The organism is Plasticicumulans acidivorans, assembly GCF_003182095.1.
Classification (GTDB): Bacteria; Pseudomonadota; Gammaproteobacteria; order Competibacterales; family Competibacteraceae; genus Plasticicumulans; species Plasticicumulans acidivorans.
Genome location: NZ_QGTJ01000012.1, coordinates 1 through 55,276 on the forward strand (window position 1 = coordinate 1; position 55,276 = coordinate 55,276).

Below are 55,276 nucleotides of genomic sequence, written 5' to 3' on the forward strand. Positions count from 1 at the left end.
ATGATCCACTTCGTGCCGCGTGACAACGTCGTGCAGCACGCCGAGATCCGCCGCATGACGGTCATCGAGTACGACCCGAAGGCGAAGCAGGCCGATGAGTACCGTGCCCTGGCCCGCAAGGTCCTGGAGAACAAGAAGCTCGTCGTGCCGACCCCGATCTCCATGGAAGACCTCGAAGACCTGCTGATGGAGTTCGGCATCATGGAGCCGGAAGACGAGACCATCGTCGGCCAGACCGCCGCCCAGCTCGAGGGCTGATGTGGTACGCGGAGGTGCGTGCCCGCCGGCGGCACCTCCGCACTCCCGATTCGTTCATTGCGCGGCGCCACGGATTAGTGGGCCGGCGTGAGGAGTGTAGTTATGACGACTTTGACGCGTGAAGAGACTGAGAGCCTGATCCGCGAGGTGCTCGAAGTCTATCCGGATAAGGCCAAGAAGGATCGTGCCAAGCATTTGGCGGTCAACGATCAGAGCATCGAGCAATCGAAGAAGTGCATTACTTCCAACCGCAAGTCGCTGCCCGGCGTGATGACCATCCGCGGCTGCGCCTACGCAGGTTCGAAGGGTGTGGTGTGGGGTCCGATCAAGGACATGATCCACATTTCCCACGGCCCGGTCGGCTGTGGCCAGTACTCGCGTGCCGGTCGTCGTAACTACTACGTCGGTGTCACCGGCGTGAACACCTTCGGCGACATGAACTTCACCTCGGACTTCCAGGAGAAGGACATCGTCTTCGGTGGTGACAAGAAGCTCGCCAAGCTCATCGAAGAAATCGAAACACTGTTCCCGCTGGCCAAGGGCATCTCCGTGCAGTCCGAGTGCCCGATCGGTCTGATCGGCGACGACATCGAAGCGGTCTCGAAGAAAGCTTCCGCGGCGATCGGCAAGCCGGTCGTGCCGGTGCGCTGCGAAGGCTTCCGCGGCGTCTCCCAGTCGCTCGGCCACCACATTGCCAATGACGCGATCCGCGACTGGGTCATCGGCAACCGTGACGGCCAGCCGTTCGAATCGACCCCGTACGACGTGGCGATCATCGGCGACTACAACATCGGTGGTGATGCCTGGTCTTCGCGCATCCTGCTCGAAGAAATGGGCCTGCGCGTGGTCGCGCAGTGGTCCGGCGACGGCACCCTCTCGGAAATGGAGCTGACCCCGAAGGTCAAGCTCAACCTCGTCCACTGCTACCGCTCGATGAACTACATCTCGCGGCACATGGAAGAGAAGTACAACATTCCGTGGATCGAATATAACTTCTTCGGCCCGACCAAGATCGCCGAGTCGCTGCGCAAGATCGCCGCGCACTTCGACGACACGATCAAGGAAGGCGCCGAGCGCGTCATCGAGAAGTACAAGGCGGAGTACGAGGCGGTCATCGCCAAGTACCGTCCGCGCCTCGAAGGCAAGCGCGTGATGCTGTACGTCGGCGGTCTGCGCCCGCGTCACGTCATCGGCGCTTACGAGGATCTGGGCATGGAAGTGGTCGGCACGGGCTACGAGTTCGCGCACAACGACGACTACGACCGCACGATCAAGGAAATGGGCAACGCGACGCTGCTCTATGACGACGTCACCGGCTTCGAGTTCGAGGAGTTCGTCAAGCGCGTGAAGCCGGACCTGGTCGGTTCCGGCATCAAGGAGAAGTACATCTTCCAGAAGATGGGCGTCCCCTTCCGCCAGATGCACTCCTGGGACTACTCCGGTCCGTACCACGGCTACGACGGCTTCGCCATCTTCGCCCGTGACATGGACATGACGATCAACAACCCGTGCTGGGCCGCGCTGAAGGCCCCGTGGGCCAAGGCCGCCTGAGTCTCAGATCGTGTCCGCGGCCGGCTGAGGCCGGCCGCAAACCCCAGATTCGCATTCCCTTCGAGTCCGGTATCCGCGGATTGGCGGTGCCGGCGAGGATAAAGTCATGAGCCAGATCGTCGACGACATCAAGCCCTGCTTCCCCTTGTTCCGTCAGGACGAGTACAAGGAAATGCTTGCGCGCAAGCAGGAGCAGTTCGAAGAGCGCACCCCGCAGGACAAGATCGATGAGACCTACCTGTGGACGACGACGCAGGAATATCAGGAACTGAATTTCAAGCGCGAAGCGCTGACCGTCAACCCGGCCAAGGCCTGCCAGCCGCTCGGCGCCGTGCTCTGCGCGCTCGGCTTCGAGAAGACCATGCCGTACGTGCACGGCTCTCAGGGTTGCGTCGCCTACTTCCGCACCTACTTCAACCGTCACTTCAAGGAGCCGGTCTCCTGCGTGTCCGACTCGATGACGGAAGACGCGGCGGTGTTCGGCGGCCAGAAGAACATGTTCGACGGTCTGGAAAACGCCAAGGCGATGTACCAGCCGGACATCATCGCCGTGTCGACCACCTGCATGGCCGAGGTCATCGGTGACGACCTCAACGCCTTCATCAACAACGCGAAGAAGGCCGGTCACGTACCGCAGGAGTTCCCGACGCCGTTCGCGCACACCCCGAGCTTCGTCGGCAGCCACACCACGGGCTGGGACAACATGTTCGAGGGCATGCAGCGCTTCTTCACGCTGAACTCGATGGAAGACAAGGTCGTCGGCAGCAACGGCAAGCTCAACTTCGTGCCGGGCTTCGAGACCTATCTCGGTAACTACCGCGTCATCAAGCGCATGATGAAGGAGATGGGCGTCGAGGCGACGCTGTTGTCCGATCCTTCCGAAGTGCTCGACACCCCGGCTGACGGCACCTTCCGCATGTACTCGGGCGGTACCACCCAGGCTGAGATCAAGGATGCGCCGAACGCGTTCAGCACCATCCTGATGCAGCCGTTCCAGCTGGAAAAGACCCGGAAGTTCGCCGAGAACGTCTGGAAGCACGAAGTTCCGAAGACCAACATCCCGATGGGTCTGAAGTGGACCGACGAGTTCCTGATGGCGATCTCCGAGATCACCGGCAAGGCGATTCCCGCCTCGCTGGAGCTGGAGCGCGGCCGTCTCGTCGACATGATGACCGACTCCCACTCCTGGCTGCACGGCAAGAAGTTCGCCATCTACGGCGATCCGGACTTCGTCATCGGCATGGTCCACTTCCTGCTCGAAGTGGGCGCCGAGCCGACCCACATCCTGGCGAACAACGGCAACAAGCGTTGGGCGAAGGCGGTGCAGAAGGTTCTCGACAGCTCGCCGTACGGCAAGTCTGGCAAGGTCTATGCCGGTTGCGACCTGTGGCACATGCGCTCGCTGTGCTGCACGGACAAGCCGGACTTCCTGATCGGCAACTCCTACGGCAAGTTCATCCAGCGTGACACCGGCCACAAGGGCAAGGAGTTCGAGGTGCCGCTGATCCGCATCGGCTTCCCGATCTTCGATCGTCACCACCTGCACCGCATGACGACCCTCGGCTACGAAGGCGCCATGTATCTGCTGACCACGCTGGTCAACGCGGTCCTCGAAAAGCTCGACGACGAAACCCGCGGCATGGGTACCACGGACTACAACTACGACCTCGTCCGCTAACCCGACCCGAGCCCGGACGGATGACGTCCGGGCCCTGCACTGGGCGGCGGGGCGGTGGATACCGACCCGCTTCGCCGTGTGCTGCGTTCAGCGCCTACTGCAAGTCGCCACCTTCAGTCCGGAGAAACCGAGATGGCTAACGTAATGATTCGACGCGGGGCAGACGGCGGACTCGTCTTCTATCTGGCCAAGAAAGACCTGGAAGAGCAGATCGAGTCGCTGGAGTTCGACCAACCGGATCGTTGGGGCGGCGAGCTGAAGCTGCACGACGGTCAGGTCTGGCACGTCGAGCCGCTGAACGAAGCCCCGCGTCTGCCGATCACCGTACGTGCCCGTCGGCTCGTCGGCAGTGACGACTGATCTGTGAACCGGCCCGTGCGGCCGGACGTGCAAGAACACTAGATTCGAGGGTTTTCTGTCATGGCCATGAAAATTGTCGCGATGGAGTGCATCGCCTGCGGTGACTGCAAGCCGGTGTGCCCGACCAAGTCGATCAGCGAGAAGGGCGGCATCTTCAAGATCGATAAAGCCACCTGCACCGAGTGTGAAGGTGATTTCGACGAGCCGAAGTGCGTCGAAGTCTGTCCGGTCGACGGCTGCATCGTTCAGATCGCGGCCTGAGGTTTTTGCTCCATGCGGGCGTTCGCGTCCGTCACCAAAGCGCCTCCCCGGTCACGTACAGTGGGTCAGGGGAGGCGATGGCGCGCCCGCTTGGTCATGGCTTGAACGCTCACCACCTGCATGGGGAGGAGCAAGCAATGTCTGCCGATAGCGAACGAGAAGTCGCCCTGCGCATCGGGCTTGCCGCGCGCACGATCGAGGGCATCGATATTCGGGAGTTCGTCGGGGCTCTGGCCACATATCTTGGCGTGCCGCTGACGCCCGAAAAACTGGCGAAGATCACCGTCGACGATTTGCACAAACTGCTCAAGGGTGACGATGCCCACGACGAGGACGCCGACCGCCTGGGGCTGAAACAGGCCGTGCGCTACCTGTGGGGGCAGGACATCGCCGATGACGGCGCTCCGCAGGCCGAAGCGTATTGCGAAGGCGAGATGCCGGGCTCGCTGCGGGTGGCCGTGGCCTCGAACAGCGGTGAGCAGCTCGATGGTCATTTCGGCAGTTGCGCGCGTTTCCTGATCTATCAGGTCTCGCCGACCGCGATGAAGCTGGTCGGCAGCCGGGCCACACGCGGCGCCGATGCCGAGGAAGATCGCAACGCTGCACGGGCCGCGCTGCTCGAAGGCTGCCAGTTGCTGTACGTGCAGTCGATTGGTGGTCCGGCCGCGGCGAAAGTCGTGCGTGCCGGGGTGCACCCGATCAAAGTGCCGGCCGGTGGCGCAGGCCGTGAGGTGCTGATCCGTCTGCAGCAGGCCCTGCAGGCGCCGCCGCCGTGGCTGGCGCGGGTGATGGGCGTCGAAGCCCAGTCGCTGGCGCGCTTCGGTGCCGAGGAAGAAGCGTCATGAGCGGTGTACCAATCACCGGGGAACTGCTCAAGCGGCTGCACGTGGCGATTGTGGATGACGGTCGAATCGACGACGATTTACCCGCGCGCCTGTGGGGGAGTTTTCCCGGACTGCGGATTACGCATTGCAGCGAAGACGATGTCTCGCCGCGTGCCAAACCCTGGAGTGAGGAGGCGGGCTGGAAGCTGTTCCTGGTGGGCGGAGATCACTGCCTGGGGCTCGTCGGTGCACCCGAGATGGCCTGCGGCGTTCTGATCGCCGAGGTCGTTGAGGACGACGAGGACTGAAGACGTGCCTCCGGCCCTCATCCGGCAGGGACCGGTCTGCAAGTCGCCGCAGGGCGTGCGACATGAGGCGCGTGCACCGTCCGCCTGAGGCGGGCGTGCGCGCGTGACCAGAATAGAATCTGCCGCATGTCCCGCGAGGCAGCGGCCCTTGCCGGAATTTTCTTCATGAGCCAAGTCCGATTCGACCCACGCGGTTTGGCGCCAGCGCTGAGCGCGGCGTGTGCCGAGTGCGCACCCCGCCCGCATCACGGTGCCTTGTCCGCCGCACTTGATGCGATCGACCCCGCATTGCGCTTCAAGCTCGTACGCGAGAAGCATGGCTGGTTTCGCCCGGGCGGCGTGGTGGACGCGCGTGGCGGGCGGGTCGCCGATGATCTCGAAACTTGGGCTGAAGCCGAATGGGACGCCTGTCATGGTGATGGTGGCGAGTTCGCTGATCGCCATGCCGGTTTGTGGACCACCAAGCTGGATGGCAAGACCCTGTGGTTGACAGCAAGTTATGGCAGCGGTCCGACCGAGTTCGTGCAGGTCGAGATCGAAGAGCTGCGCGAAGTTCGTGACCGGCCGCTGGTCGACCCCGAGGAGCCGCCAGCCGAACTGGCCGCCATCATCGAGCCGCTGGAAATGCGCAAGTACGAGCCGCTGGCGCTGGGGCCGGCGCACTACGCGTTGCGCAACGTGGTCGATGGTGTGGCTTTCTTTGCTGCTCTGCGCGTGGGGGACAACCCGCTGCGACCGGTCGAGCGCTTCGTGGCTGACTGGGTTGCGAGCAGTGCCCGCACGCATGCGCTGAGTGAGCACTGGGTGTTTGATTTCCATGAGCGCAAAGGGGCGTTCGGCGCCTGTCAGCTCGATGCGCGGCCGCTGCCGGCCGGCAGGAAGCTGGTCGAGCCGTTTGCCGGCGCCGGGTTGTCGGGCAGCGGACTGGCAACGGCCTTGCAGCGTTACGACCGCAGCCGCGGTTATCCCTTCGCCTGGTTCTTTGCGCTGGTCACGCACACCGAGGTGCCGCTGTCGATCGCCGAAACCATCGTGCAGGACCATGACGGCGAGTACCGCTATCTGCCCGAAACGGATCTGCTCATCGTCCGCCAATGGGTTGCGACCCCGTACAGCTGTTGAGGGCAGCGGCGGGAGATTTGTTCAAGCCACTCACAGTCCGGCTCCGTACCGGTGGCAGCCTTTGCTCGGGGGGGCGGCGGTTCTCGCCGGCACGGGCCGGACTGTGCGGTGGCCCCTTTATTTCGGGCTGAGAGCGTTTGGGCGGATGTGACACACGCGCCGCACTGTCGGCTTTGTCGTGAATCCTACAAGCGCTTTATCGGTTAATCGCGTTTTTTATCAATGTGTTATTGAGTGGCACGCGGCTTGAAAGGCAGGTTTGAAAACACCCGCAGGGGGAACCGCCATGAAGCCAGCCGAAGTCGCCCAGTTGCTCGACGAGCCAGCCTGCTCGCACAACAAGAAATCGAAGTCCGGTTGCGCCCGTCCGAAGCCTGGGGCTTCCGCCGGTGGCTGTGCCTTCGACGGCGCACAGATCGCCCTGCTGCCGATCGCTGATGTCGCGCACATCGTGCATGGTCCGATCGCCTGCGCTGGCAGTTCCTGGGATAACCGCGGCACCCGCTCTTCAGGGCCGACGCTGTACCGCATCGGCATGACCACCGACCTGACCGAGCAGGACGTGATCATGGGGCGCAGCGAGAAGCGCCTGTTTCACGCGATCCGGCAGGCGGTCGAGAGTTACGCGCCACCGGCAGTGTTCGTCTACAACACCTGCGTGCCGGCGCTGATCGGCGACGACATCGAGGCGATCTGCAAGGCGTCGAGCGAGCGTCTGGGGGTGCCGGTCGTGCCGGTCGACTCCGCCGGTTTCTACGGTACCAAGAACCTCGGCAACCGCATCGCCGGCGAGGCGATGGTCAAGTATGTCGCCGGTACCGGCGAGCGCCCGCCACTCAATCCCGAGGCGCTGGCCGATGCCCAGGCGCGTGGCATCCAGCGCATCCATGACGTCAACCTGATCGGCGAATACAACATTGCCGGCGAGTTCTGGCACGTCGCGCCGCTGTTCGATGAGCTTGGTCTGCGCATCATCTGCACGCTCTCCGGCGATGGTCGCTACGAAGACATCGCAGCGATGCATCACGCCGAAGTCAACATGATGGTGTGCTCGAAGGCGATGCTGAACGTCGCCCGCAAGCTGGAGGATCGTTTCGGTACGCCGTGGTTCGAAGGCAGTTTCTACGGCATTACCGATACCTCGCAGGCGCTGCGCCAGTTCGCCCGCATCATCGATGACCCGGACCTGACCGCCCGCACCGAGGCGTTGATCGAGCGCGAGGAAGCGAAGATCCGCGCGCAGCTGCAGCCCTGGCGCGAGCGCCTGGGCGGCAAGCGTGTGCTGCTCTACACCGGCGGCGTCAAGAGCTGGTCGGTGGTGTCCGCGCTGCAGGATCTGGGGATGAGCGTGGTTGCCACCGGCACCAACAAGTCCACGGAAGAAGACAAGGAGCGCATCCGCGAGCTGATGGGCCCCGATGCGCGCATGGTCAACGACGGTTCGCCGCGGGCGCTGCTCAACACCGTCAAGGAACTGCAGGCCGACATTCTCATTGCCGGCGGTCGCAATCTCTACACCGCACTGAAAGCGCGCCTGCCATTCCTCGATATCAATCAGGAGCGCGAGTTCGGCTATGCCGGCTACACCGGCATGCTCGAACTGGTCAAGCAGCTGGCACTGACATTGGAATCGCCGGTATGGGCGCAGGCGCGCTCGGCGGCGCCGTGGGCCGCGCCGAAGCCGGCGGCCGCACCGGCGCCGCTCGATCCGGAAGATCTGCCGATGCCGCTCGATGACAGCGCCGAGTTCAGTTTCGGCAACAGCGCCGTGGCCTGAGGAGTTGCCGATGACTACCGATACCCCCGAAATCCTCAAGCGCAAGAAGGCGCTGTCGGTCAGCCCGCTGAAGGCCAGCGCCCCGATGGGGGCGGCACTCGCCTTTCTTGGCATCAACCGTTCGATGCCGATGCTGCATGGCTCGCAGGGCTGCACCGCGTTCGCCAAGGTGTTCTTCGTACGCCACTTCCGTGAGCCGATCCCGCTGCAGACCTCGGCGATGGATCAGGTCAGCACGGTGATGAGTGCCGACCCCAACGTCATCGAAGGCCTGCTGGCGATCTGCAACAAGCAGAAGCCGGACATGATCGGCGTGCCGACCACCGGGCTTTCGGAAACGCAGGGCGTCGACATCAACCGGCTGGTCAAGGACTTCCGCACCGAACATCCGGAGTTCAACCACATTGCCGTCGTGCCGGTGAATACCCCGGACTTCACCGGCTGCCTGGAGTCCGGCTACGCGCTTGCGGTCAAGGCGATGATCGAATGGCTGGTGCCGGAAGACACCTCACGTGTCGGTCGCCGACCGCGTCAGCTCAACATCCTCGCCGGCTCGCTGCTGACACCGGGTGACATCGAGCACCTCAAGGAGCTGTGTGAAGCGTTCCGTCTCGACCCGGTGGTGCTGCCCGATCTCGGCGACTCGCTGGATGGTCACCTGACCGACGAAGATTTCACCCCGTTTACGCTCGGCGGCACGCCGGTTTCGGCGTTCCAGAGCCTCGGCGATGCTGCGGCGACGCTCGTTGTCGGTCGCTCGCTGAATCCCGCAGCCGATCTGTTGCGGACCCGTACCGGCGTGCCGGATTACCGCTTCGACAGCTTGATGGGGCTGGCCGAAAACGATCGCCTGATCGGACTGCTGACAAAGATCTCCGGGCGGCCGGTGCCGGCGAAGTTCGAGCGTCAGCGCGCGCAGCTGCAGGATGCCCTGGTCGACTGCCACTTCATGACCGGGCTGTCGCGTATCGCTGTCGCCGCTGACCCGGATCTGCTCTATGCGCTGTCGACGCTGGTGGCGTCGCTCGGCGGCGAGGTGGTGGCGGCGGTCGCCCCGGCCCGCGGGCCGGTGCTCGATGCCGTTCCGGCGGGCCAGGTGCAGATCGGCGACCTGGAAGACCTCGAACACCTTGCGAGTACGGCGCACGCCGAATTGCTGATCGGCAATTCGCACGCCGTTGAATCGGCGCAGCGGCTCGGCGTACCGATGCTGCGCGCCGGCTTCCCTCAGTACGACCTGATTGGTGGCTACCAGAAAACCTGGATCGGCTACCGCGGTACCCGCCAGATCGTGTTCGACCTCGCCAACCTGCTGCTGCAACGGACAGAACATGAAATCAGACCCTACGTCTCGATCCATGCCAGTGCGCAACGTCGTGCGGCCGCAGCGCGTGCTGCGGCTAGCCACGCGCACCACTGAGGCCGCCACCATGGAAGCACGTGTTGCATTCACCACGACCGATCGCAAGCACGTCGACCAGCATTTTGGCTCGGCGACCGGCTTCGCCATCTACGTCGTGACGCCGGAGTCCGCACGCCTCGAAGGCATCGCGGAATTCGCTCCAGCGGCGATGGACGGCGAGGAGGGCAAGCTCGCTGCCCGCATCGAACTGCTCGCCGGCTGTGCCGCGGTGTACTGCCAGGCGGTTGGTGCCTCGGCGGTGCAGCAGTTGCTGGCGGCCGGCGTGCAGCCGATGCGCGTGGAGTCCGGCTCGGCGATCGATGGCCTGCTCCGCGAGTTTCAGGCCGACTGGCGCACGGCGCCGCCACCGTGGCTGCAGAAATACCTGCGCCGCGGCAATGCCAGCGATGCCCGTTTCGATGCCTTCGCCGAAGAGGGCTGGGACGAATGAACATCGTGTCCGGTGTCGTCACCCGCCAGACCGAGTCCGGTGCCGTCGTGCGCGTGTCGCGGGCTAGCGCCTGCGGCAGCTGCAAGCAGGCGAGCGGCTGCGCGGTGACGAAGCTCGGTGCGCTGGCCGGCCCCGGCGAAATGGACGTGCTCGTCGGCTGCATCACACCGCTGGCCCCGGGCAGCCAGGTCGCGCTCGAACTCGATCCCAACACCTTGCTGCGCGCGGCGGCGCTCGCCTATGGCCTGCCGCTGCTGACCGCGCTCACCGGGCTCGGCCTTGCGGCGGCGCTGGACGCGCAGGCGAGCGGGCAGGGCGCTGGCCTGTGCGCCGGACTCGTCGCCGGTCTGTTCGCCGCCCGTTGGCTCGCTGCCCGCAGCCGCAGCGGATTTGCCCCGCAACTTTCCCTGCCTCACCAATCGACCCCCGACTCAGACGGAGAATTTCGATGACGCTCGTCACCCTGAGCCCTGCCGGCGAACAGGCCCCGGCCCCTGAATACAAACCGACCGCCTTCCTCAAGGAACTGGTCAAGCAGATGCACGCCATCGACAGTTACGGCACTTACGAGGGCTGGCCCGACGAGCGCGTGCTGGCCCCGTTCATTGTCACCAAGGAACAGCGCCGGCAGATTCCGGTGGTCGGTGATCCCGACGAAGAAACGCTGGCCCGCGTCAAGGTGCTCTACAACGGCGTCGCCGCGATGATCGAGCAGAACTGCGGCCTGATGGCCGTGCCGATGGCCAATCTGTCGCATGAGGGCTTCGGCCGCGCGCTGATTACCGTCGGCAAGCTGGTCGTCGTCGACCGCACGCTGCGCGACGTGCACCGCTTCGGCTTCGAGAGCTTCGAGAAGCTGGATGCCGAGGGCAACAAGCTGCTGACCCCGGCGCTGGCACTGATCGAGAAATTCCGCGAAGTCGCCGAGGCTTGAGCGGGGAGCAAGACAATGAGCGATGAAGACCTGAAAGCCCTCGAAAAAGAGGTGCGCAAGCTCAAGCGGCTGTCCCAGGAGCAGGCCTCGATCCTTCACGATCTGGTCGAAGACCGGTTGCCCGCGGGCTACGAGGATCTGCCGGGCATCGCCCAGCAGTGTTACGACGTGTGCAAGGCGTGGGCGGAGGCCAGTGCGCGCCTCGAAGCCGCGCAGAAGGTGGCCTCATGAGCGACGTGATCGTTGGCCGTACCCGTGGCGGTAGCGAGTGGACGCCGGCTTTCGTCGTCGACCTCAACCAGAAGACCTGCATCGGCTGCGGTCGCTGCTTCAAGGTCTGCCCGCGTGATGTGTTCGATCTGGTCGAACGCGAGGAAGACGAGCTCGACGAGGATCTCGATGAAGACCAGATGATGGTCATGTCGATCAAGGATGCGATGGACTGCATCGGCTGTGGCGCCTGTTTCCGCGTCTGCCCGAAAGGTTGCCATACGCATCAGGCGATGCCCGTCTGAGCACATGCTGAACCCGACCCGCACGCGTGCGCGCGACGCGGCGCTGGTGGTCCACATCCAGGCTACCAGTGCCCGCCTGCGTTTTCTCTGCTGGCCACACGGCATGTTGCTCGATGTGCCGCCTGGCGAGCGGGCATGTCCTGCGGATACGCTGGTGCGCCGCTGTGCGGGGCTGCTCGGCCTGCCGCCGGCGCAGGTGGTGGTCGATCCGAGCTTTCGTGTCGACTACCGCCCGCTGCGGCGCAGCCACATACGGATCTGGTTACTGCAGCTGAAAACCCTCGACCCGCCTTTCGTCTCCGCCGCAACCGCCGGCGGCTGCTTCGTCGATTTGCTCGAAGCGCGCCGCTTCGATCGTCACCTGCTCGAAGTGCTGAGTGCGGCGTACGCGCACATCCTCGGCTGAGGCGTCAGCAGGCGCGGTCTATAAACGATGCAAACTGCGTTTGGGCTGTTTGAGTCAGGCTGGCGCAGCGTTCATGAATTTACGCTGCGGTACCTCCGTTGCTTCCAAGGCGCATCAGCTTGAGGCCCTGCCTGCACCAAGCGCTGGCAGCATAAAAAAAGCCGGCTTGTATAAGCCGGCTTTTTTCTAAAAATGGTGGTGGGAGGTTGTCCGGTGCAAAAACTGCCCATTGAGCTTAAGAGTAATGGGGCGGGCATCTGCGGGCTCGTGAGGGCTCGTCAGCGGGAGAGCAGTTCCACATACGCCTGGTAGCTGTAGACGCGGTTCTTCTTCTGCCCGGTGAGCTCGGCCAGGATGCCGAGATCCTCCAGCAGATTGACGGCGGCGTTGGCCGTGGGAAACGTCGTCTCCAGCCGCTGGCGAACGTGCTCGACGCTGAAGCGCGGCATCATCGGCAGCAGTTCGAACAGGCGGTAGCTGATCGGCCCCGCCTTGGGGGGCGCCAGTAGTCGCTTGCGGTCGGCCGTGATCAGGCTGGCCACGTCGATGATGCTGCGCTCGGCAGCTGCGCACGCCGCAGCCACGCCCTCCAGGAAGCAGGTCGGTCAGCAAATCGGCCACTTGCTGCGCTGGTGGCGGCACGAAGGCGGCATTGCCCGGTCGCGTGCCGCCGATCCAGTTCTGGGAGCGGTGCAGTTCGCCAGGCTGTTTGCCGGCGCCGCGCGCCCCATCGAGCAGCAGCCGATGGGCTTCGCACAGCAGGCGAACGCTGATCGGCAAGCCCTGCGGGTCGCGCAGCTGCCCCTGCACCCAGCGGGAGGCGCGGGGGTAGTTGGTGACCTCCTCGACATCGTCGGTGTTGCTGACCTTCAGGCCAGCCTCTTCGTCGAACAGATCGGTGAGCGTGGCCTGGATGCCCTCGATCTGCGAGGTGAGCAGCGCTTCCTTGCGGATCGCGCTGTAGAGCAGCTATTCCACCGACGGGACCAGGCTCGACACCCCGGCCAGGCGCGCCAGCGCCAGTTCGGCCTGCCGGTTCAGGTCGATGAAGCAGGTTGGCGCCAGTGGCGGATCGGCCGGGGGCAGCGGTCGCGGCACGAAGGCACGGACCGACTCACCCAGCGTGGTCGTGGTGGTGTAGGTGCCGGTGGTTCGTGGCATTGAAAGCGCGCTTTGATTCCTCGCCATCAATTAACACACGCTTTATTTTGATGCCCCAGTATCAAAGTGTGCTTTCATAAGGCGCCGCCTCGGCTTCGATCCGATACCCCATCGCCCGGTAGCCGTGCTGGCGCTTGTCCCACATCCGCAGCAAGGCCGGATGGTCGGTGTCCACAAAGTCGATGATCCGCACGTCGGTCTTGCTGGCGTGTTCCCGGTGCAGACGCCCAGCGTATTGCTGCAGCGTACCCTTCCAAGACACCGGCATGGCGAGCAGCAGCGCGTCCAGTGGCGGGTGGTCGAAGCCCTCGCCGACCAGCTTGCCCGTCGACAGGAGCACACGCGGCGCGTTGGGCGGCAGCGCGTCAAGCCGGACGATGAGGTCAGCCCGCTGCTTCTTCGACATCCGGCCATGCAGCACGAAGGGCGACGGCTCCAGGCTGCCGAGGGCTGCATTGATGGCGTCGAGGTGTGCAGTGCGCTCGGTCAGGACCAGCACTTTCCGGCGCTCCGCGAAGGCATCGCGCACCTCAGCGGCAATGGCTTCGGTCCTGGCCCGATCGTTGGCGAGATGTCGGAAGACGTCCTGGGCGCCAGCATCCGGCGCCAGATCGATCCGGGCATGGCGAAAGCGCGGCACCACCTCCAGGTTGTGCGGTGCCCCGGCCGGCGTAGCCGCCTTGTGGCGGATCGGCCCACACTGCATGAAGATGATCGGCTGCTGCCCGTCGCGTCGGATTGGAGTCGCCGTCAGGCCCAGTACGTACTTCGCCTTGGTCCGCTTGAGGATCGCGCCGAAGGAGACGGCGCCGACGTGGTGGCACTCGTCGACGATCACGTGGCTGTAGTCCTCGACCAGCGGGTTCACCTCGCCCTGGCGGGACAAGGACTTCATCACGGCGATGTCGATCCTCCCGGTGGGTTTGGCCTTGCCGCCGCCGATGGCGCCGACCACACCCTTGCCGACGCCCAGAAACGCCTGCAGCCGCTCCTGCCACTGCTTGAGCAGTTCCGTACGATGCACCAGCACCAGGGTGTTGACACCCCGGCGCGCGATCATCGCCGCCGTCGTCACTGTCTTGCCGAAGGCGGTCGGTGCACACAGCACCCCGGCATCAAGGGGCAGCATCGCCGCAACGGCGGCTTCCTGGTCGGGACGCAGGCTGTCGACGAAAGACACGTTCAGCGGCTGGCCGCCAACGCGTTCGTCTCTCAGGTCGCAGGCGATGCCGCTCTCGCGCAGCAGTGACAGGGCGGTATCCAGACACCCTCGGGGCAGCGCGATGTGCTGGGGGTAGTTCTCGGCGCAGCCGATGACACGCGGCTTGTCCCACACCGATATCCGCATCGCCTGCGCTTTGTAGAACTCGGGGTTCTGGAACGCTGCCAGTTGGATCAGGCGGTTGGCCAGCGCCTGCGGCAGTTTGGCCTTCTCGAAATAGATCAAGTTGGCCAGCGTCACGCTCAGGGACTTCGGCATCGGCCCGGGCAGCTTCTTGGTCAAAGTGCTCTCGCGCTTCCACGGCGTGGCCAAGTCTTCGTCGTCGATGAAGGTGACGTCCAGCGGATGGACGCCACCGGTAGCCCGCAGGATGCTCGGCTCGATGTCGTGCGCGGCCATCGGCTGGATGGAGTCCAGGAACGCCCACTGGTCCGGGTAGGGGTGCAGCTCAGAGTCGACGAACACGCTGTTGCCTCTCTCCCGCGGGCCCTTTTGCAGCGGCAAAGCGATCAGGTTGCCAAAACCGCCCTTGGGCATCGTGTCCTGGTTCGGAAACAGCCGGTCGTAGGACGTGAGCCGGAGCTGCCGCGTGCGCGTGCAGGTGTGGCTGATGATGGCAGTGCCCAACCGCCGCGCATCACGTGCCGACACCCGACCGGCGAAGAACACCTAGGCATGGGCGCCCTGACCGGAGCGCGAAATCTCCAGCGCCGCCGGCACGCCCAGCTCCGCGCACGACTGCATGAACGCCCGCGCATCGTCCCGCCATTCGGCCTCGTCGAAGTCGACGGCCAGGAAGTAGCAGCTGTCGTCCTCCATCAGCGGATACACCCCGACCGTGTGATCGCCGGCCAGGTGCTTGTAGATCACGGCGTCCGACAGCGGGATGAGCAGGCGATGGCCGCAGTCGCCGCACTTGATGCGCGGCTTCTCGCACACGCCGGCGCGCCACTCATTCGCGCAGGCCGGCGCGTAGCCCGACTTGCCGGTGGTCTTGCTTTCCCATCGAACGGGGAACACGTCGGTGCGGCCACGGAACAGACGTCGGAAGAGTGCGACCTTTTCGTCGGTGGACCGTCTCGACGACTCGATGGACGATGGGGAGGGCTGCTGGCGCGCACGCCATTCGATGCCGTGCGATTCGAGCAGCGCGATCAGGCGGGAGTTCTCGGCGCGCAACGCCGACAGTTCATCGCCGTCGGCCATCGTGCCTGCGCTCATGAATTGGGGCACCTGCCGGATTGATGCAGAACGTGTCATGCCACTTAAAGTTGCGCCTCAGACGGGCCATCCGGCCGGGCAATCGCCGGCTTTCGATGTCCCGCCGAAAACCAGACATCAAGGCTGCCGTCGGTAGGAAGGACCAGCTCGCGCTCGTCCAAGCAGAACGGCAGCACCCATAGCCGCAAGCCCTTGGACTTCAGGAAGTCGAACACGGGCAGCGCCCGGTCGAAGGCATCCGTCCTCGGAAAGATCAGCACCACGTCTCCCTGGCCATCGAGGTAGCTCTGGCCATAGGCGTGCAGCTGATAGAAGTCGCCCTGATCCAGTCCGTACTTGTCGCCACCCGTCGCCTTCCTGTCGTCGAGCAGCTTCCATTTCGTGTCGAGCACCAAGCGGTTCTTGCCTGCTTCCTGGACAAGCAGATCCGGCTTCAGGCGAAACCAATCCTGCTCCAGATGCCGGACCAGCGAGAAGCTGCGTGCCTGCGTTCGCAGCGCGAGCGGGTGCACCAGCTGTCGAGCGAGATGCTTGGCGACGTAGGCCTCGAACACCGCCTCCATCGGAAACAGCAGTGACGGTGCCCGATGACCGCCCGCCCCGGTGAGCGGCGATTCATCTCCCAAGATGAGCCTTGCCCATGCCAGGGCATCGGCGTAGTGCCCCATACCGCGATCCAGCCGAACCCTGGAGAAGTCCACGGCTGGTCGTTCCGACTGCGGCACCTCGGCGAACACAAAGCACAACTCACGCGCGAGTTGCTGATGCGCCTGCGCCGCCGTCCACGACAGGGCGCGCCGAAGCGCTGCGTGCAGCAGCCGGTTCTCGGGCCGGTTGGTCGAGAACTCGTCGAACTCAGCAAAGAAGCGATCCTGTCGGCAAAGGTTCTGCCGCAGGTGCATGGCCATCTGCAGCTTGCCGCGCAGCGCGAAGACGTTGTCCTGCCGCAAGCGATAGTCGCTGCGCAGGCTTCGCTTGACGATGTGCTCCACGGCGCGCAGGAACTCGCCAATAAACACCTCCAGCAAGGGCATGTGCGTGGCCACGAGCTTGGCGCTGTCGGTCTGGACGTGCCGAAACCCGCCCAGACAGCGCAGCATCTCGACCAGCAGCCGGCGAGCCTGTGCATCACCACCGCCGATCGACTTGCCGACCTTGGGCAGCACCTCGATCTGGAAGCCATCCGGGGCGCGGATCACTCCGACAAAGCTGGTGACCTGAACGGCCCTGCGGCCGCGGCGCTGCGTGACACGAACCCACGCCGATTCGCCCGCCTCGGCAGCACGCAGCGCCTGCGATTCCAGCCAGGCGAAGACGCTGGGCGGCACCGAGTGCAATCCACCGGCATCGGGCGCGCCGGGCGCCATCGCCACCAGCGCCTCGAACTCGTAGATCGTGATGCCGGCCATACGCCCGCCTCGACCCTCAGGCGGTCGCCTGGTAGATCGCCATGTACGCCAGCGGCTGCGAAAACGCCGATTCCTGCAGGCTGTACCGCCGCTTGGTGGCGTAGCTGTCGAGCCCGTGGTCATTGCCGAACAGGGTGGACAGGTCCTGCTCGTGGTCAACGCTCTCGCGGATGAATTGGATCGCCGGGTCGCGCTTCTGGTTGTCTGCCAGCACCAGACGAATCTTGCGCCAGTCTTCGAAGAAGTATTCCTCCAGCAGCGGCATGATGCGGTGGCGGAACGTGGTGGCCAGGACTTCGAACCGGGCCGGACCGTCTTCACCAGCTGCAAGGCCCATGAAGTAGGCGTGGCCGATGCAGTGGTCGCGGTCGTACAGCGCCTCGATGCGCTCGTTCATCCGCTGCAGCAGCAGGCGAACATCGATTACTCCGGCGTCCGTCGTCACCACCAGCGCGGCCAGTGGCGCACTGTCCGGGTGAGCGGGATCCTTCTCGGCGCGCGTGTCGGGCATCAGCGGCACGAACTCGAAACGGCGACGCAGGGCAGTGTCCAGCAAGGCGAGTGAGCGATCCGCCGTGTTCATCGTGCCGACGATGTCCACGTTGGCGGGTACGGAAAATTTCTCACCCGAATAGGCCAAGGTCACTTCCGCAGGCGGGGCGCTGCCATCGAGTGGATCGCGCTTGTCGGCCTCAACCAGCGTGATCAGCTCGCCGAAGATCTTGCTGATGTTGCCCCGGTTGATTTCGTCGATCACCATTGCGAACCGCTGATCGGGCGACTGCCGCGCCTTGCGGCACAGCTCTTTGAACACGCCCGGGCGAATCTCGTAGGCCACTTCGCCTACCTCCGCCTCGCCGGTCAGTACTGGTCGCAAGCCCTCAATAAACTCCTCATAGCCGTAGGACTGGTGGAAGGTAACGAAGCTGTAGCGCTGGACGGCAGCGGTGTCCTGGGGTCCGTTCCTGAGTTGATCGATGAGTGCGGTCAGATCCACACAGGTCTCTTGCCAGTCCCCCGCGAAGTGCCACACTGAGTCCGCCGTCTTATCGAAAATGGCGGGGCTGAGCCTGAGCTTGGCATTGACCGTGGTGGATTCAAGCACCGTGTGGTGCTGAAGCGTGCCCCACAGAGTCTGCTTGATTCCATCGGTACGTCCCTTGGCACCAACGATGGCCTGGATGAACGGATGCTCCGCCATATCGGGTACCTTCGCCTGGCCGCCCAACTCATACAGGGCGGCTGCGGCACCTTCCCACCATTTCAGAGCGGCGATCTTCTCGGCGATCATCTGGCTGCGCCATTCGTCCGAAGAGATCGATGTTGCTGACTGCACGTAGTCGCGTTTGAGCAGCCGGGTCAGCGTGTACGTCTTGCCGGTTCCCGGTGGGCCGTAATAGATGCGATTGACGCAGGTGGCTACTGGCTCGCTGATGGCAACCGCTGGGGTTGCGGCGCTTGGCGCCAGAGACGGCACGGCGCCGCTGCCAAGGCTGGCAGCGTCAATGGGCTCCCCGGCCAGTGCCGCCAGTTCCGCCAGGTCCGTCGCGAAGTAGGGCTTGAGCAGCGTAGATTCGAACTCTGGTAGATCGTGCGCGCCCACCTGCCAGAAGGTCGAGTTGCCCTGCGAAGACCACATCTTGGAATTGGCCGTGTAGCGATCGGTGCGCTGGGCGGTCTTCAACACGCGGTAGCTGCGCTGCAACCATCCATCGCCTTTCGTGCAGGGCACTGCTTCGGAGGTGAACTGGCCGATCAACTGCGGACTGTTGCCGTGGCACAGGTAGAACAGCGCGCCGACGGGAGCTTCGGCGAAGTCCTTGCCTTGTTTGCCCTTCTGCTGCGCGCCGGGACCTGGTGCATTGGTGTTGCGGTCCATGACTGCCAAGCTGTTACTGCGGTACTTCTGCCGCTCAGGCTCGGTGAATGGATTGCCGTGCGAGAGCTTCCAGATCGCCAGATTCTTCTGGCTCCATGCATCCCAGACCTGCCGCCCGAATTCCAGAATGCCGAGGTCGGCTGGCCGCTTGGCCAGCGTTGCCTTCTGCAGCGCCGCCATGCTCTGGCTTGCGGTGCCGCCGACGTACACGGCCAGCGGCGCCCGCTTGAAAATGTCGACGATCACCGGCGTCTGCCGGTCTTGGTAGTGGAAGGCGATCTTCCACTTGAAAGCCTCGCCCAAGTGATCGAAGGCCTCGATGCCGGCCAAGTCGCCTTGCGCTGCGAGCTCTGCCACCTGGCAAACGTACCCGCGCACCTTTGTGAAGGCTTCCTCGGCCGAAGCGCCGAGGGACGAATACCAGCCGTGGGTGTCGGAGTAGCTCAGCTTGGCGTCGGACTTCTTGTCCTCGGTGTCTTTGCGCGAGAACACACCGAACTTGAACGACGATCCGCCCCAGATGCTGCCCATCTCGTCGAGTCGGGACTCGATCCAGTATGTGAAGCTGTTTTTCGACCCGGCCTGGCTGTAATCGTCCAGCGTCATCGTGGCCAGCCGCGTGCGCGGCCAGACTGCGAGGAACTCATCCCAAAGGGCGTACTGCTGTTGGAAGTCGCTCAATTCAGTCTCTCCTCATGCAGGTATCCCGTTCGGCGTCATGAACACTTTGTGCAATAAGCTCGCTACCAGCGACGCGTGCGGCGAGGCCAGCAAACGCCAGGCGGGGTCGCGGTCGCGCAGGGTGGAGAGGGCGGCGTGGTCCATGGACGTCAGCTATACCCGCTAGCAGCGGGCAGTTGCGAAGTCGAGGCTCATTTCGCGGCCGACCCTAACTGAAAGTGCTCTTCCAGCGCTGCAACCAGCTTCGTCTTGAGATCCAGCGTGTCATCGAAGCGCACTTGCTGCCAGTGACGCAGGTTGAATCCGATGGCCGCGTCGTTCTGGATCTGGTTGTTGTCCGCCAGCAGGATGAAGTTGTCTTGCTCTGCAGTGCGACCCTGGTTCAGACCCATCAGAAAGCCGACCTCGTGGTACACGTTCTTGTTGCCCTGTGTCAGGTCGGCAATCAGCAAGCCGCAGCCGTTGACGACCTTCAGGATCTCGTCGGCAATCGTGTAGCTGTGGCCCTTGTTCACGTGGTCGATGCGTACGGGCGTCAGTGCCAGATCGGCTTGGAGCCGTGCTTGGTATTGACCGCATCGATGGCTTCTTTGATGGCCTTGTAGACCGGCTCCTCGCCGGCCGGCGTGCCAAACTGCATCGAGACGAACACCTCACGGCTGCGAGCAGACAGCACGCTTTCGAACACCTCCACCAGGCTGGCAGCATCCACGGCCTGCGTGCGGCCCAGGTGGTCGTGGTATCCCAAGCCACGGGTGGTAGCAGGGGCCAGACGATCGATGCGGTTGCTCTCGATCCATCGGGTGAACGCGGGCAGTTGCCCCCCGTCATTCTTGAGCGCGAAGTACACGAAGGCCGTCAGCACGCCGTGACAGGCGGACACTCCAGGCACGGCGTGAGCGAGACGAGGCCTACAGCCGGTCCGAGGAGCTGCGCCGCAAAGCCTCAGAGCTGGAGCACATGCACAACAGCCTGCGAAGGACCGTCGAGGCTCCGGCCCGTATGGACGAGGCCAAGCAAACGATTGCCCACCTGTGCAGCGAGCGTGCGGCGCTGCGCGACGAGGCAGCGAAGACCGAAGCCCTGATCGCCAAGCTGCAGCGTCGGGTCGAGGACCTGGAGCAGCGTATCGCCCGCGAGACGCAGGCCGCCAGCCGGTCCATGGTGGATGCGGACGGCGAGTTCGTGATGCCCGAAGCCTTGACCCGCCTGGACGTGGAGCTTCGCGCCACGCTGGCCGAGCGGCAGAGCCGGCTGACCGAACTGCAGGGCGAACTGGAGCTGATCCAGGACCAGGTGAGAGACGCGCAGCGAACCTACGGCAGCGCCCGCGCGGCCGTAGCAGAGATCGAGCTGTAGGAGCAACTGCCGAACTGGCTGGAGGTCATTGCACTGGCGGCCCTGATCGCATCCAGCGATGTGCGCAAGTACGTCATCGAGATCCCGCGTGAGGTCGCCGAGGCCGCCCGCGCGAAGCTGGCTGCGGACATGCCGAGGGCCTGACACCTGAAGTGGAAGGGCGAGCGGCGGGCAGACGGGGCATATCCGCCGCTCGCCCCGGTCTGGCCTCCGATCGTTCAGTCAGACCGCTCCTGCCCATGCCCGTACGGCCCACCGGCGCCCAGCGCGAACGGCATTGCGCCAAGCCGGCTCCCTCAACCCGCGGAGAGATGAATGCACGTTGACGCAATGGATACGCCCCAGCTGGTGGCGGTGGTGCCCATCGGGCCCGACACCACGGCGACGGAACTGATGGTGATGAGCTGGTTCGCCGCCGGCCACGAGGTGCTGTGGATTCCGATCATCGAGGTCGGGTCCGACAGGGAGGGTGCCGAACACGCCCGCGTTGATGCCGAGCAGATCGGCGAACCCCGCGTGCTGCGCGCGATGGCTGACCTGGCCGGCTTACCGCATGGCATCAAGGGCTGGCTAGTCCACGCGCACCTGGACAACACCTGCGTCGTAGCCGTCCGCGGGTCGACGCCGTGGCCTTCGGAACGCTCGCCTACCCGATCACCGGTCAGACGCTGACCTTCCGCACCGACACCGAAAGCGGCCTGCTGGACCTGCACCGTCTCGACGCCGCGACAGCAGCGTCGGGCCAGAGCGCAGTTTGACTTGGCTTGTGGTCGCCACAGCGCGTTCATGCAACTCCCTCAACCCTCGGAGTCCGACCATGACTCAACCCTCCCTGGCAGCGCGCCTCGCGGCGCTGCCGACCCTGCCCATGACGCAGTTGTGGCGGTTGTGGGATGAACACTTCCCGCGCCGCCCGCAGCGCGTCAACCGCCGCTACCTCGAAGCACGGCTGGCCTATCGCCTGCAGGAGGTGGGCCTGGGCGGCCTGCCGCGCATGATCAAGGAGCATCTGGCCGACTGCGGCGAGCGGCACTCCAAGCTCACGACCGGCTGCGGCCCCGAACCGCGGCTGATGCCGGGCACCGTGCTCGTCCGGGAGTGGGATGCCCGTGAGTACCGCGTCAAGGTGACGGACGACGGCCGCTACGAACTCGGTGGCCAGTCGTACAAGAGCCTGTCGGCGGTGGCGCGGGCGATCACCGGTGCACACTGGTCGGGCCCGACCTTCTTCGGCTTGAAGGGGACGCGGAAATGAACCCGGTGGCACCGAAGCGCTGCGCGGTCTACGCCCGCGTCTCCAGCGACGAGCGGCTGGACCAGTCCTTCAACTCCATCGACGCACAGCGCGAGGCGGGTGCCGCCTTCATCGCCAGCCAGCGGGCCGAGGGTTGGATCGTCACGGGCGACGACTACCTCGACCCTGGCTACTCCGGCGGCAACATGGACCGACCGGGGCTCAAGTGCCTGATGGCCGACATCGAAGCCGGCCGGGTCGACACCGTGGTCGTCTACAAGATCGACCGCCTGACGCGCAGCTTGGCCGATTTCGCACGCTTGGTTGAAGTGTTCGACCGCAACGGCGTGTCCTTTGTCTCGGTCACGCAGCAGTTCAACACGACGACGTCGATGGGGCGGCTCACGCTCAACATCCTGCTGTCGTTCGCCCAGTTCGAGCGCGAGGTCACGGGCGAGCGCATCCGCGACAAGATCGCGGCCAGCAAGGCCAAGGGGATGTGGATGGGCGGCGTCGAGCCCATGGGCTACCGGGTCGACGCGCGGCGACTGCTGGTCGAGCCTGTCGAGGCCGAGAACGTGCGGCGGATCTTCACGCGCTTCGCCGAATGTCGCTCGACCACCGATCTGGTGCGGTGGCTGGCCGCCCAGGTCATCGCATCGCGCCGTGGCACGCCGTTTGCTAAGCAGGCGCTGTGGAAGCTGCTGAACAACCGCATCTACCTCGGCGAGGTCGTGCACAAGGGCCAGGTGTTCCGCGGCCAGCACGAGGCGATCATCGACACCAGCTTGTGGGACGCGGTGCAGGCGGTGTTCGCGGTCAATCACAACGAGCGCCGCCACGCCACCTGGCGAAAACGCGGCCCGGACTTCCTGCTGGCGGGTCTGGTCGTCACCGAGCAGGGCGAGCGCCTGCAGCCGTCGTTCACGACTAAGGGCAGGGCGGGGCAGCACTACCGCTATTACGTGCCGAAGTCGGTGCAGGCCTTCGGCACCAAGCGCGCCGGTCACGCCGTCGGCCGCCTGGGCGCCGAGCCGCTGGAAGAACTGGTGCTGGCGCAGATCCACGCCGCCCTACAGACACCCGAGCGGATTCAGGGTGTGTGGGACGCGGTGCGGGCGCAGGGGGGCGCGCTCACCGAGCCTGAAGTGGTGCTGCCGATGCTGCATAACTTCGCGGGCGCCTGGCGGGCGCTGTATCCGGCCGAGCAGCAGCGCATCGCCCGGCTCCTGATCGAGTCTGTGGTGGTCAGCGAGCAGGCCGTGTCCATCATTTGGCGCGACGCGGGTTGGGCCTATCTGGCGCGGGAACTGCGCGCGGACGGCATCGGAGCCGAGCTGCGGGAACTCGAAGCCGAAGGAGCCGCCGCATGATGACCAAGGTGCTGCAGACCGGCGCCGCGCAACCGGGCCCGAAGCTCACCACCGTGATCCCTGTGCGCATCAAGCGCAGCGGCGGGCGCCGGTGGATGATTCCGGCCGCCGGTGGGGCCAACGCGCTGAAGCACGAGATGTCCGTCCTCACCGCCTTGTCGCGAGCCTTCCACTGGCAGCGCCTGCTCGACGAGGGGCGGGTGGCCAGCGGCAGCGAGATCGCGCGGCGCGAGGGCCTGCACCCGACGACGGTCAACGAACTGCTGCGCCTGACCTTGCCCTTGCTGTCGCCCGCCGTGGTGCGGGCGTTGCTGTCTGGGAAGCAGCAGCGCACGTTGAGCCTGATCTGGCTGAAGAACAATGAGGTGCCCTGGTCCTGGGACGATCAGGAGGGGTTGTTCGGTCGCATGGACGGGTTCGACTCTGCGCCGGTCGCCGGTGTTGACGGCGAACCACCGCGCGCAAGTCATTGATTTATCGACCGGCCGTGCATTGGTCAGCCACAGGTCGAATGGAGAAAAGAAAGGCTGGGCGGGGCGGAACGGTGGGGAGTGGCACCCGTCGGCCAGCGGCAAGGCACCGCATCAACCCGCGAACCCGCGCCAGTACTGGCGATCCGGGCAAGAAAAAAGCCAGACGAGACGCCTGGCTTCCAAAACGGTGGTGGAGCGGATGGGGATCGAACCCACGACCTTCGCATTGCGAACGCGACGCTCTCCCAGCTGAGCTACCGCCCCATGATGTTTCGAGTCCGCGCAGTATATCGATGATTTCTGGTTTGGCAAGCGGGGGCGTGGATGGCTGGAAATGTCGATTCTGCGCTTACGGTTCGCCGAAGCTTTCCGTGGTGTAGCGGGAAAGCTTCAGTTCAGGAGACCAGAACGACTCGGTGAGTCCCGCTTTGCGCTTGAGGTTACGAACAAAGCGCAGAGGGTCGGGCAGTGCTTTCCATACGGTGGGCAGGAACGTCGCCCGATGGTTGGGATAATCGAGAATCAGGCCGTCGATATCGGGGCGCAGCATGTGCAGCAGTTCGTCCTGCGTGTGTACGTGCAGCGCCTCGGCTGGATGGAGCACGGAAATGCTGATGTGCAGGCGGGGCAGTTCGTCGAGGCGCACGGGAGGAAAGCGCGGGTCGTCGAAGGCGGCTGCATACGCATGGTGGACGACATCGGCCACCAGCGGCTCGCGGGCCTCCAGCGAACCGATGCAGCCACGCAGCTCATCGTCGATTTCCAATGTGACGAACGTGGACCTGACGTCACGCAGCGCCTGCGGGTAGTCCTCGATATTCACCTGCGGAAGACCGCGCTCGCGGATGCCGTGGTCGATGGTCGCACGGGCGAGGCCGAGCAGCGTGGCGCGCAGCGGGGGCGATAAGGATTCAGGATTCATGAAAGACATAGGCTCCGTAGCCGACGACACGTTCGCGCGGGCCGCCGGTATGACCGGAATTGGTCAGAGACAGGGTCTGAGCTCGCAGTTTGCGGTGCCGGGCCAGCCAGAGCAGGCCGGCGATAGCCCGGCAGCCGCAGGCATCGGCAGGGCCGATGGCGGCGTAGTCGAGTCGTTCGATGGCTTGGCTGGTCTGCTCATCCATGGCGCACGCGATCCGGTCTGGGTGGTAGTGGCTGAGGTCCGAGCTGATGACGATCAGCGTTTCCTCTCCACCCCACAGGCGATCGAGCACACCGCCCACTTCGGCGGGGGATGCGTCACCAACGACCAGCGGCACGATGCCGACCGTTCCGAGCGTCATCTGCAGAAACGGCAGCTGTACCTCAAGGCAATGTTCCTGGACATGTGCCGCATCGAGTGTCACCACGCCCGGGAGCGCTGCGATGTCGGTGAGGGCCGACTGATCGACGTTGAGTTGGCCGAGAGGCGTCAGGAACGCCGTCGCCGTCGGTACGGCGATGCCGTGAAAACCGACATGGTGGCTCGGGCCGAGCAGCACGACACGCGAGATGTCACCGCGCAAACGCTCAATGCAGCGGTACGCCGCTGCCGCCACGGCAGCCGAATAGACATAGCCGGCATGCGGCACGATCAGCGCTTTGGGCGTGGCCGTCAGTGACGGCTGATGCAGCAGGGGCGCGAGCTGCGCACGCAGCGATTGCGCATCTGCCGGGTAGAACAGGCCGGCTACGGCCGGTTGGCGGACAGCGGTGACAGTCATGGCTTCGGCGACTCCGGCGATGCGGCGACGTTGGCGAATCCATGCCTTCCGATGGAAGCGCGGATTCTACACTAGGTAGTGATAGTCCTAACTAGATAGTAATAGTCCTAAAAAAAGGCGTGGCAGGAGGGGCTTTCAGCGATGTCGGCACAAGCTTTTACCTTGTCCCACCCCGCGCGTTACTGGCATGCCCTGGCGGACGGGCGGCTGCAGTGCGATCTATGTCCGCGCTACTGTCACCTGCATGAAGGTTCTCGCGGACTGTGTTTCGTGCGTATGCGCGAGGGCGACGCGATCGTGCTCGATACGTATGGCCGCTCGTCGGGGTTCTGTGTCGATCCGATCGAAAAGAAGCCGCTGAACCACTTTCTGCCGGGGACGCCGGTGCTGTCGTTCGGTACCGCAGGCTGCAACCTGGCCTGCAAGTTCTGTCAGAACTGGGATATTTCCCGGTCGCGGGATACCGACCGGCTGGCGGCCCATGCCGGCCCGGAGGATATCGCCGCCACGGCGCAGCGGCTCGGCTGTCGCAGCGTGGCTTACACCTACAACGACCCGGTGATCTTTCTCGAATACGCCGTTGACGTTGCCGCGGCGTGCCATGCGCGCGGCCTGCGCAATGTTGCCGTCACGGCCGGCTACATCTGTGCCGAGCCGCGCGTGGAATTCTTCGCGGCGATGGATGCGGCGAACGTCGATCTGAAGGCGTTTACCGAGGATTTTTACCACCGGGTCTGTGGTGGTCATCTGCAGGCCGTGCTGGAGACCCTCGAATACCTGCATCACGAGACCTCGGTGTGGCTGGAAATCACGACCCTGCTGATTCCCGGTTACAACGACAGCGATGCCGAAGTGGAGCAGCTGAGTGGCTGGATCGCCGGGCATCTCGGTGCCGACGTGCCGCTGCATTTCACGGCGTTCCATCCCGACTGGAAATTCGATCAGGTGCCGGCAACGCCTGCCGCGACCCTGCGCCGTGCCCGCGGTATCGCCCGGCGTCAGGGCCTGCATCATGTTTATACCGGCAACGTGCACGATGTGGAGGGCGGCAGTACGTATTGCGCCGGTTGCGGTGAATGCCTGATCGAACGTGACGTTTACCGCCTCGGCCGCTGGCGGCTGGATGAGCAGGGATGCTGTCTGAATTGCGGCCGGCGTTTGCCGGGTGTGTTCGAGGCGCACCCGGGAGACTGGGGCTCCCGGCGCCTGCCGGTGGCCTGCGGCCAGTGAGCCCGGCGGTGGCGGTCGGGCGTGCGCTGCGGCATGCTCGGCCGCAACGCACGATACGGCCGAGGCCATGCTCAGTTATCGCCACGAGTTCCACGCCGGCAATTTCGCCGATTGTTTCAAGCACACGCTGCTGCTGCAGTTGCTCGAAGGGCTGAGGCACAAGGAAAAACCCTTCTGCGTGCTCGACACCCACGCCGGTCGCGGCACTTATGGGCTGGACAGCGCAGCGGCACGAAAAACCGCTGAATATCAGTCAGGTATCGCGCGCCTGTGGGCGGCCGAGTCGCTGGGGCCGGAGTTGGCGGCGTATCGCCAGGCGGTCGTGAGCCTCAATAGCGGAGGAGGGCTGCGGGTCTATCCGGGCTCTCCTTGGCTCGCACACGCGCGGCTGCGCGGGCAGGATCGCCTGCTGCTGTGCGAGCTGCATCCGGGCGACTATCCGCCTTTGAAGCAGCTGTTCAGTCATGATCACCGCGTGGCCGTGCATCAGCGCGACGGTTACGAAGCCGTCGGCGCTTTCTTGCCGCCGCCGGAGCGCCGCGGCCTGCTGTTCATGGACCCGGCTTTCGAGGATCGGCACGAATTCGACCATCTGCTCGACACCCTGCAGCGGGTGCACCGGCACTGGCGCGAAGGCATTGTCGCAATCTGGTATCCGATCATCGATCGCGAGCCGTCGGCGCGTTTTCTGCGGCGGGCGGCTGCGACCGGCATACCGGGGCTGCTGTGCGTCGAGCTGGGCCTCGCGGCCTATGACACGCCGCTCGGCATGAAGGGCTGCGGCATGCTGCTGAAGAATCCGCCGTATCAAGTGGATGAAGCGCTGGCGCGCTGGCTGCCCGAGCTGCTTGCCCTGCTCGGCGCCGGCGCGGCTGGCAATACACGTATCGAATGGTTAACCGCGGCCTGAGATCGGCGCCGCGCTGCTTCGGTTTGGCACAGGGAGGAAATGACTGCATGCCGATGTACCCGTTGATTGATGCCGAGGCACTGAGTACCTGTCTGGAGGAGCCCTCGTGGATCCTCGTCGACTGCCGCTTCACGCTCACCGACCCGCCGGCCGGGCGCAGTGCCTGGGCTGCCGGCCATATCCCGGGCGCGCGCTACGCCGATCTCGATGCTGATCTGTCATCGCCGATCCGGCCCGACAGCGGACGCCACCCGCTGCCTGACCCGCAACACTTTGCAGCGACTCTCGGGCGCTGGGGCGTGACACCGCACAGCACGGTCATCGCCTACGATGCCGGCAACAGTGCGATGGCCGCTTCGCGCCTGTGGTGGCTGTTGCGCTGGGTGGGGCACGAGCGGGTCGCCGTGCTCGATGGTGGTTTGGCCGAGTGGCAGCGCCGCGGTCTGCCGCTGAGCACGGAACCGGTGTCTGCCGAGGATGCCGGCGCGTATCCACTGCAGCTCAGCGATGAGCTCTGGCTGGACGCGGCCGCCGTGCAGCAGGCGCTGGAGGCGGGCGACTGCCTGATCGATGCGCGGGCGCCGGCTCGCTTCAGCGGTGAGGTCGAGCCCGTCGACCCGGTCGCCGGACATATCCCGGGCGCGGTCAATCTGCCGCTCGAAGGCAATCTGGACGCCGCGGGGTGTTTCCTGCCACCGGCAGTTCTACGCGAGCGTTTTCTCACCGCGCTGGCCGGGCGCGGCGCAGAGCGCGCGATCCACAGCTGCGGCTCGGGCGTTACCGCCTGCCACAACCTGCTGGCGATGGAAGCGGCGGGCTTGACGGGATCGCGGCTCTACGCGGGCTCATGGAGTGAATGGATTCGTGACCCGAACCGGCCGGTGACGCGTGGCTGAGGCGGGGCGTACCTGCCCATTCCACCTAAGATGATGCGGATGCCCGTCCCGGCGGCGTCGTGACGACGCGCGCATCAGGGCATTCGCTGTCATGACGGTATTCGACGCACAGTGCTTTTCATGGACTCTGGAGAACTGAACCGATGCGCCCAAGCTTCGTGAAAACGGGAACCTCCCTCGCTCTGCTGGCCTCGCTCGGCCTGCTGATGACCGGCTGCGTGCAGCCGGCATCCGTCGCACCGCCGGCCGGTACGGTCAGTGCGTGCGGTTACGTCAATACTGCGGAAAGCAACAATACCGGCACCGGCCTGCTGGTCGGCGCGCTGGCCGGCGCCGCCCTCGGCGCAGCGACCGGTCACAGCCATGGCAAGCGCGCGGCGATCGGTGCGGCCGGTGGTGCGCTGGTCGGCGGTGCGATCGGTGCCTACATGGACCAGAAAGAACAGGCGTTGCGCCAGCAGCTGGCCGGCTCGGGCGTGCTGGTTGCCCGCTCCGGCAATCTGGTCATCCTGACCTTCCCGGAAGGCATCACCTTCCCGGTCGGCAAGTCGACACTGGCCGGCGGTGCGCGTCAGTCACTGGACCGCATTGCGCCGACGCTGGCTTCCTCCGACCGTGCGCGCATCGGCGTCTGCGGCCACACTGACAGCACCGGCTCGCGCAGCTTCAATGAGCAGCTCGGCCTCAATCGCGCCCGCGCGGTGGCAGACGAGCTGATGCGGGCCGGCGTGCCGGGCTATCGCATCGACGTGCGCGGTTTTGCCGACGACATGCCGATTGCGAGCAACGCCACTGCCGCTGGACGGGCACAGAACCGTCGCGTCGAGATCGTGCTGGTGCCGACCTCGTGAGCCTGCAAGTCCTGCGCGCATGTGCCTGATCCTCTTTGCCTGGCAGGCCCATGCGCGCTACCCGCTGGTGGTGGCGGCGAATCGCGATGAGTTTTATGCAAGGCCGGCGGCACGTCTCGCCGAATGGTCCGATCAGCCCGGCCTGTATGCCGGGCGCGACCTGCAGGCCGGCGGCACCTGGCTGGGGGTGACTCGGGACGGCCGCTTCGCCGCGCTGACCAACTACCGCGATCCGCAACGCGTGCGCACGGAGCGCCCCTCGCGCGGTGCGCTGGTCAGCGATTTTCTGCGCGCGCCGCTGCGCCCGGCGGAATACTGCGCCGAACTGGCCATGCGGGGAGGCGACTACAACGGCTTCAATCTGCTGGTCGGCGATCGCGACGAGCTGTGGTGCTTTTCCAACTTCGGCGATGGTGCAACGCCGGTGAAGCCGGGCATCCACGGCCTGTCCAACCATCTGCTCGATACGCCCTGGCCGAAAGTGCACCGCGGCCGGACGCGCTTTGCCGAGCTGCTGGCCGCCGATGAACCCGACGAGCGCGCCTTGTTCGCGCTGCTCGGCGAGCGCCAGGTCGCCACCGATGCCGAGCTGCCGGCAACCGGCATCAGCCTTGAGTGGGAACGTGCGCTGTCGCCGCTGTTCATCACCATGCCGGAATACGGCACCCGCTGCTCGACCGTATTGCTGCGCGATCGCGACGGTGATGGCCGCCTGATTGAACTTGACGCGCGCAGCGGTGACGAAGTGCGCCTGGAGCTCAGCGCCGCCTGAGGCGCGCTTGCCAAGGTCCGCACGGCTGCGGAAACTAAACAGCTTTTTATCCGAAGCGATCCCTCATGCACTTTCAGCTGCTCAACGCCGATGGTCCCGCGCGCCGCGGCCGGCTCACCTTTGACCGCGGCACGGTGGAGACGCCGGCGTTCATGCCGGTCGGTACCTACGGCACCGTCAAGGCGATGACGCCGGAGGAACTGACCGACATCGGCGCGCAGATCATCCTCGGCAACACCTTCCACCTGATGCTGCGCCCGGGTACCGAGGTGATCCAGGCGCACGGCGACCTGCACGATTTCATGCACTGGGGCGGGCCGATTCTGACCGATTCGGGCGGTTTTCAGGTGTTCTCGCTGGCCGAGCTGCGCAAAATCGACGAGCGCGGCGTGACCTTCCAGAATCCGGTGAACGGTGACCGCGTATTCCTCGGCCCCGAGGAATCGATGGCCGTGCAGCACGCGCTCGGCTCCGACATCGTCATGATTTTCGATGAATGCACGCCGTACCCGGCGACCGAGGAGCAGGCGCGCAGTTCGATGGAGCTGAGCCTGCGCTGGGCCAAACGCTCGCGGGCGGCCTTCGATGCGCTGGGCAACCGCAATGCGCTGTTCGGCATCGTGCAGGGCGGCATGTATCCGCCGCTGCGCACGCGCTCGGCGCAGGGCCTGCAGGAGATCGGTTTCGATGGTTATGCCATCGGCGGACTGGCCGTTGGCGAGCCGATGAGCGAGCGCAACCTGATGCTGGAGCACACCACGCCGCTGCTGCCGGCAGAGCGGCCCCGTTACCTGATGGGCGTCGGCAAGCCCGAGGACATCGTCGAGTCGGTCGCGCGCGGCATCGACATGTTCGACTGCGTGATGCCGACCCGCAACGCGCGCAACGGCCATTACTTCACCTGGGACGGCGACGTGCGCATCCGCAACAGCCGTTACCGGCTCGATACCCGGCCGATCAGCGAGGACTGCGGCTGCTACGCCTGCCGGCATTACTCGCGTGCCTATCTGCGCCACCTCGATCGCAACCAGGAGATCCTCGGTGCGCGCCTGGCCAGCATTCACAACCTGTATTTCTATCAGGACCTGATGCGCGGCATCCGCGCCGCGATTGCGGAAAACCGTTTCGAAGCGTTCCGTCTTGACTTTCATGCCCGCCGCCAGGGCGGCGGGGACGCCCGTGTATAATGCCGCCCCCTTGTCGGGGCGTACCGCAAGCCCGTTTCCGATCCTCCAGAGGAAAACCTAATGAGCTTTTTCATCGCCGATGCCATGGCCCAGACCGCTGCCGCTGCCGAAGGGCCGATGGGAGCCGTCGGACAGTTCCTGCCGCTGATCGTCATCATGGTGGCCTTCTACTTCATCCTGCTGCGGCCGCAGCAGAAGCGGGCGAAAGAGCATAAGACGATGCTCGAAGCGCTGAAGAAGGGCGATGAGGTCGTTACCGGCGGCGGCGTCATCGGCCGCGTCATCGAAGTCGGCGAGAACTTCGTCGCCGTCGAGGTCGCCGACGGCGTGCAGGTCAAGGTACAGCGTGGCGCCATCAGTTCGCTGCTGCCGAAGGGCACCGTCAAGGGCCTCTGAATTTCGCTGATCGTTCGCTTGATCCGGCCGGGAGTCGCCGACCATGAACCAGTTCGCCTGGTGGAAAAACCTGCTGATTGCGCTGGCTTGCGTGATTGGCGTGCTCTACGCGCTGCCCAATCTGTACGGTGAAGACCCTGCGGTGCAGATTTCGGCGACGCGTTCGGCGAATGTCGATACGGCGCTGCTCGGCCGTGTGCAGACCGAACTCGACAACGCTGGTCTCAAACCGAAAGCGGCGGAGCTTGCCAATGGCCGCCTGCTGGTGCGCTTCACCGATACCGACGAGCAGCTCAAGGCGGCTGACCGCGTCGGTCAGTTGCTCGGCAACGACTACGTCGTCGCGCTCAATCTGGCGCCGAGCACGCCGGCCTGGCTGCGCAGCCTGGATGCCGCGCCGATGTTCCTCGGCCTGGATCTGCGCGGCGGCGTGCACTTCCTGATGGAAGTCGACATGAAGGCCGTCATTCACCAGCTCGAAGAGCGCTATGCCGAGGACGTGCGCACGCTGCTGCGCAGCGAAAAAGTCCGCTACGCCGCTGTCGGGCGCAGTAATGGCGGCATCAAGGTGAAGTTCCGCGAGGCGGCGGACAAAACGGCTGCGGAAGCCGTGATCCGCGACAAGCTGCAGGCCCTGGTGCCCGTCGCCGACGACGATCCGCTCGAACTGAGCTTCACTTTCAGTGAGCGCGAGATCAACGAGAAGAAACAGTTCGCGCTGGCGCAGAACATCACCACGCTGCGCAACCGCGTCAATGAACTGGGCGTGGCCGAGCCGGTGATCCAGCAGCAGGGTGACTCGCGCATCGTCGTGCAGTTGCCGGGCGTGCAGGATACCGCCCGAGCCAAGGAGATCCTCGGCGCAACGGCGACGCTGGAATTCCGCCTGGTCGACGAAACCGGCAACGTTGCCGCGGCGGCGCAGGGCCAGGTGCCGGTCAACGACAAGCTCTACCACGAACGCAACGGCCGGCCGATCCTGCTGGAGCGGCGCGTGATTCTCACCGGTGACTACATCACCGACGCTTCGTCCGGCATCGACCAGCAGTCCGGCGGTTCCGCGGTGTACATCAACCTCGATGGCAAGGGCGCGAACCGTATGGAGGACGCCACCAAGGACGCCATCGGCAAGCTGATGGCGGTGGTGTACATCGAGAACAAGACCGAAACCAAGATGGTCGACGGGCAGGCGCAGAAGGTCAGCTCGACCGTTGAGGAAGTCATCAACGTCGCCCGCATCCGCGATCGTCTCGGTGCGCGTTTCCAGATCACCGGCCTCGACAATCCGCAGGAAGCCCGCAACCTGGCGCTGCTGCTGCGCGCCGGCGCCCTGGCGGCGCCGATCCAGATCGTCGAGGAGCGCACCGTCGGTCCGAGCGCCGGTAAGGAAAACATCGAGCAGGGTTTCAATTCCTCGATCGTCGGCTTCATCGTCGTCGCGCTGTTCATGATCATTTCCTACCGCGTCTGCGGCGCGATCTCGGCGATCGCGCTGGCAGTCAACGTGGTGCTGATCGTCGCGGCGCTGTCGCTGTTGCAGGCGACGCTGACGCTGCCCGGCATCGCTGGCATCGTGCTGACGATGGGCATGGCGGTCGACGCCAACGTGCTGATCTACGAACGCCTGCGCGAGGAGCTGCGGCTCGGCCTGTCGCCGCAGGCGGCGATCCAGGCCGGCTTCTCACGCGCGTTCGCGACGATCCTCGATGCCAACGTCACACACCTGATCTCCGGCATCGCGATGTTTGCGCTCGGTTCGGGACCGGTGAAGGGCTTCGCCGTGACGCTGATCATCGGCATCCTGACCTCGATGTTCACCGCCGTGACCGTGTCGCGCGCGCTGGTGAACTTCATCTACGGCGGCCGCAAGGTCGAGCGTATTTCGGTGTGATCCCATGCAGCTGATTCCGCACAAGCTCAATCTCCATTTCCTGCGCTACGGCAAGATCTGCATCGGGCTGTCGATCGCGATCCTGATCGGCTGCGTGGTCTCGCTGGCGATGCGCGGCCTCAACTACGGTCTGGACTTCACCGGCGGCACCGTCATCGAGCTGCGCTATGCCCAGGCGGTCGAAATCCCGCAGGTGCGCGAGGCGCTGGCCAAGGCCGGTTTTGCCGATGCGCAGACCCAGTACATCGGCTCCGCCTCCGAAGTACTGATCCGCGTTCCGCCGCATGCCGGCGAGAATTCGGCCGGGCTCAGCAACAAGGTGCTTGAGGCGCTGAGCGCCAATGGCACCGCCCGCCCGGAGGTGCGCAAAGTCGAGTTCGTCGGCCCGCAGGTCGGTGACGAACTGGTGCAGAGCGGTTCGCTGGCGATGGTGTTCGCCACGGTCGGCATCCTGATCTACATCGCGATGCGCTTCGAATGGCGCCTCGCCGTCGGCGCGATCGCGGCGACGGTGCACGACGTGGTGTTCTGTATCGGCGTGTTCTCGGTGTTCCAGATCGAGTTCGATCTGACCTCGCTGGCGGCGCTGCTCGCCGTCATCGGCTATTCGGTCAACGATACCGTCGTCATCTTCGACCGCATCCGCGAGGACTTCCGCAAGCTGCGCAAGACGCCGGCGGAGGAGGTGATCAACACGGCGATCAACGACACGCTGGCGCGCACCATCATGACCAGCATGACCACGCTGCTGGCGGTGGTCGTGCTCTACGTCTGGGGCGGCGGGGCGATCCACAATTTCGCGCTGATCATGATCATCGGCGTGCTGATCGGTACGTATTCCTCGATCTACATCGCCAGCGCCTCGGCGCTGTACCTCGGCCTCAGCCGTGAGGATCTGCTGCCCAAAGCCAAGGAAGAGCTCGACGCGATGCCCTGAGCGCCCGCGCAGTGGCGTGAAAAAGCCAAGGCCCGGTCAAGCATGACCGGGCCTTTCCATTGGCGATCCGGTGGCTCAGCGCGGCGGCGTGCTAGCGCATGCCGCGGATTTGCTCCAGCGGGTCGGGCTCGTCTCCCGACAGGTAGACGGTGTGATCGAAGGTGCTGTCGGGTTCGTGCGCGCTGTCATCGTCGACACCGGAGATGACCAGCTGAGCCCATGCCGCAGCGATGGCCCAGATGGCAACGCCGAGGGCGACGACCCAGGTCATGACCTCACGCCCGTCGCTGTTCAGGTCACCCTGCAGGCCGATACCGATGCCGACCAGTGCGCTCATCCACACGGTACCGATCGGTGCTGCGCACCAGGCGGCGTGGCCGCCGTGGCGGGCGATCGCAATCGGCGGGGCGACGATCGCAAGAAGTCTCTTGTGCATGGTTGTTCCTCCACTCCAATGGCAGGCCAGTGCTCTGTTTGATGGCACTTGTGGCAAGGCGTTCGCGATGCTCGTGTAATCGCGGATGCTGGAGGAAAGCCTTTAGACCATGCAGCCAGCCCCCGCAAGGCGGGGACGGCGCTAGGGTCAGCGCTGCAGCGCCGGTGTCAGCGTCGGCTGCAGGGTCTGCAGCAGGCCCTTGAATACCTTGGGCGAGCCGGCGACGAGGTTGCCGGTGCGCAGGTAGTCGGCACCGCCGCTGAAGTCACCGACCAGGCCGCCTGCTTCCTGCACCAGCAGGGCACCGGCCGCCATGTCCCATTCGGCCAGGCCGATTTCCCAGAAGCCGTCCAGCCGGCCGGCGGCGACGTAGGCGAGATCGAGGGCTGCCGAGCCGGCACGGCGGACTTCGCTGCAGCGTTCGGCGAGTGCGGCAAAGCCGGCGAGGTAGGCCGGCATGTGCTTGGGCTGGCGGAACGGGAAGCCGGTGCCGAGCAGGGCACCGTCGATGGCGTTCAGCGGTTTGACGCGGATGCGGCGCTCGTTGAGCAGCGCTCCGTTGCCGCGGCTGGCCATGAACAACTCCTGGCGCAGCACGTCGTAGACCAGGCCGGCTTCCAGACGGCCGCGCACCTTGAGTGCGATCGACACGGCAAAATGCGGCAGGCCATGCAGGTAGTTGGTGGTGCCGTCGAGCGGGTCGATGACCCACTGGTATTCGGGGTCCAGCTCGCCCTGGCTGCCGCTTTCCTCGGCAAGAATGGCGTGGTCGGGATAGGTCTTGCGCAGGATCTTGATGATTTCCCGCTCGGCCTGCACGTCGACCTCGCTGACGAAGTCGTTGCGCGCTTTCTCGTTGATCGTGAGCTGGTCCAGACGATCGAGGTTGCGCAGGATGACCTTTGAAGCGGCCAGAGCCGCACGTTTGGCAATGGTGAGCGTCGGGTGCATGGCGTGTCGGGAAACCGGGTTGGGAAAGATCGTGGCCGGGGCGGCCGCAAGATCGCGTAGCATATCCGATCCGCCCGCCAGCGTCGCCGCTCATCACACCTGCGCATGAACATCCCGCGTATCCGCATCGTTCTCGTCGAAACCAGCCATCCGGGCAATATCGGGGCTGCAGCCCGTGCGATGAAGAACATGGGGCTGGAGGAGCTGGTGCTGGTGGCCCCGGAAGCGTTTCCGCATCCGCAGGCCAGTGCACGTGCCTCCGGCGCCGATGACATCCTGGCTGCTGCCCGCGTCGTCGCCACACTGCCCGAGGCACTGGTTGGCTGCGCACTGGCCATCGGCAGCAGTGCCCGGCCGCGTCATCTCGCCGCGGAGTCCCTAGAGCCGCGCGGCTGTGCCGCGCTGCTGACCGGCGCGGTGGCGCGCGGTGAAACCTGCGCGCTGGTTTTCGGGCGGGAGCGTACCGGTCTGACCAACGCCGAGCTTGACCACTGCACGCAGCTGGTTCACATCCCGACCAATCCGGCCTACAGCTCGCTGAATGTCGCCGCGGCGGTGCAGGTGCTGGCTTACGAGGTGCGCATGAGCTGGCTGCAGCGCGCCGCCAGTGACGTGCCGGCGCAGCCGGCGGGCAGCGACCCCTTCACCGCGCCGGCGACGGTCGATGAGTTCGAGCAGCTGATCGAGCATCTGCAGCAGGTGGCGATCGAAACCGGCTTTCTGGACCCGCTCAAGCCCAAGCATCTGATGCGCCGTCTGCGCCGCCTGTTTGCGCGCACACGTCTGGAGGCCCGCGAGGTGGCGATCCTGCGCGGCCTGTTGTCGGCGACGCAGGGGCGCAAGCGGGCCGGGCGCAGGGATAGCGACGGCGACTGAGCCGCTCGGCGGTGCATGGGCAAAGTTGACCAATTTGGTCGGACAAGGTTGAATGGGCGCCCCGCAAGGCGAGCGATCATGAAACTCACGACCAAAGGGCGCTATGCCGTGACGGCGATGCTGGATCTGGCGATGCATTACCAGGGCGAACCGGTGGTGCTGTGCGATATTTCGCTGCGTCAGGACATCTCGCTCGCCTACCTGGAACAACTGTTTGCCAAGCTGCGCAAGCATGGTCTGGTGGCCAGCACGCGTGGACCGGGCGGTGGTTATGCGCTCGGTCGCGATGCCGATGCGATCTCACTGGCCGAAGTCATTGCGGCCGTCGATGAATCGGTCGACAGCACGCGCTGCGGCGGGGCGGCGAACTGCCATGGGACGCAGCGCTGCATCACCCACGACCTGTGGGTGGAGCTCGGCGAGCACATCAACGATTTCCTGCGCGCCCGCACGCTGGGCGATCTGGTGCGCCGACAGGTGGGGAGTGAAGCTGGCTGCCGTCGCGAACAGTCTCGGCTGTGCGTCGTGCCGTGTGCTGCGGGAGAATCCGTCGGCCGCGGCTGAGGCCGCGTTTCAGGCTGGGCCGATGATCATGTCCTTACCGATCTACCTCGACAACGCGGCGACGACGGCCGTCGATCCCCGGGTGGTTCAGTGCATGCTGGACTGCCTGCAGGGCAGCGACGGTCCGGGCAACGCCTCGTCGACGAGCCATGTCTTCGGCCGTCGCGCCCATGCCCGCGTCGAGGCTGCCCGCGCTGAACTGGCAACGCTGCTCGGCTGCGATCCGCGCGAGATCGTCTGGACCAGCGGCGCCACCGAGGCCGATAATCTGGCGCTGCGCGGTGCAGCTCTGGCCGGGCGTCGGCGCGGCCGGCACATCGTCACCTGCCGCAGCGAACACAAGGCCGTGCTCGACACCTGCCGGGCGCTGGCGCGCGAGGGCTGGGAGATCAGCTTCCTGCCGCCGCAGGCCGACGGGCTGGTCAGCGCCGAACAGATCGCTGCGGTGCTGCGCGACGACACCGTGCTGGTGTCGCTGATGGCCGTGAACAATGAAACCGGCGTCGTGCAGGATCTGGCGGCGATCGGCGCGCTGTGCCGCGCGCGCGGTGTCCTGTTCCACGTCGATGCCGCGCAGGCGCTCGGCCGCATCGCGCTGGCGCCCGCCGCCATGAATATCGACCTGATGAGTCTCAGCGCCCATAAGTGTCACGGCCCGCAGGGCATCGGTGCGCTGTATGTGCGCCGCCTGCCGAAAGTGCACATCGAGCCGCTGCTGCACGGTGGCGGGCAGGAGCGTGGGCTGCGCGCCGGGACGCTGCCCGTGCACCAGATCGTCGGCATGGTGGAGGCGGCGCGGCTGGCGGTCGCCGCGCTGCCGACCGAATCAGCGCGCCAGTGCGCGCTCGCGGAACGCTTGTGGCAGGGCTTGCAGCCGCTGGGCGATGTCGTTCGCCACGGCCATGCCGAGTGGCGGGTGGGCGGCATTCTCAACGTCGGTTTTGCCGGGGTGCACGGTGCCAGCCTGCTCGCGGCGCTGCCGGGCCTGGCGGTGGCGACCGGCTCGGCATGCACGTCAGCCCTGGACGAGCCCTCGCACGTGCTGACTGCGATGGGCGTCGATGCCGAGCTGGCAGCCGCCTCGATCCGCTTCAGTTTCAGCCGCTTGACGACGGTGGCGGAGATCGATGCCGCCGTCGCGCAGATCGTGCCGGCGGTACGCCGTCTGCGCGCCTTGTCGCCCTTTGCCGGGTCGGCCGTGGGTGGGGACAGGGAGGGCGCATGTGCCGATGAGCGCGCGCTGTTTGCCCGTCATTTCGCGCAGCCGTTCCACGCCGGCGGTTTTGCGGTCACCGCGCCGGATGTCGCGATGGGCGGAATGCGCGCGGCGGGAGCCGTGTTCGCACTGCAGCTGCAGGCGGATGGCGAGCGCATCACGCGGGCGCACTTTCGTGCCTTCGGTGCGCCGGCACTGATTGCCGTCGGTTCCTGGCTGTGTCAGTGGCTGGCGGGACGCCCGCTCGCCGAAGCACGCGCGCTGACGCATCGTGAACCGACGCAGGCCCTGCTGCTCGAACCGCGTGAGTACACCTGTGCCGTGCTGGCCTGCGAGACGCTGGCGGCCGCACTGGCACGGACCGATCGTTCAAGCACCGCCGCGCTGCGGCAGGAGTCATAGACAATGAGCCTTTCCCTGACTGAAAAAGCCGCGAACCGCGTGCGTCATTTCCTCGACAAGCGCGGCTCCGGGGTCGGCGTGCGCGTCGGCATCAAGACTTCGGGCTGTTCGGGGTTTTCCTACACGATGGATTACGTCGATGAGATCGGCGCCGATGACGAAGTGTTCGAGTCGAATGGCGCCAAGCTGATCGTCGAGCGCAAGTATCTGGTCTTCCTCGACGGCATGCAGCTCGACTATGTGCGCGAAGGTATCAACGAGGCCTTCAAGTTCATTAATCCCAATGCCAAGTCGACCTGCGGTTGCGGCGAAAGCTTCAACGTCTGATCCGCCGTCCGCCGCGGCTGACATGCGCGGTTTGCCGGGGCTGGGTGCAGTCGGTACACTTGCCGCCCGCAAGCCCGCGGCGCTTGCCGTGTTTATCTGGCTTAAATTCAATCATCTGATTTGCAACGGAGTTTTTCCGAATGGCCATCGAGCGCACTCTGTCCATCGTCAAGCCTGACGCTGTCGCCAAGAATCTTATCGGCCAGATCTACAGCCGCTTCGAGGCTGCCGGCCTGAAGATCGTCGCGGCCAAGATGGTCCAGCTGACGCGCGAGCAGGCGGAAGGCTTCTACGCGGTGCACAAGGAGCGCCCGTTCTTCAACGATCTGGTCAGCTTCATGATTTCCGGCCCGGTCATGATCCAGGTGCTGGAGGGCGAGAGCGCCATTCAGAAGAACCGCGAGATCATGGGCGCCACCGATCCGAAGAAGGCCGCTGCCGGCACCATCCGTCATGATTTCGCCGTCTCGGTCGACGAGAATGCCGCCCACGGTTCCGATGCGCCGGAGACGGCCGCCGTCGAGATCGAGTATTTCTTCGGCAAGGACGGCATCTGCCCGCGCACCCGCTGAGACTGATCCACCGTGTCGAGCACCGTCCAACGCGTCAACCTGCTGGAGCTGACCCGGCCAGAGCTGGAAGCCTTCATGGTTTCTCTGGGCGAGAAGCCGTTCCGCGCCCGGCAGCTGATGAAGTGGATTTATCACGAGGGTGTCGATGACTTCGCGGCGATGACCGATCTCGCCAAGAAGTTCCGTGCCCGGCTGGCCGAAGTCGCCGAGGTTCGCGCGCCGGAGGTGGTGCTCGATCACGCCTCCGCGGACGGCTCGCACAAGTGGCTGATTCGCGTCGACAACGGCAACTGCATCGAGGCGGTGTTCATTCCCGAGCCCGATCGCGGCACGTTGTGCGTGTCCTCGCAGATCGGCTGCGCGCTCGACTGCAGTTTCTGTTCGACGGCGAAGCAGGGCTTCAACCGCAACCTGTCGGTGGCCGAGATCATCGGTCAGGTGTGGGCGGCCAACCGCGCCCTGGGCTGGGGCAGCGGCGAGGAGCGCATCATCACCAATGTCGTGATGATGGGCATGGGCGAACCGCTCGCCAATTTCAGCAACGTCGTCAAGGCGATGGAGCTGATGATGGACGACTTCGGTTTCGGCCTCTCCAAGCGCCGCGTGACGTTGTCGACGTCGGGCATCGTGCCGGCACTGTATCGGCTCGCTGAAGAAACCGATGTCAGCCTGGCGGTTTCGCTGCACGCACCGTTCGACGCGCTGCGCGACGAGCTGGTGCCGATCAACCGCAAGTATCCGATCGCCGAGCTGCTGGCCGCCTGTGCGCACTACATCGGCGACAAACCGCACCGGCGGATCACCTGGGAATACGTGATGCTCGATGGCATCAATGATTCCGACGAACATGCTCATGCGCTGGCTCAGCTGATTCGGCGGATTCCGTCGAAGATCAACCTGATCCCGTTCAATCCGTTTCCGCAGACGCATTACCGGCGCTCACCGCAGGCGCGTATCGACCGTTTCCGCGACATCCTGATCGGCGGCTACGGCATCACGACGGTGACCCGCCGTACACGCGGCGATGACATCGACGCGGCCTGTGGCCAGCTGGCCGGGCGGGTGCAGGATCGTACACGCCGGGTCCTGCCGCTGCTTGCTGCTGAACGGCCGCCAGCACCACCCGCCATATGAAGCTCCGCATCGTGCTTCCGCTGCTGCTGGTGCTCACGCAGAGTGCCTGCAGCAGCCTGTTCAGTGACGAGAAGAGCGGCACCGGCAGTGGTACGACCAATGCCAGCGGTCCGCCGCCAGACAAGATCGAGCCGGACGTCAAGCAGGCGGCGCAGCTCAATTTCCAGCTGGGCGTCGGTTACATTCAGCGCGGCGAATATCTGGTGGCCATCGATCGACTCAACAAGTCGCTGGAATTCAATGCCAATTTCGCCGAAGCGCACAATGCGCTTGGGGTCGCCTACGAGCAGCTCAATCAGTTGCCGCAGGCGCGCAAAGAGTTCGACCAGGCGGTCTCGCTGGACCGCTCGCTGCTGGCCGCGCGCATCAATCAGGCGCGTATGCTGTGCCGTTCGCCCGAGGAGGCCGCTGAGGGTGAGCGTCGACTGGTCGAACTGGCCAGTCAGCCTGACATGACCTCGCCCGATGGCGGCTGGCTGGAGGCAGCGCAATGCGCTCGCCAGTCCGGGGCGATGGACCGTGCCGAGGGTTATCTGCGACAGGCCATGGAGGCGGCGCCGAAGGCACCGCGTGCGCCGTTCGAACTGGCGGGGCTGCTGCATGAAATGCATCGCGATGTCGAGGCGCGCACGCTGCTGGAACAGTTCCATGCCCGCTTCGGAGAAACGCCGGCGACCCTGGCGCTGACCGCGCGCGTAGAGGACAGCCTGGGCAACGCGACGGCGAGCAAACAGGCTGTTGCACGCCTGCTCAAACGCTTTCCCGACTCCAACGAAGCCAAGTCCTATAAGACCCGCCGATGAGCCAAACGGAACAGTCATTGCCTCCGTCCATGGAGGAAACACGCGAACTCGGAGCCGCACTCACGGCCGGGCGCGAGGCGCTCGGTATGACGCAGGAAGCGGCCGCCGTGCGCGCGAATCTGTCTCTTGCCGTCGTTCAGGGGCTGGAGGCCGAGCGCATGGCCGAGCTCGGCGCACCGGTGTTCGTGCGCGGTTTCCTGATCCGCTATTGCCGGATGCTGGGACTCGATGAGCAGTGGGCACTCGAACGTTTCCGCCGCTTCGTGCCAGCCGAACCGCCCAGGCTCAAGCTGCGAGGCGAGTCGCTGAGCAGTGCGCCACGCGGACACCGCAGCCTGCGGCCGCTGGCCTACCTGCTGTTTCTGGTGCTGGCCGGGTATGCCGGCTGGGTGTTCTACCAGCGTATCTGGCCGAACATGGTCGGTGGTGGCAGTAACGCCGGTCTTGGCCAGCTCGATGCCAGCGGGCGTCAGGAGCTGGTACTGCCGTCAACGGCAGCGACGTCACCGGCTTCTGTGGCGCCGCCGCTGCCGGCGGCCACACCCGCAGTCGTTACACCGCCGCCGCCTGCGTCGGTGCCGGACTCGTCTGCTGCCACGTCGCCGGCGCCGGCGACGGCCGCCGAGCCGACAGTGCCGGCAGCGACTTCGGCTGCGGCGGCTGATACGGTGGCGCCGACCAGTGCCGCCGCACTCGACACTGCCGCGAGCACACCTCCCGCCGCTGGCAAGGTCGAGGTGCTGATCGAAACCAAGCGGGAGAGCTGGGCTGATATCCGTGACGGCGAGGGCAAGCTGCTGTTCACCGGAACCCTGCGCGCCGGCGCCCGCACCAGCCTGAGTGGTACGCCGCCGATCCGTTTCCGTTTCGGCAATGTGCTCGGTGCGAAGATCAGCCTTGATGGCCAGCCGATCGACATGGCGGCTTTTGTCCCCAAGCGCGGCAGCGTCACGCAATTCACGCTCGGCGCCGCACAGGAAAACTGACGCTCGTCAGCAGGGCTGACGACGAGCGCATGCGCCAGGCCGCAATCTGTCCGGGAACCTTAATTTAGCGATGGCGAAGAATCTGCAAGCGATCCGCGGGATGAATGACATCCTGCCAGGGGAGTCGGCCCGCTGGGCCGGTTTCGAGCACGTGATCCGCGACGTGTTAACAGGCTATGGATATCACGAGATCCGCACGCCGATCGTCGAATTCACCGACTTGTTCTGCCGTTCGATCGGTGAGGTGACCGACATCGTCGAAAAGGAGATGTACACCTTCGACGATCGCAACGGCGACAGCCTGAGCCTGCGCCCCGAAGGCACGGCGAGTTGTGTGCGCGCCTGCATCGAACATGGCCTGCTGCACAATCAGCAGCAGCGGCTGTGGTACACCGGACCGATGTTTCGCCACGAGCGTCCGCAGAAGGGCCGCTATCGCCAGTTCCACCAGATCGGCGCCGAGGTCTTCGGTATGGCCGGGCCGGACATCGACGCTGAACTGATCTGCATGACCGCGCGTTTCTGGAAACGCCTCGGACTGACGGATGTCTCGCTGCAGCTCAATACGCTGGGCACGCCGGACTGCCGGGCAGCGTATCGCCAGCGGCTCATCGAATACTTCCGCGCGCATCTCAATCAGCTTGACGAGGACGCGCTGCGCCGGCTCGACAGCAATCCGCTGCGTATTCTCGACACCAAAAATCCGGCGATGGCGACCGTGGTGGCGAATGCGCCGCAGCTGCTCGACCATCTGGACGCCGAGTCCGCCGCGCATTTTGCCCGGCTGCGCGAGCTGCTCGATGCCGCCGGCGTGGCCTACACGATCAATCCGCGGCTGGTGCGCGGCCTCGACTACTACACAAAAACCGTCTTCGAGTGGGTGACCGATCGTCTCGGTGCTCAGGGGACCGTGTGTGCCGGTGGCCGTTACGATGGACTGGTCGAACAGCTCGGCGGTCGTGCCACGGCAGCAGTCGGCTTCGCGATGGGCGTCGAGCGGTTGCTCGGCCTGCTGGAGGCACGCGACGATTTCGCCGCCGAGCGCGTACCGCAGGTATATGTGGTCATGGTCGGTGAAGCGGCGGAGCGCGTCGGTCTGGTGCTCGCCGAGCGCCTGCGCGATGCCCTGCCGGGCCTGCGTCTGCAGCTCAACGCCGGCGGTGGCGGCTTCAAGAACCAGATGAAGCGGGCTGACAAGTCCGCTGCCGAGTGGGCGCTGATTCTCGGCGAGCAGGAGGCCGCTGACGGCACCGCCGCCCTCAAGCCTCTGCGTGGCGAAGGTGAGCAGCAGGTGTTTGCGCAGGCCGAACTGACGGCGCGGCTCGCCGGTTTGTTGGCGCTGGCCTGAACCGGCAACCAGGGGAGCATCCGACGAGATGGCGATGGACGATTTCGCAACCGATGAACAACGCGTTGAGGCGATGCAGGACTGGTGGCGGCGCAACGGCATGGCGGCGATCGCCGCTGTGCTTCTGGCGCTTGCCGGCATCGTCGGCTGGCAGTGGTGGCAGCGTCAGCAGGCCGCCGAGGCCGCGCAGGCCTCATTGCAGTTCGACACGGTCATGGCAGCCCTGGCGGCCGGCGACGGCGAACAGGTACGCAGTCGCGGACAGGCACTGATCAGCGCGCATTCCGACACTTTCTACGCCACGCTGGCGGCGCTGGCGATCGCTAAGGTTGCCGTCGATGCCAATGACCTGCCGGCCGCCTTGTCGAGCCTCGACTGGGCCGCGACGAGAACCCAGGGCTCGCCGATGTACCCGGTCGTCGCCCTGCGGGCGGCACGCGTGCTGATTGCCGCAAAGCGCTACGACGAGGCGGCCAAGCGGCTCGACAGCGTGACTTCGGCGGCCTTCACCGTCGAGCGTGAAGACCTGCGCGGTAATCTGGCTCTGGCGCGTGGTGATGTCGAAGGCGCACGGGCGGCGTGGGTGGCGGCGGTCGCCGCGGGCGGGCCGTCGGCCGGGCTGATTCAGATGAAGCTCGACAACCTTCCTCCGGCGCAGGAGAAATGAGCATGCGGCGCAGCGTGATGTTGGTGGCCCTGCTGGGCCTGCTCCAGGGTTGTGGCTGGCTGACCGAGTGGGCCAGCGGCACCGACAACAGCGTGCCGCCGACGCCGCTGGTGTCGATTGCCAATCCCATGCCGGTGCGCGAGGTGTGGAGTACCAGCGTCGGTGACGGGGCTGACAAGGCGTTCGTGCGTCTGCAGCTGGCGCTCGATCAGGGCTCGCTGTACGCCGCCTCGCGTGATGGCATCGTCATGGCGCTGGATGCGGCGAGTGGTCGCAAACTGTGGTCGGTGGACACCGATTTGCCGATCACCGGAGCCCTCGGTGTAGGGTCCGGGCTGGTGGTGTTCGGTACCAACAAGGGTGAAGTCGTCGCGCTGCGCGCCGAAAACGGTACCGAAGCATGGCGCAGCCGTGTCTCCAGCGAAGTGCTGGCCGCGCCGCGGCTCAGCGATGGCATCGTCGTCGTGCGCGTCGCCGACGGCCGCTTCTTCGGCTTCGATGCTGCGAGCGGCACGGTGCTGTGGAACTATGCCTCGTCGGTGCCGCTGCTGTCGCTGCGCGGCACCTCGGCACCGCTGCTGGGTCAGGGCGTGCTGATCGCCGGTCTCGACAGCGGGCGTCTGCTGATGCTCGATCTGCGCCAGGGGCGGCCGCTGTTCCAGAAGATTCTGGCGGCACCGCGTGGCAAGACCGAGATGGAGCGTCTGGTCGATGTCGACGCCGAACCCAGGATCGCCGGCTCGACGCTGTTCGTTGCGCCTTACCACGGGGCGGTCAGTGCGGTCGATCTGACCAACGGCAACCTGCTGTGGAACCGTGATCTGTCGACCTATGCCGGTCTCGACGTCGATGCGCTGAAGGTTTACGTCAGTGCTGCCGACGATGTGGTCTGGGCGCTCGACCGGCGCAGCGGCGAACCGCTGTGGAAGAATGCCGATCTGCTCGGCCGTCACCTGACCGCGCCGGTCGCTGCCGGGCCGGTGATCGCCGTCGGCGATTTCGAAGGCTACGTGCATCTGCTCGATGCCGAGAATGGCCGCATCGTCGGGCGCGTGCGTCCGGAGTCGAAAGGCGTGATGTCGATGCTGCTGCGTAACGGCCTGCTCTTTGTTTACGGTAAAGACGGCACGCTCGCCGCGTACAGCGCCAACTGAGTCGCACGGCGGCGTGTCCTGATACGGCCGGATCTTTCGGGGTCCGGTTTTTGCTTTTTTCGTGTTCTCGGGAGTGCAGGCCATGTTGCCCGTCATCGCACTGGTCGGCCGACCGAACGTCGGCAAGTCCACTTTGTTCAATTGCCTGACGCGCAGCAAAAGCGCGCTGGTCGCTGATTACCCGGGCCTGACCCGCGATCGCCAGTACGGGCTCGGCAAGGTCGGTCCGGCGCCGTATCTGGTCGTCGACACCGGCGGCCTGACCGGCGAGGGCGAGGGCATCGATGCGCTGATTGCGCAGCAGGCCGAGAAAGCCGTCGAAGAGGCCGATGCGGTGCTGCTGCTGGTCGACGGCCGCGCCGGGCTGAGCAGCGCCGATGAGGAAATCGCCGCTCGCCTGCGCCGCAGCGGCAAGCCGCTGTTCCTCGTCGTCAACAAGACCGAGCATCTGGAGCTGTCACGGGTGCTGGCTGATTTCCACCAGCTCGGCATCGGCGAACCCTGGGGCATTTCCGCGACGCACAGCCGCGGCGTGCACACGCTGATGGATCGCGTGTTCGACGCCGTGGCCGAGACGCTGCCCGAGGGCGAAACGCGCGAGCTGCAGCGCACCGCACTCGGCGTCGACGACGGTTCGATCCGCCTGGCGATCATCGGCCGGCCGAACGTCGGCAAGTCGACGCTGATCAATCGCATCGTCGGCGAAGAGCGCGTGCTGGCCTTCGACATGCCGGGGACCACCCGCGATTCGGTAGCCGTGCCGTTCGAACGCGACGGTACGCGCTATACGCTGATCGATACTGCCGGTGTGCGCCGGCGCTCGCGCGTCGATGCCGCGATCGAGAAGTTCAGCGTGATCAAGACGCTGCAGGCGATCGAAGAAGCTCACGTCATCGTCATGGTGCTCGATGCCCGCCAGGGCATCGCCGATCAGGACGCGACGCTGCTCGGCTATGCGCTCGACAGCGGGCGGGCGCTGGTGATCGCTGTCAACAAGTGGGACCGGCTGGACATCGATACCCGCGACCAGGTGCGCAGCGATATGGCGCGCCGCTTGTCGTTCATCGACTTTGCGACGACGCATTTCATCTCCGCCCTGCACGGCTCCGGGGTCATGGACCTGTTCGCCTCGGTCAACCAGGCGTATCAGGCCGCTACGCGCAAACTGTCGACGCCGGAATTGACGCGGCTGGTCGAGGACGCTGTTGCCCAGCACGCGCCGCCGCTGGTGCACGGACGCAGCATCAAGCTGCGCTATGCCCATCAGGGCGGCAGCAACCCGCCGCTGATCGTCATTCACGGCAGCCGGGTCGAGCACATTCCCGACGCCTACCGCCGCTATCTGGTCAATCTGTTCCGCAAAGTGCTGAAGCTGCAGGGCACGCCGATCCGCGTCGAATTCCGTGGCGGTGAAAATCCCTATGACGACGGTGAGCACCGGCTGAAGAAGCAACACCACCGGCCGCGCCGCGATGAGCGTGAACACAAGGTGGCGGCACGCAAAGAAGCGCGCGAGGCACGCAAGCTGGAAGTGCCGGGGCGGCGCAACCCGACGCGTCCGGGGCCGAAACCCGCCGGTCCGGCGCCGTCCGGTGGACGCAAGCCGTCACCACGGACACCGCCGTCGCGCGGTCGCAGCTGAAATCTTGCGGCTTGCGCCTTAGTGCGATGCTGCGAGCGGCAGACGTATCTGCGCGCTGAAACCGCCGAGCGTCGTCGAGCGGCCGAGCTGCAGCCGCCCGGCGTAGCTGTCGACGATGTCCTGCGCGATGGCCAGGCCGAGGCCGCTGCCGGCACGCGATTCGTCCAGGCGTTTGCCGCGCTGACCGAGCAGGGCGAGCTGTTCGTCGGCGACGCCGGGTCCGTCGTCTTCCACCGTCAGTACCAGCTCGCCGTCCGCCTCGGCGGCGCTGACCAGCACACGCGAGTGTGCCCATTGGCAGGCGTTGTCCATCAGGTTGCCGAGTAGTTCGAGCAGGTCGTCGCGATCGATCGGCGCGCTCTGCGCGGCGATGCGTGTGCCGAAGCTGAGCCGGCGTTCAGCGTGTATGCGTTCGAGCACCGCGACCAGCGCGTCGATCTCACGTTCGAGGTCGACGCGCATGCCCGGCGTTGCACTGCCGGCGATGCGCGCGCGCTTGAGCTCGCGGCGCAGCAGGCGGTCGATTTCCTGCGTGCGCCGTGTCAGCTCGTCGCGTAAATGCGCGTGTTCGCTGAGCGCGGGATGGCGTTCGAGCTGGGTGAGTACCGCCAGCGGCGTTTTCAGCGCATGCGCCAGATTGCCGAGCGCATTGCGTGAGCGCTGCAGGCGCTGCGCGACCAGGGTGCCCAGCCGGTTGATCTCATCGACCAGCGGACGCAGCTCCTGCGGCACTTCCGTGGGCAGGCGTTCGATGCGGCCCTCACCGAGCTGCTGCAGGTCGCGGCGCACCCACTCCAGCGGCGCCAGTCCGCGCCGGATCAGCAGCCGCTGCCACAGCAGCAGGCCGCCGAATGCCGCCAGCGCAAGCCCGCTCAGGCTCGCGGTGAGCGTGCGCAGTCCGGTATGGAAAGCGCTCAGGTCCTCGGTGACGCCGACGGTGACGGATTCATCGCCGAAGCGTACGCGGCGTGCGATCACCAGCAGCTCCTGACGGTCGGGGCCTGGGACTTCGAGGCTGGCGATGCCGTTGCCGCTTGGCTCCGGCAGCGGAAAGTCGGCATCCCACAAGGAGCGCGAGCGCAGTTCGCCGCCGGGGGCGCTGATTTTGAAGTAATGCCCGGAATACGGTTGTTCGAAGACCGGTTTCAGGCTGTCGCTGGCCAGCTGCGGATGGCCGGAGGCGTCGAGTTCGAGGTCGGCGAGCAGGGCGTCGAGGTCATGTTCGAGCCGACCGACGATGAACTCGTTGGTCAGCCGGTTGATGGAGTAATGCGCCAGCCCGAAGCCGAGCAGCGCCAGCAGCGCCAGCGTCAGGATCAGGCCGCGGCTCAGGCGGCTTTCCAGGGAGGTCATCCGCGTTCGCCGAACACGTAACCCTGGCCGCGCCGGGTGCCGATCAGCTCACGGCCGAGCTTGCGGCGCAGGCGGTTGACGTAGACTTCGAGCACGTTGCTGTCCTTGTCCGAGTCGAAGTCATAGACGTGCTCGGCAAGCTGCGTTTTCGACAGACACTTGCCGGCGTTGAGCATGAAATAGCGCAGCAGGCGGAATTCGGTACCGGTCAGCTCGATCGGTGTACCGTCCGGCAGCAGTGCCTGGCGGCGGTCTTCATCGAGACGGATGCCACCGGCTTCGAGCTGCCCGGGCACGACGTCCTGTGCGCGGCGGATCAGGGCGTGCAGACGGGCGATCAGCTCCTCGATATGGAACGGTTTGCCGAGGTAGTCATCAGCGCCGGCGCGAAAGCCTTCGACGCGCTCATGCCAGGCATCGCGCGCGGTCAGGATCAGCACCGGCACACGCACACCGCGCGCACGCCAGCGGCGCAGCACTTCGAGGCCGGGCCGATCCGGCAGTCCGAGATCGAGCACGATGGCGTCGTAAGGTTCGGTGGCACCGAAGTGTTCACCATCGACGCCGTTATTGACGGCATCGACGGCAAAGCCCGCCTGTACCAGATCCGCTGCCAGCCGTTCACGCAGGCTGGTTTCGTCTTCCACCAGCAGCAGGCGCATCAGTCGTCGTCCTCTGCGCGGCGGCGCTTGGCTTTTTCGCGCAGCAGGCGACCGTCGCGGGCATCGTACTGGTAACTGCGCACGGCACTGTCGGCATCGAGCACCTTGACCTCGTAGACCAGGCGGTCGTGCTCACGCTCCAGTTCGATTTCCAGGATGTGGCCGGCCGGATGGGCGGCGCGATGGCGCTGCAGGATTTCCTCCAGCGACAGCACCTCGCCGGCCTCACGCAGACGGCGTATGTCCTCGTGGTCGCTGGCGCTGGCATAGAGCAGGGGCGTGCCCACAGCGCACAGGGCGAGCACGACGGCGAGGCTGCGCGGCAGCGTCGGCAGTTTCATCACGGGCTCCGGATAGCGAATCTGCTATCCAGCCTAGGCAGCGCAAGCTGAAAATCCGCTGAAAATGGCGGCGTGGCTCAGCTGCCGCTGGCTTCGCGCGCCTCGCGGGCGCGGCGGCGGTAACGCATGATCAGCCAGACGATGAAAGCGATGACGACGACGGTGCCGATGATGTAGATCTGGGCATGATGCATATTGCCCATGAACTGCTCCATCGCGTGGCCGAACAGGTAACCGGCACCGGCGAAGGTCACCGCCCAGACGGCTGCCCCGATCATGTTGAGGGTGAGGAAGCGCAGCGTCGGAATGTCACTGGCACCGATGACGAACGGCGTGACGTTGCGGATGCCGTAGTAAAAGCGGAAGGTCAGGACGAGAAAATCGCGATGACGTTCGAGCTTGTCGTTGATCCAGCCGACGCGTTTGGCCCATTTCGGATGACGGTCGAGCAGTTTCTTGCCCTGGAAACGGCCGATGAAAAAGTAGAACTGATCACCGCACAGGCTGCCGACGAAGGCAGCGAGCATGACCCAGTGCAGTTCCAGTTGGCCGAGTTTGGCAATGACGCCGGCGACGATGACAACGGTTTCGCCTTCAATGAAGGTCCAGACCAGGATCGTGAGGTAGCCGAACTCGGCTATCCACTGCTGGATGTGTTCGTACATGCTGTGTGGACTCGTGGAACGAAATAATCGTTAAAAAAGTGCCGGGGCCGTGCCCCGCCGGACTTGGCGGCGGGGCGCGCGGAGCTCATTTCATGGCGCTCATTCCGGCAGGGTGAGGGGCAGGAACAGGGCGTTGTCGTCACGGCGAATCAGCACGGCGACCGGTTTGCCGCGCGGCAGCTGGCGGATGACGGTGGCGAACTGGGCCGGACCGGTGATGGCCTGATTATTCACGCGAACGATGACATCTCCGGTACGTATGCCAGCGCTCTGCGCCGGGCCGCTGCGCACTTCCCGGACCACGACGCCGCTGTCGCCCTGCGTGCGCTGCTCCGCCGGCAGTTCGGTGACCTCAAGGCCGAGGCCGTGGGCTTCGCCGCTTGCAGCGCTGCGTCCGTTCACGGCTACATCGTCCGGCAGCTCACCGATCTGCACCTTGATTTGCGTCTGCGCACCGTCGCGGAAGATCTGCAGCGTCGCTTCTTTGCCCGGTGAACTGGCACCGACCAGCGGTGGCAGTTCGCCCGAGCGACTGATCGCGTGGCCGTCGAATTCGAGCACGATGTCACCGGCTTTCAGGCCGTTCTTCGCGCCGGGACCGTCGTCCATCACCTGACCGATCAGCGCACCGCGCGGGCGGTCGAGGCCGAAGGACTTCGCCAGATCCGGTGTGACTTCCTGAATGAGTACGCCGAGCCAGCCGCGGGCGACGCGGCCACGCGTCTTCAGCTGCTCGGCGACGTTCATGGCGACCTTGATCGGGATGGCGAACGACAGGCCCTGGTAACCGCCGGAGCGGGAGTAGATCTGCGAGTTGACGCCGATGACCTCGCCGCTGCGGTTGAACAGCGGGCCGCCGGAGTTGCCGGGATTGACAGCGGCGTCGGTCTGGATGAACGGCACGTAGTTGTCAGTCGGCAGGCTGCGGCCGACGGCGCTGACGATGCCTACTGTCGCACTCGATTCGAAACCGAACGGCGAGCCGATCGCCAGTACCCACTGGCCGACGCGCAGCGCGTCGGAATCGCCGATCTTGACGGTCGGCAGATCCTTGGCCTGGATCTTGAGCAGGGCGATGTCGCTGCGCGGGTCGCTGCCCACCACTTCCGCAACATGTTCGGTGCGGTCGTTCATGCCGACCGTCACCCGCTCGGCACCGTCGACGACGTGGGCGTTGGTCAGGATGTAGCCATCCGCCGAGACGATGAAGCCGGAGCCGATCGACGACGGTGTCGAGCGTGGCGTGCGTTGCTCGGGGCGTTGATCGAAAAAGTGCCGGAAGGGTTCCTCGAACGGCGTTCCTTCGAACGGATTGGGCAGGCGTTTGTCATGCGGCGTGCGGTCTTCGTTTGCAGGTTCCGTTTTGCCGGTGGTGCTGATGCTGACCACGGCAGAAGCGTAGTGGTCGACGAGCGCAGTGAAATCCGGCAGATCATCGGCACGTGCCGGCAGCGTCGTGAACAGCAGGGCGGCGTGCAGCAGTGTGACGGCAGCCAGGCGAAGCAGTTTGCTCATCGAGAGTCTCCGTGTCGCGGCGGCGGACTGGAACTGGAGTCGACCACGGTGGTGAGCCGGCGGTTCAGCTTGATCGCGCACGCAGGCGTCGCCAAGTTTTGCGAACGAGGTGCGGGAGCAGCATCCACGGTGGCATGCGCAGCCAGTGGGAGCGGATGAACAGGCACCAGCGCGCCGGATGCGCGCCGGGGCGTTCCAGCAGGACGCTGGAAACCAGTCGAAGCAGCAGCCATGCGCTGAGTGCGGACGGGGCGGCGGGGCGCAGGTTCGTGAACACGGCATCGGGTACCGGCGTGCCGAGTGCCTGCCTGGCCAGACTCAGCGCGTACCAGAGCGGTCGCCCGAGATCGAGTTCGAGCGCCCGCGCCGGCAGTTCGCGCCAGAATGCGGAATCGCCGAGCTCCATGCACAGCTGGTGGATGTCGAGCAGGTCACGCAGGGGGTGCTCGAAAGCGCCGTCGTAGCAGGCATGGGCGGCCGCATGCAGGAGCAGGTCGTGGGGACACAGCACCCGTACGCCATCTGCCGTATCGAGGGTATGCGCTGCGGCGATCAGCCGAGCCGAGTCCGGGTGCAGGCGTGCGGTCCGCGGCAGAATGGCGTGATGCACGTCGACGGTCATGCCGCGCAGTGGGTGCACGAATGCCGGCAGCTCGTGCATCCACTGGCGGTAATAGCGATCGTCGTAGGGCTTGAGCGCCTGGTGCACCCAGCCGCTCGCAAACAGTGTGGTTTCGACCGCCGTCATCGCTGAATACGGATAGAGCACGTCGAGATCCGATGACAGCCGCCCGCGTCCCGCGGCCAGTCCCAGCAACTGGTAGGCCATGCCTTTCAGTGCGATGGGCGCCGGCTCGGCCACGGCCTGCGTCAGGCAGCGCAGCTCCCAGCGCAAGGCCCGTGTGCGGGCATTGGTCAGCTCGCGGGCAGCGTACAGATGGCGGACGACGCGGGGCGGCACGCTGGCCAGCTGGCCGGCGTCTTCCAGGCAGGCGTGCAGGCGCGCCAGCCCGCCGAGGCGGCGGGCGACCGGCAGCAGAACGTTCCAATCGGCTGCGGACAGTTCGGACGCTGTGGCTGGGGCACTGAAGAGCCCAAGCAAAGTTTCCACGTTGCTCGGGGCGTGCGCAGCATGCCGAGCCAGCATCATCGGGCGTGTCGACTCAAAAATTTTTTACACATGCTGTCCGGCGCAGACCTGTTTCGCGATCGGGGCATCGGCGAAATCCGCAGCTTGCCGGCATCAGTGAATATATGGCGCGAAATTTGCGTGAAACTAATCAAGCTCAATCCCGGTCCCGGCGAATACATGCGCCGTGTTACATCCTGTCAGACTCGCCGTCCAGCGGGCTGCAGCCGATACTATACCGATACTCAGGATTTTTCTTCGCGAGAGGCTGGTTCTATGGAACTCCACGAGCAGCACAGTCCGACTTCCACGGAGAGCGCTGAGACGCCGACGAACACTGCGGTATCCGTCTCGCGGCGGCGTGTACTGAAAGCGACGGCGTTGGTGGCCGTGCCCGCCGTGCTGACAGTGCACGCGGGACATGCACGCGCGCAGGCTTTGACCAGTGCCGTGCGTTGCTCCATCAATGCATTGGATAATCCGATCACCACGGATGACGGTAACCCGAATCTCTACAGGAAGGATGGAGATGCAGTCTGGTTTAATATCGATCCTACTACGGGTGAGGTTACACCGATCCTTAAGGGAGAGCAGGGCTACATGGATACTGCCAACGGTTCCTTCCTGTCGACCGGATGCGTGACCTCCGCTCTCCATATCAATGGATAGTGTCTTGAGTTCCCTTGCCGCAGCCGAAGCTCGGCCGTCAAAGGAGTCTCAAGCACCGCTGGTGCAAAATGCGCAATGGCAGCTGAGTGTGCCTTTGCTGTTGCGCGACTGGGCCGACGGTGTGACCTATATGCTGGCCTATAACGTCGAGTCGGGTCAGACGCACTTTCTGACGACGGTCGGTGCGGTGCTGGTCGAGCAACTGTCTGCCGGCGTGCAGTCGACATCGGAGCTGCTCGGCGCCGTACAGGCGGTCTGTGAGGACCCGGACAGTATCGATCTGGACATTCTGCTTGATGAAGCGCTGCGTCAGCTCACCTCACTTGGCTTGGTCCGGACCCGCCCTCTTTGACTGCTTCGATTGCTGATCTGACTGGTGCACGTCTGCGTGAGCACCTCGGCGGCGAGGGGCTGCGTTTTCACATCGGCCCGTTTCTTTATCAGCTGCACTCCGAATGGCTCGATATCGCTGCCTGGCTTGAGCGTCTGTATGCGGTCTATCCCTTGGCTGCGCCGCAGGACTGTGCCGATTTTCACGTTGAACTGTTCTGGCGCGGCTGGCGCAAGCGTCAGCTCGGCGTGCGCTTCGATGGCGAGATCCTGCCGTATCCGCTTTTCGGCAGCGATTATGCGGCCCCGCATATGGAGTGGGGGCTGAACTGGGGCGTGGCGATGCATGCGCACTGGTTGCTGATGCTGCATTCCGGCGTCGTCGAGCGCGGCGGCCGGGCGCTGATGCTGCCCGGGCAGCCGGGTAGCGGTAAGAGCACGCTGAGTGCAGCGCTCGGCTGGCGCGGCTGGCGTTTCATGTCCGACGAGTTCTGCCTGATCCGGCCGCAAACCTTCGATGTCGTGCCTTTCCCGCGCCTGGTGCCGCTGAAGAACGCAGCGATCGAAGTGATGGCGGCGTTTGCCCCGCAGGCGCAGATCGGCCCGGAATTCCCGGAGACGCACAAAGGCCGCCTGGCCCACATGCGTCCGCCGGCCGAGGCCGTCGCGGCGATGGCACAACCGGCCAGGCCCGGCTGGTTCGTATTTCCACGATTCGTTGCCGGGACGTCGGCGCGTCTGCAGCCGGTCGCCCCCGACCTGTGTTTTGCGCGGCTGGCGACCAATGCCTTCAATTATGAAGTGCGCGGCCGCACCGGCTTCGACACGCTGTACCGGCTGGTCAGTGAATGCCCAGCGTTTGCGCTGGAGTTCGGCGATCTGGATGCCGCGATCGCCGC

Annotated in this window: 59 protein-coding genes, 1 tRNA gene and 3 pseudogenes (1 of these 63 cut by a window edge); 45 read left to right on the forward strand and 18 right to left on the reverse strand. The window is 65.3% G+C overall.

What is annotated here, in order from left to right; genetic code table 11:
• The 16 genes and pseudogenes from nifH to C7443_RS16850 all read left to right on the forward strand — a co-directional run.
• Nucleotides 1-258 (forward strand): annotated as a pseudogene (gene nifH, locus C7443_RS16775) (nitrogenase reductase); the annotation flags it as partial.
• A gap of 102 nt (nt 259-360) precedes the next feature.
• Nucleotides 361-1,809 carry a nitrogenase molybdenum-iron protein alpha chain gene (nifD, locus tag C7443_RS16780; RefSeq protein ID WP_110019777.1) on the forward strand — a complete coding sequence of 483 codons (1,449 nt, stop codon included), beginning with the start codon at nt 361-363 and terminating at the stop codon, nt 1,807-1,809.
• A 106-nt stretch (nt 1,810-1,915) separates the two neighbouring features.
• On the forward strand, nt 1,916-3,487 hold the full coding sequence (gene nifK / locus C7443_RS16785; protein WP_110019778.1) for a nitrogenase molybdenum-iron protein subunit beta: 1,572 nt from the start codon (nt 1,916-1,918) through the stop codon (nt 3,485-3,487).
• Between the two features lie 132 nt (nt 3,488-3,619).
• Nucleotides 3,620-3,847 (forward strand): putative nitrogen fixation protein NifT, encoded by a 228-nt coding sequence (nifT, locus tag C7443_RS16790; protein WP_110019780.1) that lies wholly within the window; start codon nt 3,620-3,622, stop codon nt 3,845-3,847.
• Between the two features lie 60 nt (nt 3,848-3,907).
• Complete coding sequence (locus tag C7443_RS16795; RefSeq protein WP_110019782.1) at nt 3,908-4,108, forward strand: 4Fe-4S dicluster domain-containing protein; 201 nt, start codon at nt 3,908-3,910, stop codon at nt 4,106-4,108.
• 137 nt (nt 4,109-4,245) lie between these two features.
• Complete coding sequence (locus tag C7443_RS16800; RefSeq protein ID WP_110019784.1) at nt 4,246-4,953, forward strand: dinitrogenase iron-molybdenum cofactor biosynthesis protein; 708 nt, start codon at nt 4,246-4,248, stop codon at nt 4,951-4,953.
• Nucleotides 4,950-5,240: a DUF6129 family protein gene (locus tag C7443_RS16805; RefSeq protein ID WP_110019785.1), complete on the forward strand. Its 291-nt coding sequence runs from the start codon at nt 4,950-4,952 to the stop codon at nt 5,238-5,240. The genes C7443_RS16800 and C7443_RS16805 overlap by 4 nt, the downstream gene beginning before the upstream one ends.
• 165 nt (nt 5,241-5,405) lie before the next feature.
• On the forward strand, nt 5,406-6,362 hold the full coding sequence (locus C7443_RS16810) for a hypothetical protein (protein WP_146213329.1): 957 nt from the start codon (nt 5,406-5,408) through the stop codon (nt 6,360-6,362).
• A gap of 286 nt (nt 6,363-6,648) precedes the next feature.
• Entirely contained in the window at nt 6,649-8,139 is a 1,491-nt protein-coding gene (gene nifE / locus C7443_RS16815; RefSeq protein ID WP_110019789.1) for a nitrogenase iron-molybdenum cofactor biosynthesis protein NifE, read from the forward strand.
• A gap of 10 nt (nt 8,140-8,149) precedes the next feature.
• Nucleotides 8,150-9,559, forward strand: coding sequence for a nitrogenase iron-molybdenum cofactor biosynthesis protein NifN (gene nifN, locus C7443_RS16820; protein ID WP_110019790.1), 1,410 nt, complete (start codon nt 8,150-8,152; stop codon nt 9,557-9,559).
• Nucleotides 9,560-9,569: 10 nt separating this feature from the next.
• The gene (locus tag C7443_RS16825; protein WP_110020003.1) at nt 9,570-9,992 is read left to right on the forward strand and encodes a NifB/NifX family molybdenum-iron cluster-binding protein; all 423 of its coding nucleotides are present in this window, start codon (nt 9,570-9,572) and stop codon (nt 9,990-9,992) included.
• On the forward strand, nt 9,989-10,444 hold the full coding sequence (locus C7443_RS16830) for a SoxR reducing system RseC family protein (protein WP_110019792.1): 456 nt from the start codon (nt 9,989-9,991) through the stop codon (nt 10,442-10,444). Before C7443_RS16825 ends, C7443_RS16830 begins: the two co-directional genes overlap by 4 nt.
• On the forward strand, nt 10,441-10,926 hold the full coding sequence (locus C7443_RS16835; protein ID WP_110019794.1) for a NifX-associated nitrogen fixation protein: 486 nt from the start codon (nt 10,441-10,443) through the stop codon (nt 10,924-10,926). The genes C7443_RS16830 and C7443_RS16835 overlap by 4 nt, the downstream gene beginning before the upstream one ends.
• Nucleotides 10,927-10,941: 15 nt before the next feature.
• Nucleotides 10,942-11,157, forward strand: coding sequence for a CCE_0567 family metalloprotein (locus tag C7443_RS16840; protein ID WP_110019796.1), 216 nt, complete (start codon nt 10,942-10,944; stop codon nt 11,155-11,157).
• Nucleotides 11,154-11,441 carry a ferredoxin III, nif-specific gene (gene fdxB / locus C7443_RS16845; protein ID WP_110019798.1) on the forward strand — a complete coding sequence of 96 codons (288 nt, stop codon included), beginning with the start codon at nt 11,154-11,156 and terminating at the stop codon, nt 11,439-11,441. Before C7443_RS16840 ends, fdxB begins: the two co-directional genes overlap by 4 nt.
• Nucleotides 11,442-11,445: 4 nt before the next feature.
• Nucleotides 11,446-11,847, forward strand: coding sequence for a hypothetical protein (locus C7443_RS16850; protein WP_110019800.1), 402 nt, complete (start codon nt 11,446-11,448; stop codon nt 11,845-11,847).
• A 278-nt stretch (nt 11,848-12,125) separates the two neighbouring features.
• On the opposite strand, the pseudogene C7443_RS16855 reads toward C7443_RS16850, so the two are convergent.
• The 7 genes and pseudogenes from C7443_RS16855 to C7443_RS16885 form a co-directional block, all read right to left on the reverse strand.
• A pseudogene (locus C7443_RS16855) lies at nt 12,126-13,008 on the reverse strand (Fic family protein).
• A 61-nt stretch (nt 13,009-13,069) separates the two neighbouring features.
• A pseudogene (locus C7443_RS16860) lies at nt 13,070-15,436 on the reverse strand (TOTE conflict system archaeo-eukaryotic primase domain-containing protein).
• A gap of 59 nt (nt 15,437-15,495) precedes the next feature.
• Nucleotides 15,496-16,860, reverse strand: coding sequence for an McrC family protein (locus C7443_RS16865; protein WP_110019801.1), 1,365 nt, complete (start codon nt 16,858-16,860; stop codon nt 15,496-15,498).
• A 16-nt stretch (nt 16,861-16,876) separates the two neighbouring features.
• Nucleotides 16,877-19,420, reverse strand: coding sequence for an AAA family ATPase (locus C7443_RS16870; RefSeq protein WP_246004696.1), 2,544 nt, complete (start codon nt 19,418-19,420; stop codon nt 16,877-16,879).
• Nucleotides 19,421-19,432: 12 nt separating this feature from the next.
• On the reverse strand, nt 19,433-19,564 hold the full coding sequence (locus C7443_RS16875; RefSeq protein ID WP_110019803.1) for a DUF3375 family protein: 132 nt from the start codon (nt 19,562-19,564) through the stop codon (nt 19,433-19,435).
• Nucleotides 19,565-19,611: 47 nt separating this feature from the next.
• Entirely contained in the window at nt 19,612-19,935 is a 324-nt protein-coding gene (locus C7443_RS16880; protein ID WP_110019805.1) for a hypothetical protein, read from the reverse strand.
• Nucleotides 19,936-19,955: 20 nt separating this feature from the next.
• A complete protein-coding gene (locus tag C7443_RS16885) occupies nt 19,956-20,303 on the reverse strand; it encodes a hypothetical protein (RefSeq protein WP_146213330.1) in 348 nt (115 codons plus the stop codon).
• A 77-nt stretch (nt 20,304-20,380) separates the two neighbouring features.
• On the opposite strand from C7443_RS16885, the gene C7443_RS16890 reads away from it, so the two are divergent.
• From C7443_RS16890 to C7443_RS16910, 5 genes are all read left to right on the forward strand, one after another.
• Nucleotides 20,381-20,779: a DUF342 domain-containing protein gene (locus C7443_RS16890; RefSeq protein ID WP_146213331.1), complete on the forward strand. Its 399-nt coding sequence runs from the start codon at nt 20,381-20,383 to the stop codon at nt 20,777-20,779.
• A 315-nt stretch (nt 20,780-21,094) separates the two neighbouring features.
• Nucleotides 21,095-21,451 (forward strand): hypothetical protein, encoded by a 357-nt coding sequence (locus C7443_RS16895; RefSeq protein WP_110019810.1) that lies wholly within the window; start codon nt 21,095-21,097, stop codon nt 21,449-21,451.
• A gap of 145 nt (nt 21,452-21,596) precedes the next feature.
• Nucleotides 21,597-22,034, forward strand: a complete 438-nt coding sequence (locus C7443_RS16900) for a DUF2924 domain-containing protein (RefSeq protein WP_110019812.1) — start codon at nt 21,597-21,599, stop codon at nt 22,032-22,034.
• A complete protein-coding gene (locus tag C7443_RS16905; protein WP_110019813.1) occupies nt 22,031-23,386 on the forward strand; it encodes a recombinase family protein in 1,356 nt (451 codons plus the stop codon). Before C7443_RS16900 ends, C7443_RS16905 begins: the two co-directional genes overlap by 4 nt.
• A complete protein-coding gene (locus C7443_RS16910) occupies nt 23,383-23,859 on the forward strand; it encodes a hypothetical protein (RefSeq protein WP_211346200.1) in 477 nt (158 codons plus the stop codon). Before C7443_RS16905 ends, C7443_RS16910 begins: the two co-directional genes overlap by 4 nt.
• Nucleotides 23,860-24,047: 188 nt before the next feature.
• On the opposite strand, the gene C7443_RS16915 is transcribed toward C7443_RS16910, so the two are convergent.
• The 3 genes from C7443_RS16915 to amrB form a co-directional block, all read right to left on the reverse strand.
• Nucleotides 24,048-24,123 (reverse strand) — tRNA-Ala (locus tag C7443_RS16915).
• A gap of 85 nt (nt 24,124-24,208) precedes the next feature.
• Complete coding sequence (gene amrA / locus C7443_RS16920; protein ID WP_110019815.1) at nt 24,209-24,781, reverse strand: AmmeMemoRadiSam system protein A; 573 nt, start codon at nt 24,779-24,781, stop codon at nt 24,209-24,211.
• Nucleotides 24,771-25,565 (reverse strand): AmmeMemoRadiSam system protein B, encoded by a 795-nt coding sequence (gene amrB / locus C7443_RS16925; protein WP_110019817.1) that lies wholly within the window; start codon nt 25,563-25,565, stop codon nt 24,771-24,773. Before amrB ends, amrA begins: the two co-directional genes overlap by 11 nt.
• 141 nt (nt 25,566-25,706) lie before the next feature.
• On the opposite strand from amrB, the gene amrS reads away from it, so the two are divergent.
• From amrS to secF, 9 genes are all read left to right on the forward strand, one after another.
• Nucleotides 25,707-26,795: an AmmeMemoRadiSam system radical SAM enzyme gene (gene amrS, locus C7443_RS16930; protein ID WP_110019819.1), complete on the forward strand. Its 1,089-nt coding sequence runs from the start codon at nt 25,707-25,709 to the stop codon at nt 26,793-26,795.
• Nucleotides 26,796-26,862: 67 nt separating this feature from the next.
• The gene (locus C7443_RS16935) at nt 26,863-27,705 is read left to right on the forward strand and encodes a 23S rRNA (adenine(2030)-N(6))-methyltransferase RlmJ (RefSeq protein WP_110019820.1); all 843 of its coding nucleotides are present in this window, start codon (nt 26,863-26,865) and stop codon (nt 27,703-27,705) included.
• Between the two features lie 47 nt (nt 27,706-27,752).
• Complete coding sequence (locus C7443_RS16940) at nt 27,753-28,601, forward strand: sulfurtransferase (RefSeq protein ID WP_342774246.1); 849 nt, start codon at nt 27,753-27,755, stop codon at nt 28,599-28,601.
• Between the two features lie 143 nt (nt 28,602-28,744).
• On the forward strand, nt 28,745-29,452 hold the full coding sequence (locus tag C7443_RS16945) for a YiaD family glycine zipper/OmpA-like lipoprotein (RefSeq protein WP_110019822.1): 708 nt from the start codon (nt 28,745-28,747) through the stop codon (nt 29,450-29,452).
• A 19-nt stretch (nt 29,453-29,471) separates the two neighbouring features.
• Entirely contained in the window at nt 29,472-30,224 is a 753-nt protein-coding gene (locus C7443_RS16950; RefSeq protein WP_110019824.1) for an NRDE family protein, read from the forward strand.
• A gap of 65 nt (nt 30,225-30,289) precedes the next feature.
• Complete coding sequence (gene tgt, locus C7443_RS16955; RefSeq protein ID WP_110019825.1) at nt 30,290-31,411, forward strand: tRNA guanosine(34) transglycosylase Tgt; 1,122 nt, start codon at nt 30,290-30,292, stop codon at nt 31,409-31,411.
• A gap of 60 nt (nt 31,412-31,471) precedes the next feature.
• Entirely contained in the window at nt 31,472-31,807 is a 336-nt protein-coding gene (yajC, locus tag C7443_RS16960) for a preprotein translocase subunit YajC (protein ID WP_110019827.1), read from the forward strand.
• A gap of 43 nt (nt 31,808-31,850) precedes the next feature.
• Nucleotides 31,851-33,698, forward strand: a complete 1,848-nt coding sequence (gene secD / locus C7443_RS16965) for a protein translocase subunit SecD (RefSeq protein ID WP_110019829.1) — start codon at nt 31,851-31,853, stop codon at nt 33,696-33,698.
• A gap of 4 nt (nt 33,699-33,702) precedes the next feature.
• Nucleotides 33,703-34,635, forward strand: a complete 933-nt coding sequence (gene secF / locus C7443_RS16970) for a protein translocase subunit SecF (RefSeq protein WP_110019831.1) — start codon at nt 33,703-33,705, stop codon at nt 34,633-34,635.
• 91 nt (nt 34,636-34,726) lie between these two features.
• Here the strand turns inward: secF and C7443_RS16975 are convergent, their stop codons facing one another.
• The gene (locus tag C7443_RS16975; protein WP_110019833.1) at nt 34,727-35,071 is read right to left on the reverse strand and encodes a hypothetical protein; all 345 of its coding nucleotides are present in this window, start codon (nt 35,069-35,071) and stop codon (nt 34,727-34,729) included.
• Between the two features lie 147 nt (nt 35,072-35,218).
• Nucleotides 35,219-36,022, reverse strand: a complete 804-nt coding sequence (locus C7443_RS16980; protein WP_110020009.1) for an inositol monophosphatase family protein — start codon at nt 36,020-36,022, stop codon at nt 35,219-35,221.
• Between the two features lie 105 nt (nt 36,023-36,127).
• Here C7443_RS16980 and C7443_RS16985 point away from each other — a divergent pair, with 105 nt between their 5' ends.
• From C7443_RS16985 to der, 12 genes are all read left to right on the forward strand, one after another.
• The gene (locus tag C7443_RS16985) at nt 36,128-36,898 is read left to right on the forward strand and encodes an RNA methyltransferase (protein ID WP_110019835.1); all 771 of its coding nucleotides are present in this window, start codon (nt 36,128-36,130) and stop codon (nt 36,896-36,898) included.
• A 78-nt stretch (nt 36,899-36,976) separates the two neighbouring features.
• Nucleotides 36,977-37,462, forward strand: a complete 486-nt coding sequence (locus C7443_RS16990) for an Rrf2 family transcriptional regulator (RefSeq protein WP_110019836.1) — start codon at nt 36,977-36,979, stop codon at nt 37,460-37,462.
• 28 nt (nt 37,463-37,490) lie between these two features.
• Nucleotides 37,491-39,080 carry an aminotransferase class V-fold PLP-dependent enzyme gene (locus tag C7443_RS16995; RefSeq protein ID WP_211346201.1) on the forward strand — a complete coding sequence of 530 codons (1,590 nt, stop codon included), beginning with the start codon at nt 37,491-37,493 and terminating at the stop codon, nt 39,078-39,080.
• Nucleotides 39,081-39,083: 3 nt separating this feature from the next.
• Nucleotides 39,084-39,407: an iron-sulfur cluster assembly protein IscA gene (iscA, locus tag C7443_RS17000; protein ID WP_110019838.1), complete on the forward strand. Its 324-nt coding sequence runs from the start codon at nt 39,084-39,086 to the stop codon at nt 39,405-39,407.
• Between the two features lie 140 nt (nt 39,408-39,547).
• Complete coding sequence (gene ndk / locus C7443_RS17005; RefSeq protein WP_110019839.1) at nt 39,548-39,979, forward strand: nucleoside-diphosphate kinase; 432 nt, start codon at nt 39,548-39,550, stop codon at nt 39,977-39,979.
• A gap of 12 nt (nt 39,980-39,991) precedes the next feature.
• Nucleotides 39,992-41,113, forward strand: coding sequence for a dual-specificity RNA methyltransferase RlmN (rlmN, locus tag C7443_RS17010; protein WP_110019841.1), 1,122 nt, complete (start codon nt 39,992-39,994; stop codon nt 41,111-41,113).
• Nucleotides 41,110-41,916: a tetratricopeptide repeat protein gene (locus C7443_RS17015; RefSeq protein ID WP_110019843.1), complete on the forward strand. Its 807-nt coding sequence runs from the start codon at nt 41,110-41,112 to the stop codon at nt 41,914-41,916. Before rlmN ends, C7443_RS17015 begins: the two co-directional genes overlap by 4 nt.
• Before the next feature lie 17 nt (nt 41,917-41,933).
• Nucleotides 41,934-42,902 carry a RodZ domain-containing protein gene (locus C7443_RS17020; protein WP_170123662.1) on the forward strand — a complete coding sequence of 323 codons (969 nt, stop codon included), beginning with the start codon at nt 41,934-41,936 and terminating at the stop codon, nt 42,900-42,902.
• A gap of 70 nt (nt 42,903-42,972) precedes the next feature.
• Nucleotides 42,973-44,250, forward strand: a complete 1,278-nt coding sequence (hisS, locus tag C7443_RS17025; RefSeq protein ID WP_110019846.1) for a histidine--tRNA ligase — start codon at nt 42,973-42,975, stop codon at nt 44,248-44,250.
• A gap of 34 nt (nt 44,251-44,284) precedes the next feature.
• Nucleotides 44,285-44,917 (forward strand): YfgM family protein, encoded by a 633-nt coding sequence (locus C7443_RS17030; protein WP_170123663.1) that lies wholly within the window; start codon nt 44,285-44,287, stop codon nt 44,915-44,917.
• 2 nt (nt 44,918-44,919) lie between these two features.
• Nucleotides 44,920-46,071, forward strand: coding sequence for an outer membrane protein assembly factor BamB (gene bamB, locus C7443_RS17035; RefSeq protein ID WP_170123664.1), 1,152 nt, complete (start codon nt 44,920-44,922; stop codon nt 46,069-46,071).
• 82 nt (nt 46,072-46,153) lie between these two features.
• On the forward strand, nt 46,154-47,713 hold the full coding sequence (der, locus tag C7443_RS17040) for a ribosome biogenesis GTPase Der (RefSeq protein WP_110019855.1): 1,560 nt from the start codon (nt 46,154-46,156) through the stop codon (nt 47,711-47,713).
• Between the two features lie 18 nt (nt 47,714-47,731).
• Here the strand turns inward: der and C7443_RS17045 are convergent, their stop codons facing one another.
• From C7443_RS17045 to C7443_RS17070, 6 genes are all read right to left on the reverse strand, one after another.
• A complete protein-coding gene (locus C7443_RS17045) occupies nt 47,732-49,066 on the reverse strand; it encodes an ATP-binding protein (RefSeq protein WP_110019857.1) in 1,335 nt (444 codons plus the stop codon).
• The gene (locus C7443_RS17050) at nt 49,063-49,728 is read right to left on the reverse strand and encodes a response regulator transcription factor (RefSeq protein WP_110019859.1); all 666 of its coding nucleotides are present in this window, start codon (nt 49,726-49,728) and stop codon (nt 49,063-49,065) included. The genes C7443_RS17045 and C7443_RS17050 overlap by 4 nt, the downstream gene beginning before the upstream one ends.
• Nucleotides 49,728-50,069: a PepSY domain-containing protein gene (locus C7443_RS17055; RefSeq protein WP_110019861.1), complete on the reverse strand. Its 342-nt coding sequence runs from the start codon at nt 50,067-50,069 to the stop codon at nt 49,728-49,730. The genes C7443_RS17050 and C7443_RS17055 overlap by 1 nt, the downstream gene beginning before the upstream one ends.
• A gap of 77 nt (nt 50,070-50,146) precedes the next feature.
• On the reverse strand, nt 50,147-50,734 hold the full coding sequence (locus C7443_RS17060) for a DedA family protein (protein WP_110019862.1): 588 nt from the start codon (nt 50,732-50,734) through the stop codon (nt 50,147-50,149).
• 99 nt (nt 50,735-50,833) lie between these two features.
• A complete protein-coding gene (locus C7443_RS17065) occupies nt 50,834-52,249 on the reverse strand; it encodes a DegQ family serine endoprotease (protein ID WP_110019864.1) in 1,416 nt (471 codons plus the stop codon).
• 64 nt (nt 52,250-52,313) lie between these two features.
• Entirely contained in the window at nt 52,314-53,288 is a 975-nt protein-coding gene (locus C7443_RS17070; RefSeq protein ID WP_246004703.1) for a nucleotidyltransferase domain-containing protein, read from the reverse strand.
• Here C7443_RS17070 and C7443_RS19980 point away from each other — a divergent pair.
• The 3 genes in view from C7443_RS19980 to C7443_RS17080 are tightly spaced (at most 4 nt apart) and all read left to right on the forward strand, a layout consistent with a single transcriptional unit that may run on beyond the window.
• On the forward strand, nt 53,187-54,047 hold the full coding sequence (locus C7443_RS19980) for a hypothetical protein (RefSeq protein WP_246004704.1): 861 nt from the start codon (nt 53,187-53,189) through the stop codon (nt 54,045-54,047). The two genes, C7443_RS17070 and C7443_RS19980, sit on opposite strands and share 102 nt — an antisense overlap.
• Nucleotides 54,048-54,051: 4 nt before the next feature.
• Nucleotides 54,052-54,399, forward strand: a complete 348-nt coding sequence (locus C7443_RS17075) for a hypothetical protein (protein WP_146213333.1) — start codon at nt 54,052-54,054, stop codon at nt 54,397-54,399.
• Nucleotides 54,396-55,276, forward strand: partial view of an HprK-related kinase A gene (locus tag C7443_RS17080; RefSeq protein ID WP_110019870.1) — the 5' portion only. It continues 28 nt past the right edge of the window; the window shows 881 of its 909 coding nt (coding positions 1-881); its start codon is at nt 54,396-54,398; its stop codon lies beyond the right edge, outside the window. The genes C7443_RS17075 and C7443_RS17080 overlap by 4 nt, the downstream gene beginning before the upstream one ends.

Coding starts and splice junctions, on each gene's coding strand:
- nifD (WP_110019777.1), top strand. CDS start 361: ATGACGACTTTGACGCGTGAAGAGACTGAGAGCCTGATCCGCGAGGTG.
- nifK (WP_110019778.1), top strand. CDS start 1,916: ATGAGCCAGATCGTCGACGACATCAAGCCCTGCTTCCCCTTGTTCCGT.
- nifT (WP_110019780.1), top strand. CDS start 3,620: ATGGCTAACGTAATGATTCGACGCGGGGCAGACGGCGGACTCGTCTTC.
- C7443_RS16795 (WP_110019782.1), top strand. CDS start 3,908: ATGGCCATGAAAATTGTCGCGATGGAGTGCATCGCCTGCGGTGACTGC.
- C7443_RS16800 (WP_110019784.1), top strand. CDS start 4,246: ATGTCTGCCGATAGCGAACGAGAAGTCGCCCTGCGCATCGGGCTTGCC.
- C7443_RS16805 (WP_110019785.1), top strand. CDS start 4,950: ATGAGCGGTGTACCAATCACCGGGGAACTGCTCAAGCGGCTGCACGTG.
- C7443_RS16810 (WP_146213329.1), top strand. CDS start 5,406: ATGAGCCAAGTCCGATTCGACCCACGCGGTTTGGCGCCAGCGCTGAGC.
- nifE (WP_110019789.1), top strand. CDS start 6,649: ATGAAGCCAGCCGAAGTCGCCCAGTTGCTCGACGAGCCAGCCTGCTCG.
- nifN (WP_110019790.1), top strand. CDS start 8,150: ATGACTACCGATACCCCCGAAATCCTCAAGCGCAAGAAGGCGCTGTCG.
- C7443_RS16825 (WP_110020003.1), top strand. CDS start 9,570: ATGGAAGCACGTGTTGCATTCACCACGACCGATCGCAAGCACGTCGAC.
- C7443_RS16830 (WP_110019792.1), top strand. CDS start 9,989: ATGAACATCGTGTCCGGTGTCGTCACCCGCCAGACCGAGTCCGGTGCC.
- C7443_RS16835 (WP_110019794.1), top strand. CDS start 10,441: ATGACGCTCGTCACCCTGAGCCCTGCCGGCGAACAGGCCCCGGCCCCT.
- C7443_RS16840 (WP_110019796.1), top strand. CDS start 10,942: ATGAGCGATGAAGACCTGAAAGCCCTCGAAAAAGAGGTGCGCAAGCTC.
- fdxB (WP_110019798.1), top strand. CDS start 11,154: ATGAGCGACGTGATCGTTGGCCGTACCCGTGGCGGTAGCGAGTGGACG.
- C7443_RS16850 (WP_110019800.1), top strand. CDS start 11,446: ATGCTGAACCCGACCCGCACGCGTGCGCGCGACGCGGCGCTGGTGGTC.
- C7443_RS16865 (WP_110019801.1), bottom strand. CDS start 16,860: ATGGCCGGCATCACGATCTACGAGTTCGAGGCGCTGGTGGCGATGGCG.
- C7443_RS16875 (WP_110019803.1), bottom strand. CDS start 19,564: ATGGACCACGCCGCCCTCTCCACCCTGCGCGACCGCGACCCCGCCTGG.
- C7443_RS16890 (WP_146213331.1), top strand. CDS start 20,381: ATGCACAACAGCCTGCGAAGGACCGTCGAGGCTCCGGCCCGTATGGAC.
- C7443_RS16895 (WP_110019810.1), top strand. CDS start 21,095: ATGCACGTTGACGCAATGGATACGCCCCAGCTGGTGGCGGTGGTGCCC.
- C7443_RS16900 (WP_110019812.1), top strand. CDS start 21,597: ATGACTCAACCCTCCCTGGCAGCGCGCCTCGCGGCGCTGCCGACCCTG.
- C7443_RS16905 (WP_110019813.1), top strand. CDS start 22,031: ATGAACCCGGTGGCACCGAAGCGCTGCGCGGTCTACGCCCGCGTCTCC.
- C7443_RS16910 (WP_211346200.1), top strand. CDS start 23,383: ATGATGACCAAGGTGCTGCAGACCGGCGCCGCGCAACCGGGCCCGAAG.
- amrA (WP_110019815.1), bottom strand. CDS start 24,781: ATGAATCCTGAATCCTTATCGCCCCCGCTGCGCGCCACGCTGCTCGGC.
- amrB (WP_110019817.1), bottom strand. CDS start 25,565: ATGACTGTCACCGCTGTCCGCCAACCGGCCGTAGCCGGCCTGTTCTAC.
- amrS (WP_110019819.1), top strand. CDS start 25,707: ATGTCGGCACAAGCTTTTACCTTGTCCCACCCCGCGCGTTACTGGCAT.
- C7443_RS16935 (WP_110019820.1), top strand. CDS start 26,863: ATGCTCAGTTATCGCCACGAGTTCCACGCCGGCAATTTCGCCGATTGT.
- C7443_RS16940 (WP_342774246.1), top strand. CDS start 27,753: ATGCCGATGTACCCGTTGATTGATGCCGAGGCACTGAGTACCTGTCTG.
- C7443_RS16945 (WP_110019822.1), top strand. CDS start 28,745: ATGCGCCCAAGCTTCGTGAAAACGGGAACCTCCCTCGCTCTGCTGGCC.
- C7443_RS16950 (WP_110019824.1), top strand. CDS start 29,472: ATGTGCCTGATCCTCTTTGCCTGGCAGGCCCATGCGCGCTACCCGCTG.
- tgt (WP_110019825.1), top strand. CDS start 30,290: ATGCACTTTCAGCTGCTCAACGCCGATGGTCCCGCGCGCCGCGGCCGG.
- yajC (WP_110019827.1), top strand. CDS start 31,472: ATGAGCTTTTTCATCGCCGATGCCATGGCCCAGACCGCTGCCGCTGCC.
- secD (WP_110019829.1), top strand. CDS start 31,851: ATGAACCAGTTCGCCTGGTGGAAAAACCTGCTGATTGCGCTGGCTTGC.
- secF (WP_110019831.1), top strand. CDS start 33,703: ATGCAGCTGATTCCGCACAAGCTCAATCTCCATTTCCTGCGCTACGGC.
- C7443_RS16975 (WP_110019833.1), bottom strand. CDS start 35,071: ATGCACAAGAGACTTCTTGCGATCGTCGCCCCGCCGATTGCGATCGCC.
- C7443_RS16980 (WP_110020009.1), bottom strand. CDS start 36,022: ATGCACCCGACGCTCACCATTGCCAAACGTGCGGCTCTGGCCGCTTCA.
- C7443_RS16985 (WP_110019835.1), top strand. CDS start 36,128: ATGAACATCCCGCGTATCCGCATCGTTCTCGTCGAAACCAGCCATCCG.
- C7443_RS16990 (WP_110019836.1), top strand. CDS start 36,977: ATGAAACTCACGACCAAAGGGCGCTATGCCGTGACGGCGATGCTGGAT.
- C7443_RS16995 (WP_211346201.1), top strand. CDS start 37,491: ATGTCCTTACCGATCTACCTCGACAACGCGGCGACGACGGCCGTCGAT.
- iscA (WP_110019838.1), top strand. CDS start 39,084: ATGAGCCTTTCCCTGACTGAAAAAGCCGCGAACCGCGTGCGTCATTTC.
- ndk (WP_110019839.1), top strand. CDS start 39,548: ATGGCCATCGAGCGCACTCTGTCCATCGTCAAGCCTGACGCTGTCGCC.
- C7443_RS17015 (WP_110019843.1), top strand. CDS start 41,110: ATGAAGCTCCGCATCGTGCTTCCGCTGCTGCTGGTGCTCACGCAGAGT.
- hisS (WP_110019846.1), top strand. CDS start 42,973: ATGGCGAAGAATCTGCAAGCGATCCGCGGGATGAATGACATCCTGCCA.
- C7443_RS17030 (WP_170123663.1), top strand. CDS start 44,285: ATGGACGATTTCGCAACCGATGAACAACGCGTTGAGGCGATGCAGGAC.
- bamB (WP_170123664.1), top strand. CDS start 44,920: ATGCGGCGCAGCGTGATGTTGGTGGCCCTGCTGGGCCTGCTCCAGGGT.
- der (WP_110019855.1), top strand. CDS start 46,154: ATGTTGCCCGTCATCGCACTGGTCGGCCGACCGAACGTCGGCAAGTCC.
- C7443_RS17045 (WP_110019857.1), bottom strand. CDS start 49,066: ATGACCTCCCTGGAAAGCCGCCTGAGCCGCGGCCTGATCCTGACGCTG.
- C7443_RS17050 (WP_110019859.1), bottom strand. CDS start 49,728: ATGCGCCTGCTGCTGGTGGAAGACGAAACCAGCCTGCGTGAACGGCTG.
- C7443_RS17055 (WP_110019861.1), bottom strand. CDS start 50,069: ATGAAACTGCCGACGCTGCCGCGCAGCCTCGCCGTCGTGCTCGCCCTG.
- C7443_RS17060 (WP_110019862.1), bottom strand. CDS start 50,734: ATGTACGAACACATCCAGCAGTGGATAGCCGAGTTCGGCTACCTCACG.
- C7443_RS17065 (WP_110019864.1), bottom strand. CDS start 52,249: ATGAGCAAACTGCTTCGCCTGGCTGCCGTCACACTGCTGCACGCCGCC.
- C7443_RS19980 (WP_246004704.1), top strand. CDS start 53,187: ATGGCGGACGACGCGGGGCGGCACGCTGGCCAGCTGGCCGGCGTCTTC.